This is a genomic window from Streptococcus sp. 1453 (assembly GCF_013276955.1).
In the GTDB taxonomy this organism is placed as follows: domain Bacteria; phylum Bacillota; class Bacilli; order Lactobacillales; family Streptococcaceae; genus Streptococcus.
Genome location: NZ_VMLZ01000012.1, coordinates 56264 through 113934, shown reverse-complemented (window position 1 = coordinate 113934; position 57671 = coordinate 56264). Strand labels below are relative to the sequence as shown.

The window sequence follows — 57671 nt, the reverse complement described above, 5'->3', positions numbered from 1 at the left end:
ACGCCAGTGCTCTCATAAAATCACGTTTTCCTAATACCGTATTTGCAGGCTTTTATTTGTTCGATGGGAAGGAATTGGTTTTAGGTCCTTTCCAAGGAGGTGTTTCCTGCATCCGTATTTCACTAGGCAAAGGCGTATGTGGTGAAGCTGCTGAGTTTCAGGAAACAGTCCTGGTTGGTGATGTAAGGACCTATCCCAACTATATTTCTTGTGATAGTCTAGCTAAAAGTGAAATTGTGGTGCCGATGATGAAGAATGGCCAACTACTTGGAGTTCTGGATCTGGATTCTTCAGAGATTGATGATTACGATGCAATGGATCGAGATTATTTGGAACAATTTGTCGCTATTTTGCTTGAAAAGACAGAATGGGACTTTACAATGTTTGGGGAAAAATCTTAATGTATCAAGCACTTTATCGAAAATATAGAAGTCAAAACTTCTCCCAGTTGGTTGGTCAAGAAGTTGTGGCTAAGACTCTTAAACAAGCAGTAGAACAAGAGAAAATAAGTCATGCCTATCTTTTTTCTGGTCCACGTGGAACGGGAAAAACCAGTGTAGCTAAGATTTTTGCCAAAGCTATGAACTGTCCCAATCAAGTGGGTGGTGAACCTTGTAATAACTGCTATATTTGTCAGGCAGTGACGGACGGGAGTTTAGAAGATGTCATCGAAATGGATGCAGCCTCTAATAATGGGGTCGATGAAATCCGTGAAATTCGTGATAAATCTACCTACGCCCCTAGCCTTGCCCGTTATAAGGTTTATATAATAGATGAGGTTCACATGTTGTCTACAGGGGCTTTTAATGCCCTCCTAAAGACGCTGGAAGAGCCTACACAGAATGTGGTCTTTATTTTAGCTACAACGGAATTGCACAAGATTCCTGCTACTATTCTATCCCGTGTGCAACGTTTTGAATTTAAATCAATTAAGACACAGGATATTAAGGAACATATCCGCTATATCTTAGAAAAAGAAAATATCAGTTCTGAACCAGAGGCAGTGGAAATCATTGCCAGACGGGCTGAAGGTGGAATGCGGGACGCCTTGTCTATTTTGGATCAAGCCCTGAGTTTAACACAGGGAAATGAGCTGACGACTGCCATCTCTGAAGAAATTACTGGCACCATTAGTCTATCAGCCTTGGATGATTATGTGGCTGCCTTGTCTCAACAGGATGTTCCCAAAGCATTAGCTTGCTTAAATCTTCTTTTTGACAATGGTAAGAGTATGACTCGTTTTGTGACGGATCTTTTGCACTATTTAAGAGACTTGTTAATTGTTCAAACAGGTGGAGAAAACACTCATCATAGTCCAGTCTTTGTGGAAAACTTGGCACTTCCTCAAGAAAATCTGTTTGAAATGATTCGCTTAGCAACAGTGAGTTTAGCAGATATTAAGTCTAGTTTGCAGCCCAAGATTTATGCTGAGATGATGACCATTCGTTTAGCGGAGATTAAGCCTGAGCCATTTCTTTCAGGAGCGGTTGAACATGAAATTGCTACGCTGAGACAAGAAGTGACACGTCTCAAACAAGAACTTGCAAATGTAGGAACTATACCTAAGCCAACCAATCCAGCTCCTAGTCGACCAGTAGCAGGCAAGACAGTCTATCGTGTGGATCGGAATAAAGTTCAATCTATCTTACAAGAGGCCGTTGAAAATCCTGATTTAGCACGTCAAAACCTGATTCGTTTGCAGAATGCCTGGGGAGAGGTAATTGAAAGTCTTGGTGGACCGGACAAGGCTCTGCTAGTTGGTTCTCAACCGGTTGCGGCCAATGAACACCATGCTATTCTTGCTTTTGAGTCTAACTTCAATGCTGGTCAAACCATGAAACGGGACAATCTCAACACCATGTTTGGTAACATCCTCAGTCAGGCGGCAGGTTTTTCACCTGAGATTTTAGCTATTTCCATGGAGGAATGGAAAGAAGTTCGCGCAGCCTTTTCAGCCAAAGCCAAATCTTCTCAAACTGAAAAAGAAGCAGAAGAAAGTCTGATTCCAGAAGGATTTGAATTTTTGGCTGATAAAGTGAAGGTAGAGGAAGACTAAAGAAAGATTTCATGATACAATAAATTTATGAATAAACAACAATTTATTATTATGGCGCTGTTTACAGCTGCTGAGACCTATTTTTTCAATGAAGCCTGGATGACTGGCCGCTATATTATGGCAGCCTTTTGGGCAATTTTACTCTTCAGAAATTTTCGTGTCAGTTATGTGATGGGCAAAATCGTTGATGTCATCGATCAGCATTTTAATAGGAAAGACTAGCCCTCAGCTTCCAGACAAAATCAAAGCCTTTTAGGCTTTTTTTTGTTATACTATAAAAGTATATTTATTGACCTTTTATACTCTTCGAAAATCTCTTCAAACCACGTCAGCTTTATCTGCAACCTCAAAGCGGTGCTTTGAGCAACCTGCGGCTAGCTTCCTAGTTTGCTCTTTGATTTTCATTGAGTATTACCGTATTTTCTAGGGAAATCAAGTATGTTTCTAGTAAGTACTGTAAAGGTCTTGAAAAAGAAAGGAACTATCATGTCAGTATTAGAGATCAAAGATCTTCACGTTGAGATTGAAGGAAAAGAAATTTTAAAAGGGGTTAACCTTACCCTGAAAACAGGAGAAATTGCCGCTATCATGGGACCAAATGGTACAGGTAAATCGACTCTTTCTGCCGCTATCATGGGAAATCCAAACTATGAAGTTACCAAAGGTGAAGTCTTGTTTGATGGCGTAAACATCCTTGAGTTGGAAGTGGATGAGCGTGCGCGTATGGGACTTTTCCTTGCTATGCAATACCCATCTGAAATCCCTGGAATTACCAACGCTGAGTTTCTTCGTGCAGCCATGAATGCTGGTAAAGAAGACGATGAGAAGATTTCAGTTCGTGAGTTTATCACTAAGCTAGATGAAAAAATGGAATTGCTCAACATGAAAGAAGAAATGGCAGAGCGTTACCTCAACGAAGGTTTCTCTGGTGGTGAGAAAAAACGTAATGAAATTCTTCAACTCTTGATGTTGGAACCAACATTTGCCCTTTTGGACGAGATTGACTCTGGACTTGATATTGATGCTCTTAAAGTCGTATCGAAAGGTGTGAATGCCATGCGTGGTGAAGGTTTTGGTGCTATGATCATCACTCACTACCAACGTCTTTTGAACTACATCACACCTGATGTGGTACACGTCATGATGGAAGGTCGTGTTGTCCTTTCAGGTGGTCCAGAATTGGCTGCGCGTTTGGAACGTGAAGGATACGCAAAACTAGCTGAAGAACTTGGCTACGACTACAAGGAAGAATTGTAATTCCCTCGTATCTTTTAGGAGAAGTAAATGACTAAAGAAAATATTAAACTTTTTTCAGAAATGCACGCTGAACCAAGCTGGTTGGCTGACCTCCGTCAAAAAGCTTTTGATAAGATTGAGAGCCTAGAATTACCAGTTATTGAGCGTGTCAAATTCCACCGTTGGAATCTGGGGGATGGGACGATTACAGAAAGCGAGCCATCAGCAAATGTTCCAGATTTCACTGCACTAGATAACCACTTGAAGTTGGTGCAAGTAGGAACGCAAACTGTTTTTGAGCAAATTCCAGTTGAGTTGGCTGAACAGGGTATCATCTTTACAGACTTCCACTCAGCTTTAGAAGAAATTCCAGAGCTTGTTGAGGAATTCTTCATGTCATCTGTTAAGTATGACGATGACAAGCTGGCAGCCTACCATACAGCTTATTTCAACAGTGGTGCTGTTCTCTATATTCCTGATAATGTTGAGATTAAAGAACCAATCGAAGGAATTTTCTACCAAGACAGCGATAGCGATGTGCCGTTTAACAAGCATATTATGATTATCGCTGGTAAAAATTCTAAGATTAGTTATCTGGAGCGTTTAGAGTCACGCGGTGAAGGAAGTGCCAAAGCAACTGCTAATATCACAGTAGAAGTCATTGCACGTTCTGGTGCTCAAGTGAAGTTTGCTGCGATCGACCGTCTAGGTGAAAATGTTACTGCTTACATTAGCCGTCGTGGTAAATTAGGCAACGATGCAAGCATTGATTGGGCAATTGGTGTCATGAACGAAGGAAACGTCGTTGCTGACTTTGATAGCGATTTGATTGGTAACGGTAGCCATGCGGATCTTAAAGTTGTAGCTCTTTCAAGTGACCGTCAGGTGCAAGGAATTGACACTCGCGTAACAAACTATGGTTGTAATTCAATCGGAAATATCCTCCAACATGGGGTTATTCTTGAAAAAGCAACCTTGACCTTCAATGGTATTGGCCACATTATCAAGGGGGCCAAGGGAGCAGATGCGCAACAAGAAAGTCGTGTTCTCATGCTTTCAGACCAAGCGCGTTCAGATGCTAACCCAATTCTTTTGATTGATGAAAATGACGTAACTGCAGGACACGCGGCTTCTATCGGTCAGGTAGACCCAGAAGATATGTACTACCTCATGAGTCGTGGTTTGGACAAGGCAACTGCAGAACGCTTGGTTGTCCGTGGTTTCCTTGGATCTGTTATCGTTGAGATTCCAGTCAAGGAAGTTCGTGATGAAATGATTGCGACTATCGAAGAAAAATTGTCAAAACGCTAAGGGGTAGCCTATGTTAGATGTAGAAGCGATTCGCAAGGATTTTCCAATTTTAGACCAGATTGTCAACGATGAACCGTTGGTCTATCTGGACAATGCTGCGACGACACAAAAACCACTAGCAGTTCTGGAAACAATCAACCGCTACTATGAGCAGGACAATGCCAATGTTCATCGCGGTGTTCATACCTTGGCAGAACGGGCGACAGCTTCCTATGAGGCGGCTCGTGAAACCATTGCTAAGTTTATCAATGCAGGTTCTACAAAGGAAGTTCTCTTTACTAGAGGAACGACAACCAGTCTTAATTGGGTAGCGCGTTATGCTGAGGAAGTCTTGACTGAGGGAGACCAGGTCTTGATTTCCGTCATGGAACACCATTCCAATATCATTCCATGGCAGGAAGCCTGCCGTAAGACTGGGGCAGAGCTTGTCTATGTCTATCTTAAGGACGGTGCCTTGGATATGGAGGATTTGCGAGTTAAATTGACTGATAAGGTTAAGTTTGTCTCCCTTGCTCATGCTTCAAATGTTCTTGGTGTCGTCAATCCAATTAAGGAAATTACTCAAATGGCCCACCAAGTTGGTGCCATCATGGTGGTGGATGGTGCTCAATCTACGCCTCATATGCAGATCGATGTCCAGGACTTGGATGTGGACTTCTTTGCCTTTTCAGGTCACAAGATGGCTGGTCCGACTGGTATCGGTGTTCTGTACGGAAAAGAGAAGTATTTAGAACAAATGTCACCCCTTGAATTTGGCGGCGAGATGATTGATTTTGTCTACGAGCAATCTGCTAGTTGGAAGGAATTACCTTGGAAATTCGAGGCTGGAACGCCAAATATGGCAGGAGCCATTGGACTTGCAGCAGCAGTGGATTACCTAGAAAACATTGGTATGGATGAGATTGAAGCTCATGAACAGGAATTGATTGCATACGTCTATCCAAAACTGCAGGCGATTGAAGGACTGACCATTTATGGTTCACAGGACTTGGCTCAACGTTCGGGTGTTATTGCCTTTAACCTAGGTGATCTCCATCCTCACGACCTAGCGACTGCTTTGGATTATGAGGGAGTAGCCGTTCGTGCGGGTCACCACTGTGCGCAACCCTTGCTTCAGTATTTGGATGTTCGAGCAACAGCTCGTGCAAGTTTTTATATCTACAATACCAAGGCAGATTGCGACAAGCTAGTCGATGCCTTACAAAAGACAAAGGAGTTTTTCAATGGCACTTTCTAAACTAGATAGCCTTTATATGGCAGTGGTAGCAGACCATTCGAAAAATCCACATCACCAAGGGAAGTTAGAAGACGCTGAGCAAATCAGTCTCAACAATCCGACCTGTGGGGATGTTATCAATCTCTCCGTCAAGTTTGATGCAGATGACCGCTTGGAGGATATCGCTTTTCTAAACTCAGGTTGTACCATCTCGACTGCCTCTGCTAGCATGATGACGGATGCCGTTTTAGGAAAAACCAAACAAGAAATATTAGAACTTGCGACTATTTTTTCTGAAATGGTTCAAGGGCAAAAAGATGAACACCAAGACCAACTAGGCGATGCAGGCTTCTTGTTAGGTGTTGCTAAATTTCCTCAACGAATTAAGTGTGCAACCCTAGCTTGGAATGCCCTTAAGAAAACAATTGAAAATCAAGAAAAACAATAAGACAAGTTTCTTTTGTCTTATGAATCAGTAGAAATGAAGAATGAAAGAAAGGATATTATGGCTGAAGAAAGAGTAGAACCAAAACCAATTGATCTTGGTGAATATAAATTTGGTTTCCATGATGATGTAGAGCCTGTCCTATCGACAGGAAAAGGATTGAATGAAGATGTCATTCGTGAACTATCAGCTGCTAAGGGAGAACCTGAGTGGATGTTAGAATTCCGTTTGAAGTCTTATGAAACCTTCAAAAAAATGCCTATGCAAACTTGGGGAGCAGACTTGTCAGAGATTGATTTTGATGACCTGATTTATTATCAAAAACCATCTGATAAGCCAGCTCGTTCATGGGATGAGGTTCCTGAAAAAATTAAAGAAACCTTTGAACGTATCGGGATTCCGGAAGCTGAGCGTGCTTATTTAGCCGGTGCCTCTGCCCAGTATGAGTCAGAAGTGGTTTACCACAACATGAAGGAAGAATTTGAGAAGTTAGGTATCATCTTTACAGATACAGATTCTGCCCTCAAGGAATACCCAGACTTGTTTAAACAATACTTCGCTAAGTTGGTACCGCCGACAGATAACAAGTTGGCAGCCCTCAACTCAGCAGTATGGTCAGGTGGAACCTTTATCTACGTGCCAAAAGGTGTCAAGGTAGATATTCCGCTTCAAACTTACTTCCGTATCAACAACGAAAATACAGGTCAGTTTGAACGTACCTTGATTATCGTTGATGAGGGAGCAAGTGTCCATTACGTAGAAGGATGTACAGCGCCAACTTATTCAAGCAACAGTTTGCACGCTGCCATTGTAGAAATCTTTGCCTTGGATGGAGCTTATATGCGTTATACGACTATCCAAAACTGGTCTGATAACGTCTATAACTTGGTAACCAAACGTGCTAAAGCTCAAAAAGATGCCACTGTTGAGTGGATTGATGGAAACTTGGGTGCAAAGACTACCATGAAATACCCATCTGTTTACCTTGATGGAGAAGGGGCGCGTGGGACTATGCTTTCTATTGCCTTTGCTAATGCAGGGCAACACCAGGACACTGGTGCCAAGATGATCCACAATGCTCCACATACAAGCTCGTCTATTGTGTCTAAATCCATCGCTAAAGGTGGAGGTAAGGTTGACTACCGTGGTCAAGTAACCTTTAACAAGAACTCTAAGAAATCTGTTTCTCACATCGAGTGTGATACCATTATCATGGATGACTTGTCAGCATCAGATACTATTCCATTTAATGAAATTCATAACTCGCAAGTCGCTTTGGAACATGAAGCTAAGGTTTCTAAGATTTCAGAAGAGCAACTCTATTACCTCATGAGCCGTGGATTGTCAGAATCAGAAGCGACAGAAATGATTGTTATGGGATTTGTAGAGCCCTTTACAAAAGAACTTCCAATGGAATATGCAGTTGAACTTAACCGTTTGATTAGCTATGAGATGGAAGGATCAGTCGGATAAAATTTGATTTTAGATTTATCCAAAATCAAGGACTTTGAAGATGAACTTGTAATAAAAAAATCGCGTTTTTAAACCGCGATTTTTTTATAATTTCTCATTAACAAATCGGATAAACTGATTCCACCAAACTTTTAAGAAGAAGGCTTTTTCAATTTTCTTGTCTGCAACCATTTCGAAACTAGGACGTTCTGTGGTAATGTAACCTTGACCAATCAAATCCTTGTCTTCGTAAGTCAAATGGCCAACCACTGTTCCAGCTTCAAGTGGTGCTGGGATTGCTTTAGAATCAGGTGTGAATTGAATAGATTGGGAAGATTGACCCCCAACACGTTCAATTAGATAGATATCCTCTGGGGCCACTGCAGTTACCGTATCTTCTTTTCCATCTTGTACAGGGGCTTTGCTATCTTGATAGGCATCGCCTTGCTGAACGATTTTTCGAAGTGTAAATGTAGAAGAAATATAATCCATTAGGGAAGATGTAGCTGTAAACCGAGCGTAGGGATTATTGTCTTGATGGTCTGCATTTAAAACAACTGTGATGACTCTCATGCCTTTTTCGACAGTAGTACCAACAAAAGACTCTCCAGCCTTATCTGTTGTTCCTGTTTTTAGCCCATCAAAACCACCACGGTAAGCAGGCATACCTTCTAACATGTAGTTGGTTGAAGTAATTGTCATTCCAGCAAAAGTAGAAGAAGGTTTTTTGGTGATTTCCAAGACTTGTGGGTATTTTTTGATGAGGTTGCGGGCAACGATAGCGACATCATAAGCACTGAGCTTATTTTCATCATCTTTATTAGACCCTGGGTAAATGTTATCTCCGAGAGTTTCGTTGTTCAGACCAGTTGTATTGACAACCGTGGCATCTTTGATTCCCCATTCCAGGAGTTTGGCCCGCATCATATCAACGAAGTCTTTCTCTGAGCCAGCAATTTTCTCAGCTAGGGCAATAGCGGCGCTGTTGGCACTAGATACCAGAGTTGCTTCAAGTAACTCTTCGACAGTATAATTACGGGCCTCCATAGGAACATTACTGGCTTCAGAATTTGTCGTCAATTGATAAGGATAATCAGAAATATCTACTGGGGTGGATAGTGTGATACTTCCATTTTCCAGAGCTTCATAGACCAGATAAACAGTAATCAATTTTGTTATGGAAGCAATTTCGACAGGTTGCGTTGCATCCTTCTCATAGAGAATTTTACCAGTATTTGCCTCAACAGCAATGGCATGTTTTGCAGCAATATTAAAATCTTGAGCAGCAACAGTAGAAGCACCTCCTAAAAGGGAGACAGTTAATAAAGTTAAAAATATTTTTTTCATAGTAGTCTTATTCTATCATAAAGAAAAAAAATATTCTTGCTTTAATAATTCATCCGTTAAGCTTTTTGAAAATATGGTAAAATAGAGTGAGGGAGGTAACTCATGTTTCGTAGAAATAAATTATTTTTTTGGACCACAGAAATTTTACTCTTAACAATCATCTTTTACCTATGGAGACAGATGGGGTCTTTGATTAACCCTTTTGTTAGTGTGCTTAATACAATTATGATTCCATTTTTATTAGGGGGCTTTCTTTATTATTTGACAAACCCTATTGTTACTTTCTTAAATAAAGTCTGTAAACTCAATCGTTTACTTGGTATTTTAATTACCTTGTGTGCTTTGGTCTGGGGAATGGTCATAGGTGTTGTCTATCTCTTACCTATTTTGATTAATCAGTTATCTAGTTTGATTATATCTAGTCAAACTATTTATAGTCGAGTACAAGACTTAATCATAGATTTATCTAATTACCCTGCGCTCCAGAATTTGGATGTAGAAGCTACAATTCAGCAGTTAAACTTATCCTATGTTGATATTCTTCAAAATATCCTAAATAGCGTATCAAATAGTGTGGGGAGCGTCTTGTCAGCTCTTATCAGTACTGTTTTGATTTTGATTATGACTCCAGTTTTTTTGGTTTATTTCTTATTAGATGGACATAAATTCTTGCCCATGCTTGAAAGAACGATTCTAAAGAGGGATCGCTTGCATATTGCAGGCTTATTAAAGAATTTAAATGCGACGATTGCTCGCTATATTAGTGGAGTTTCGATTGACGCAATCATTATAGGTTGTTTGGCTTATATTGGCTATAGTATTATTGGTTTAAAATATGCTTTAGTTTTTGCTATTTTTTCTGGTGTAGCCAATTTAATTCCTTATGTGGGGCCAAGTATTGGTTTGATTCCTATGATCATCGCAAATATATTCACTGATCCCCATAGAATGCTGATTGCAGTGATTTATATGCTTGTTGTTCAGCAAGTAGATGGTAATATCTTATATCCTCGAATCGTAGGAAGTGTTATGAAGGTTCATCCAATCACGATTTTGGTTTTACTTTTGTTGTCAAGCAATATCTATGGTGTAGTTGGAATGATTGTCGCAGTGCCAACCTATTCTATCTTAAAAGAAATTTCTAAGTTCTTATCCCGTTTGTATGAAAATCATAAAATCATGAAAGAACGAGAAAGAGAATTAGCTAAGTAAAAGTCAGGAAATTCCTGATTTTTCCTTACTGGAAGTGGCCTTTAGATTAGAAGATTGAAAATAAGTTAAAGTCCTAAACTAATTTTCACAGCTAAGAATAGTAGAAGGTAATCTGATAAAAATCGAAAAAACCAGTGGAATTCCGTGTCAGGGTAAGTTCCACTGGTTTTCATAGTCTATTAAAGTTCGAATGAAACCTATTTATTTTAGCACAACAAGTAAAACGTAGTCCGAATAATATAAGGATTGATTTTATAGTTTTTAAACTCAAATGAATTGAAACAAAGAGAGTAGGAAAATTCTCATCTGAAAGTATTTTAGAATAATTTTCTTAGTGAATTTCTTCAAAACACATAGCTTCCTCTTAGGTATGTGTTAATTGGCTTTCGTAAGTTCTACTCACAATCGTAAAGTTATGCACTGAGAAAATTGTAGTTAGTCTCCCAGTTTGCTAAATTTCTCGAATAGTATCTTTTTTAGGTATGTGATTTCTTTTTGCATTTTTGAGTTAGATAAGGTATAATGGTTTTATTGTCTTTTGGGGTCGTTACGGATTCGACAGGCATTATGAGGCATATTTTGCGACTCGTGTGGCGACGTAAACGCTCAGTTAAATATAACTGCAAAAAATAACACTTCTTACGCTCTAGCTGCCTAAAAACCAGCAGGCGTGACCCGATTTGGATTGCTCGTGTTCAATGACAGGTCTTATTATTAGCGAGATACGATCAAGTCTTGTCTAGCGGCTTGATAAGAGATTGATAGACTCGCAGTTTCTAGGCTTGAGTTATGTGTCGAGGGATTGTTAAACTAATACATAACCTATGGTTGTAGACAAATATGTTGGCAGGTGTTTGGACGTGGGTTCGACTCCCACCGGCTCCATTATTCCTTTGTATTCTTTTACATTCCTTGGTAAAACGTTGTTAAATCAACGTTTTTTATTTTTATCTTTGGTATTCCTTGATATTCTTTTGCGAAAAAGGCAGACCCTAAAACAGACCCTATTTTAAAAAAAGCGATAAAAAAAGATACAACATTTGTTGCATCCAAAAAATAATTTTTCTTTTTCACGGAAGACATGGGATTCGAACCCACGCACGCTGTTACACGCCTACCGCGTTTCCAACACGGCCTCTTAAGCCTCTTGAGTAATCTTCCAATACTTACTCCAATAGTCTACCATAAAGGCTCTTATCTTGCAATAAAAATTCTGGAAATAAGAAAAATGATAGAATTTGAAAGAAAATGATAAAAAATGCTTGACTTTGAAATAAAGTATGATAGAATGAATAGTGTAAACAATAACAGGAGGTGATTCGGTGTTAAAAACAGAGCGGAAGCAACTGATTTTAGAGGAGCTAAATCAACATCATGTAGTTTCTCTAGAAAAATTAGTTAGTTTGTTAGAAACGTCAGAATCAACGGTTCGAAGAGACTTGGATGAGTTGGAAGCAGAAAACAAGCTTCGTCGCGTGCATGGTGGAGCAGAATTGCCTCACTCCTTGCAGGAAGAAGAAACCATTCAAGAAAAATCTGTCAAAAACCTTCAAGAGAAGAAGTTGTTGGCTCAGAAGGCGGCCTCTCTCATCAAGGAACAAGATGTCATCTTTATTGATGCTGGAACAACTACAGCATTTTTGATTCATGAATTGGTTAATAAAAATGTCACAGTTGTGACCAACTCTATTCATCATGCCGCTCAGTTGGTTGAAAAGCAGATTCCAACTGTCATGGTTGGAGGAAGTGTCAAGATGGCGACAGATGCTAGCATCGGGGGCGTTGCTCTTAACCAGATTAACCAATTGCACTTTGACCGTGCCTTTATCGGGATGAATGGTGTGGATGATGGCTATTATACGACTCCTGATATGGAGGAGGGGGCTGTGAAGCGTGCTATTTTAGAGAATGCCAAACAGACCTATGTCTTGGTCGATTCGTCAAAAATTGGACAAACTTGCTTTGCCAAGGTAGCACCACTCAAACGCGCCATCGTTATCACAAGTCAAGGGCATGAGCTCTTGCAGGCTATTAAGGAGAAAACGGAGGTAATAGAAGTATGATTTATACAGTCACACTCAATCCATCCATTGACTATATCGTTCGTTTGGACCAAGTCCAAGTTGGTAGTGTCAATCGTATGGACAGTGATGATAAGTTTGCTGGTGGGAAAGGAATCAATGTCAGTCGTGTCTTGAAACGCTTGGATATTCCAAATACAGCGACTGGATTTATCGGTGGCTTTACTGGTGAATTTATCACATATACTCTGGCAGAGGAAGAAATCGAGACGCGTTTTGTCAAAGTAGCAGAAGATACTCGTATCAATGTCAAGATTAAAGCAGACCAAGAAACAGAAATCAACGGAACGGGCCCAACTGTTGAACCGGCTCAGCTAGAAGAGTTGAAAGCTATTTTATCGAGTCTGACAGCAGAAGATACGGTTGTATTTGCGGGTTCAAGTGCTAAAAATCTAGGCAATGTCATCTATAAGGATTTGATTGCCTTGACGCGTCAAACGGGTGCGCAAGTGGTTTGTGACTTTGAAGGACAGACCTTGATTGATAGTTTGGACTATCAGCCACTCTTGGTCAAACCAAATAATCACGAGCTTGGAGCTATCTTTGGAGTTAAACTCGAAAGTTTAGATGAAATTGAGAAATACGCTCGTGAGTTACTGGCTAAAGGTGCTCAAAACGTCATTATCTCTATGGCTGGTGATGGTGCCCTTCTTGTCACATCTGAGGGAGCTTACTTTGCTAAACCAATCAAGGGAACAGTGAAAAATTCAGTTGGGGCTGGTGATTCTATGGTCGCTGGATTTACAGGTGAATTTGTCAAATCAAAAGACGCAGTAGAAGCCTTCAAATGGGGAGTAGCTTGTGGAACGGCAACTACTTTCTCTGATGACTTGGCAACAGCGGAATTTATTAAAGAAACATATGAAAAAGTTGAGGTAGAAAAACGATGAAAATTCAAGACCTATTGAGAAAAGATGTTATGTTGCTGGATTTGCAGGCAACTGAAAAAACAGCTGTCATCGAAGAGATGATTAAAAGTTTGACAGACCACGGTTATGTGACAGATTTTGAAACATTTAAAGAAGGTATTTTGGCGCGTGAAGCCTTGACTTCTACTGGTTTAGGAGACGGTATCGCAATGCCTCATAGCAAAAATGCCGCTGTAAAAGAAGCGACAGTTCTATTTGCCAAGTCAAACAAGGGTGTTGACTACGAGAGCTTGGATGGACAAGCAACTGACCTCTTCTTCATGATTGCGGCTCCAGAAGGTGCAAATGACACTCACTTGGCAGCCTTGGCAGAATTGTCTCAATACTTGATGAAAGACGGTTTTGCTGATAAACTTCGTCAAGCAACATCAGCTGACCAAGTCATTGAGCTTTTTGACCAAGCTTCAGAAAAAACTGAGGAACCTGTTCAAGTACCTGCTAATGACTCTGGTGACTTTATCGTGGCTGTTACAGCTTGTACAACAGGTATTGCCCACACTTACATGGCCCAAGAAGCCCTTCAAAAAGTGGCTGCTGAAATGGGTGTTGGAATTAAGGTCGAAACCAACGGTGCTAGCGGTGTTGGTAACCAACTAACTGCGGAAGACATTCGTAAGGCTAAAGCTGTTATCATCGCAGCAGATAAGGCTGTAGAAATGGATCGTTTCGATGGTAAACCATTGATCAATCGTCCAGTTGCTGACGGTATCCGTAAGACGGAAGAATTGATTAACTTGGCTCTTTCAGGAGATGCTGAAGTCTACCGTACCGCTGATGGAGCCAAAGCTGCAACAACCTCTAACGAAAAACAAAGCCTTGGTGGTGCCTTCTACAAACACTTGATGAGTGGTGTATCTCAAATGTTGCCATTCGTTATCGGTGGTGGTATCATGATTGCCCTTGCCTTCTTGATTGATGGTGCTTTGGGTGTTCCGAATGAAAATCTTGGTAATCTTGGTTCCTATCATGAGCTAGCTTCTATGTTCATGAAAATTGGTGGAGCTGCCTTTGGTTTGATGCTTCCAGTCTTTGCAGGTTATGTTGCCTACTCTATTGCTGAAAAACCAGGTTTGGTAGCAGGTTTCGTGGCTGGTGCTATTGCCAAAGAAGGTTTTGCCTTTGGTAAAATTCCTTATGCCGCAGGTGGTGAAGCAACGTCAACTCTTGCAGGTGTCTCATCTGGTTTCCTAGGTGCCCTTGTTGGTGGATTTATCGCAGGTGCTTTAGTGCTTGCTATCAAGAAATACGTTAAAGTTCCTCGTTCACTTGAAGGTGCAAAATCAATTCTTCTCTTGCCACTTCTTGGAACAATCTTGACTGGATTTGTCATGCTAGCTGTGAATATCCCAATGGCCGCAATCAACACTGCTATGAATAACTTCCTAGGAGGTCTTGGAGGCGGTTCAGCTGTCCTTCTCGGTATCGTCCTTGGTGGAATGATGGCTGTCGATATGGGTGGACCAGTTAACAAAGCTGCCTATGTCTTTGGTACAGGTACGCTTGCAGCGACTGTTTCTTCAGGTGGTTCTGTAGCTATGGCAGCAGTTATGGCTGGAGGAATGGTGCCACCACTTGCAATCTTTGTCGCAACTCTTCTTTTCAAAGATAAATTTACTAAGGAAGAACGCAACTCTGGTTTAACAAACATCATCATGGGCTTGTCATTTATCACTGAGGGAGCAATTCCATTTGGTGCCGCTGACCCAGCTCGTGCGATCCCAAGTTTCATTCTTGGTTCAGCAGTAGCAGGTGGACTCGTTGGTCTTACTGGGATCAAACTCATGGCGCCACACGGAGGAATCTTCGTTATCGCCCTTACTTCAAATGCTCTCCTTTACCTTGTTGCTGTCTTGGTAGGAGCAATCGTAAGTGGTGTGGTCTATGGTTACCTACGCAAACCACAAGCATAAAACTTAGATAGAAAATGAAAAGATTGGACCGTTTGGTGCAGTCTTTTTCTCTTTCCGAAATGCCTGTGAAATATGGTATAATAGAAGAATGGCAAACAAGAATACAAGTAAAACAAGACGGAGACCGTCTAAAGCAGAACTCGAAAGAAAAGAAGCGATTCAACGAATGTTGATTTCGTTGGGAATCGCACTTTTATTGATTTTCGCAGCCTTCAAATTAGGGGCTGCAGGTATAACCCTTTACAATTTAATACGCTTGCTGGTGGGGAGCCTAGCTTATCTGGCAATATTTGGCATCCTACTCTATCTCTTCTTTTTCAAGTGGATACGAAAACAGGAAGGGCTCCTATCTGGCTTTTTCACCATATTTGCAGGCTTGCTCTTGATTTTTGAAGCCTACTTGGTTTGGAAATATGGTTTGGATAAGTCGGTTTTAAAAGGAACCATGGCTCAGGTTGTAACGGATTTAACTGGTTTTCGAACGACCAGTTTTGCTGGAGGGGGCTTGATTGGGGTCGCTCTTTATATGCCAACCGCCTTTCTCTTTTCAAATATCGGTACTTACTTTATTGGTTCTATCTTGATTTTAGTGGGTGCCCTCCTAGTCAGTCCTTGGTCTGTTTATGATATTGCTGAATTCTTCAGTAGAGGATTTGCCAAATGGCGAGAAGGACATGAGCGTCGAAAAGAGGAACGCTTTGTTAAACAAGAAGAAAAAGCTCGTCAAAAGGCTGAGGAAGAGGCTAGATTAGAAAAAGAAGCGGCTGAAAAAGCCTTACTCGATTTACCTCCTGTTGATATGGAAACGGGTGAAATTCTGACTGATGATGTTGTGCTTGACGTTCCTCCTGTTCCAGAAGAAGAGTGGATGGAACCAGAAATCATCCTGCCTCAAGCTGAACTTGAATTCCCTGAACAGGAAGATGGCTCTGACGATGAAGATGTTCAGGTCGATTTTTCAGCCAAGGAAGCCCTCGAATACAAACTTCCAAGCTTACAACTCTTTGCCCCAGATAAACCCAAAGACCAGTCTAAAGAGAAGAAAATCGTTCGGGAAAATATCAAAATTCTAGAAGAAACCTTTGCTAGCTTTGGTATTAAGGTAACAGTTGAACGGGCCGAAATTGGACCATCGGTGACTAAATATGAAGTTAAGCCAGCAGTGGGTGTACGGGTCAACCGCATTTCCAATCTAGCAGATGACCTCGCTCTAGCCTTGGCTGCTAAGGATGTCCGAATCGAAGCACCTATCCCAGGGAAATCCTTAGTTGGAATCGAAGTACCCAACTCTGAGATTGCGACTGTATCCTTCCGCGAACTATGGGAACAATCTCAAACTAAAGCAGAAAATCTCTTGGAAATTCCTTTAGGAAAGGCTGTTAATGGCAGTGCAAGAGCTTTTGACCTTTCCAAAATGCCCCACTTGCTCGTCGCAGGTTCAACAGGTTCAGGGAAGTCAGTAGCGGTTAACGGCATTATCGCCAGCATTCTCATGAAAGCTCGACCCGATCAAGTTAAATTTATGATGGTCGATCCCAAGATGGTTGAGTTGTCTGTTTACAATGATATTCCCCACCTCTTGATTCCAGTTGTGACCAATCCACGTAAGGCTAGCAAGGCTCTGCAAAAGGTTGTGGATGAAATGGAAAATCGTTATGAACTCTTTGCCAAGGTGGGAGTTCGGAATATTGCAGGCTTTAATGCCAAGGTAGAAGAGTTCAATGCCCAGTCTGAGTACAAGCAGATTCCGCTACCGCTCATTGTCGTGATTGTTGATGAGTTGGCTGACCTTATGATGGTGGCCAGCAAGGAAGTGGAAGACGCTATCATCCGTTTGGGACAGAAGGCGCGTGCTGCAGGTATCCACATGATTCTTGCAACTCAGCGTCCATCCGTTGATGTCATCTCTGGTCTAATCAAGGCCAATGTCCCATCTCGAGTGGCTTTTGCGGTATCATCAGGTACAGACTCGCGCACCATCTTGGATGAAAATGGAGCTGAGAAACTGCTTGGACGTGGAGATATGCTCTTTAAACCAATCGATGAAAATCATCCAGTTCGTTTGCAAGGATCCTTTATCTCGGATGATGATGTCGAGCGCATCGTAAACTTCATTAAGGCTCAGGCAGATGCGGACTACGATGAGAGTTTTGATCCAGGTGAGGTTTCTGAAAATGACGGAGAATTTTCAGATGGTGAATCTGGTGGTGATCCGCTCTTTGAAGAAGCCAAGTCTTTGGTAATCGAAACTCAGAAAGCCAGCGCATCTATGATTCAGCGTCGTTTGTCAGTTGGCTTTAACCGTGCGACTCGTCTCATGGAAGAACTGGAGATGGCAGGTGTCATTGGTCCAGCTGAAGGTACCAAACCAAGAAAAGTATTGCAACAATAAAAAATAGCTTCTTTCCAAGTTTGGAGGGAAGTTATTTTACTGGCTATTGATTACTTTTATTTTCTGAAGTTGGCGCATTGGACTGTTTTTCGTTTTCAGTAGCAAGTTTACTTGAAGCAGGAGTAGAAGAATCCTGAGTTGCTGTTTTCTGCTCTTCTTTTTTCTCTTCCTTGACGCTGGATTTTGGCGTTTCCTCTTGCTGTGTTTTTTCTTGGGTAGTGTTAGTTTCCTTATTGGGACTAGTATTGTCCTGAGGGGATTCCTTTTGAATTTCTTTGACAATTGTTGTCGTCTGTGTTGTTGTGTTTTCTTTTTTAGTATTTTTGTTATTATCCAAGGCATTCATGATCGTGATAGTCGCAGTAATCAAGCCGAGGATACTACCGATAGTAGCAACGGTTTTTTGAAAGACTGTAAAGCCTTTTTTGATGTGTTCTGTTTTTGGTTTTGAAGTTCTACGATAATTAGACATACATTCTCTCCTTTGATTAAAATTTATTATACCGCATTTCTTTAAAAAAATCTTAAAAAAAGAGGAATTGCCCTTTCTTGTCGCAAGCTCCGTTTCATGATACAATAGAAGGAGTGATTTTAGAAAGCGTGAGAAACATGATTTACTTTGATAATTCGGCGACGACCAAGCCCTATCCTGAAGCACTTGAAACTTATATGCAGGTGGCTTCAAAAATTTTAGGAAATCCATCTAGTCTCCATCGTTTGGGAGATCAGGCAACACGAATCGTAGATGCTTCCCGTCAGCAAATTGCAGATTTGATTGGCAAGAAAAGTGAGGAAATCTTCTTTACTTCTGGTGGGACAGAAGGAGATAACTGGGTTATCAAGGGTGTGGCCTTTGAAAAAGCCCAGTTTGGCAAGCACATCATTGTTTCAGCCATTGAACATCCAGCAGTTAAGGAATCAGCCCTCTGGTTGAAATCTCAAGGTTTTGAAGTGGATTTTGCTCCAGTTAATGAGAAAGGATTTGTGGATGTTGAGGCTCTAGGAGCTTTGATAAGACCTAATACGACCCTCATCTCTATCATGGCAGTAAACAATGAAATTGGCTCTGTTCAGCCCATTGAGGCTATTTCAAAACTATTGGCAGATAAGCCGACTATTTCCTTCCATGTTGATGCGGTTCAGGCACTTGCCAAGATTCCGACTGAAAAGTATTTGACAGAACGAGTGGATTTCGCGACTTTCTCTGGTCACAAGTTCCACGGAGTTCGTGGTGTTGGCTTTGTCTATATCAAGTCTGGCAAGAAGATTACGCCTCTTTTAACAGGTGGTGGTCAGGAACGTGATTACCGTTCGACAACTGAAAATGTGGCAGGAATTGCAGCGACAGCCAAGGCTCTCCGTTTGTCTATGGAAAAGCTAGATTTCTTTACAAGCAAGACTGGGCAGATGAAGGCAGTTATTCGCCAAGCACTTCTGGACTATCCAGATATTTTTGTATTTTCAGATGAGGAAGACTTTGCCCCTCATATCCTGACTTTTGGAATCAAGAGTGTTCGTGGTGAAGTCATCGTTCACGCTTTTGAAGACTATGATATTTTCATCTCAACGACCTCTGCTTGTTCGTCCAAGGCAGGGAAACCTGCAGGTACCTTGATTGCCATGGGAGTGGACAAGGATAAGGCCCAGTCAGCTGTGCGTCTTAGTCTAGACCTTGAAAATGATATGAGTCAGGTCGAGCAATTTTTGACCAAGTTAAAATTGATTTACAATCAAACTAGAAAAGTAAGATAGGAGCATTCATGCAGTATTCAGAAATTATGATTCGCTACGGTGAGCTGTCAACCAAGGGCAAAAACCGTATGCGTTTCATCAATAAACTTCGCAATAATATTTCGGACGTTTTGTCCATCTATCCCCAAGTTAAGGTAACGGCAAATCGTGACCGTGCCCACGCTTACCTCAATGGAGCAGATTACACAGCAGTTGCAGAATCACTCAAACAAGTATTTGGGATTCAAAACTTTTCCCCTGTTTATAAGGTTGAAAAATCTGTAGAAGTTTTGAAGTCTACTGTCCAAGAGATTATGCAGGACATATACAAGGAAGGCATGACTTTTAAAATCTCTAGTAAACGAAGCGACCACAACTTTGAACTTGACAGTCGTGAACTCAACCAAACGCTTGGAGGGGCTGTATTCGAAGCCATTCCAAATGTGCAAGCTCAAATGAAAAGTCCTGACATCAATCTTCAGGTGGAGATTCGAGAAGAGGCAGCCTACCTTTCTTATGAAACTATTCGTGGGGCTGGTGGTTTGCCAGTTGGAACTTCAGGTAAAGGGATGCTTATGTTGTCAGGAGGGATTGATTCACCTGTAGCAGGTTATCTAGCGCTTAAGCGTGGGGTAGACATCGAGGCTGTTCACTTTGCTAGTCCACCATATACTAGTCCCGGTGCCCTCAAGAAAGCGCAGGACTTGACCCGTAAATTGACCAAGTTTGGGGGAAATATCCAGTTTATCGAAGTGCCTTTCACTGAGATTCAAGAGGAAATCAAGGCCAAAGCGCCAGAAGCTTACTTGATGACTCTAACTCGTCGCTTTATGATGCGGATTACCGACCGTATTCGTGAGGTACGAAATGGTTTGGTTATCATCAATGGGGAAAGTCTAGGTCAAGTAGCCAGCCAAACCCTTGAAAGTATGCAGGCTATCAATGCTGTTACCAACACTCCCATCATCCGTCCAGTTGTGACCATGGATAAGTTGGAAATCATCGATATTGCACAAGAAATTGATACCTTTGACATTTCAATCCAACCGTTTGAGGATTGCTGTACGATTTTTGCGCCAGATCGTCCTAAGACCAATCCTAAGATTAAGAATGCAGAGCAGTACGAAGCGCGTATGGATGTTGAAGGTTTGGTTGAGCGAGCAGTGGCTGGAATCATGATTAGTGAAATCACACCTCAAGCTGAAAAAGATGAAGTCGATGACTTGATTGACAATCTGCTCTAATCAGAAAACACAAAAGAATAGCGAAAATCAGGAAAGAAAGTTAGTTTTTTCTCTAAAAACAGGTAAAAAAACTGACTTTTTTTCTATTTTTATGATATAATGAGATAAAATTTTGAATATAGAGAGTTTTCTGACAATGAATCAATCCTACTTTTATCTAAAAATGAAAGAACACAAACTTAAGGTTCCTTATACAGGTAAGGAGCGCCGTGTGCGTGTTCTTCTACCTAAAGATTATGAGAAAGACACGGACCGCTCCTATCCTGTTGTATACTTTCATGACGGGCAAAATGTTTTTTATAGCAAAGAATCCTTCATTGGTCACTCATGGAAGATTATCCCAGCCATCAAACGAAATCCCGATATCAGTCGCATGATTGTAGTTGCTATTGACAATGATGGCATGGGGCGGATGAATGAGTATGCGGCATGGAAGTTCCAAGAATCTCCTATCCCAGGGCAGCAGTTTGGCGGTAAGGGTGTGGAGTATGCTGAGTTTGTCATGGAGGTGGTCAAGCCTTTTATCGATGAAACCTATCGTACAAAAGCAGACCGCCAGCATACGGCTATGATTGGGTCTTCGCTAGGAGGCAATATTACCCAGTTTATCGGTTTGGAATACCAAGACCAAATTGGTTGCCTGGGCGTCTTTTCATCTGCAAACTGGCTCCACCAAGAAGCCTTTAACCGCTATATCGAGCGTCAGCAACTATCGCCTGACCAGCGTATCTTTATCTATGTGGGAACGGAAGAAGCGGATGATACAGATAAGACCTTGATGGCTGGCAATATCAAACAAGCCTATATCAACTCGTCGCTTCGCTATTACCATGATTTGATAGCAGGGGGAGTGCATCTGGATAATCTTGTGCTGAAAGTTCAGTCTGGTGCCATCCATAGTGAAATTCCTTGGTCAGAAAATCTACCCGATTGTCTGAGATTTTTTGCAGAAAAATGGTAAGTTAAGAAAGGAAAAAACGAAATGCATATTGAACATCTTAGCCACTGGAGTGGCCATCTCAACCGTGAAATGTACCTCAATCGTTATGGACATGCTGGTATTCCAGTTGTGGTCTTTGCTTCATCAGGTGGTAGTCACAATGAATACTATGATTTTGGCATGATTGATGCCTGTGCTTCCTTTATCGAGGAAGGCCGTGTCCAGTTCTTTACCCTCTCCAGTGTAGACAGTGAGAGCTGGTTGGCCACTTGGAAAAACGGTCACGACCAAGCAGAGATGCACCGTACCTACGAACGCTATGTGATTGAGGAGGCCATTCCTTTTATCAAGCACAAGACAGGTTGGTTTGATGGCATGATGACGACAGGTTGCTCTATGGGAGCCTATCATGCACTCAATTTCTTCCTCCAGCATCCAGATGTCTTTACCAAAGTGATTGCTCTCAGTGGTGTTTACGACGCACGTTTCTTTGTCGGCGATTACTACAATGACGATGCTATTTACCAAAACTCGCCAGTAGATTATATCTGGAATCAGAATGACGGCTGGTTTATTGATCGTTACCGTCAGGCAGAAATTGTGCTGTGTACGGGTCTTGGAGCTTGGGAACAAGACGGTTTACCATCCTTTTACAAGCTCAAAGAAGCCTTTGACCAGAAACAAATTCCAGCCTGGTTTGCTGAATGGGGACACGATGTCGCCCACGACTGGGAATGGTGGCGCAAACAAATGCCTTATTTCCTTGGCAATCTCTATCTATAAAAGGAGTTACCTATGAATTACCTTGTTATTTCTCCCTATTATCCACAAAACTTTCAACAGTTTACTATTGAGCTAGCAAATAAAGGCATCACAGTCTTGGGAATTGGTCAAGAACCATACGAGCAATTGGATGAACCTTTACGCAATAGCCTGACCGAGTATTTCCGTGTTGACAATCTTGAAAATATAGATGAAGTCAAACGTGCAGTTGCTTTTCTCTTTTATAAACATGGACCAATTGACCGCATTGAATCTCATAATGAATACTGGCTTGAGTTAGATGCAAGTCTTCGTGAGCAATTCAATGTTTTTGGTGCCAAACCAGAGGATCTCAAAAAGACGAAATATAAGTCTGAAATGAAGAAACTTTTCAAAAAAGCAGGTGTTCCTGTGGTACCTGGAGCTGTTATCAAGACGGAAGCAGATGTTGATCAAGCTGTGAATGAAATCGGCCTTCCAATGATTGCCAAACCTGACAATGGAGTGGGAGCAGCCGCAACCTTTAAGCTCGAGACAGAAGATGATATCAATCACTTCAAGCAAGAATGGGACCATTCAACCCTTTATTTCTTTGAGAAATTTGTCACCTCTAGCGAAATTTGCACCTTTGATGGTCTAGTGGACAAGGATGGTAAGATTGTCTTTTCAACAACCTTTGACTACGCCTACACACCGCTTGATCTCATGATTTACAAGATGGACAATTCCTACTATGTGCTCAAGGATATGGATCCCAAATTACGTAAATATGGTGAGGCCATCGTTAAAGAATTTGGTATGAAAGAACGGTTCTTCCATATTGAGTTCTTCCGTGAAGGGGATGATTACATCGCCATTGAGTACAATAACCGCCCTGCAGGTGGTTTTACCATTGATGTTTATAACTTTGCCCATTCCTTGGACCTCTATCGTGGCTATGCGGCTATTGTAGCAGGAGAAGAGTTCCCAGCGTCAGACTTTGAACCGCAGTATTGTTTAGCTACATCCCGTCGTGCAAATGCTCATTATGTCTATTCTGAGGAGGATTTGCTTGACAAATATATCCAGCAGTTCAAGGTTAAAAAAATCATGCCAGCGGCCTTCGCAGAACTTCAAGGAGATTACCTTTATATGCTGATAACTCCTAGTCGACAAGAAATGGATCAGATGATTAAGGACTTTGGTCAGCGTCAGGCTTAAGAGACTATCGGATTAAGGAAATTCACTCCCTTAATCCTTTTGTTTTGTCTGATAAAAAATAAGAGCATCCTAACAAGGTAGCTATCATAAAACTTGTTCGATAACTATTTGAAGCAGGATTAGGTGGTCAGAAATTGAATTTTAATATTTCAATTGAGTCATAGTATTGTGCTTTCGTATCCGTAAATCAGCTAAAAGGATCCATGACGATACCTATACGATATAGTTTTCAAGATACTAAACAAGTCTATTAATACTCAATGAAAATCAAAGAGCAAACTAGCTGCAGGCTGCTTAAAACACTGTTTTGAGGTTGTAGATAAGACTGACGAAGTCAGCTCAAAACACTGTTTTGAGGTTGTAGATGAAACTGACGAAGTCAGTAACCATACCTACGGCAAGGCGATGTTGACGCGGATTGAAGAGATGTTCGAAGAGTATAAATCTTCCTAGGATAAAGCAAAACGCATAGTATCAAGGATTTTAAACACTTGATACTATGCGTTTTCTGATGTTAAAGACTTTCTACCAGGTTTTTTAAAGCATAATTGTTAGTTGTAGTCATTTATTATTCTTCAAAGAAAAATGGTGGGGCGAATTTTTTCAGTTCTTCAAAGCACTTTTGAGCAGCATCTGTATCTTCACAGATGATAAGGCAAACATCATCACCACAAAGGGTTGCGATAATATATTGGAAATCAAGAGCATCAATAATTGTAGCGAACGATTGTGCTAGACCAGGAAGAGTTTTGAGTAGGACTTGGTGCTGAATAGGTCGCAACATGATGAGGGCATCTTCCATATAGTTTTCCAAACGTTTTTCCCATTTTGAGATGGAACCATTATTAAGAACATAATAAGCGTTATCTTCTTCGCGGACTTTTGATAGGTTCATATTTTTGATGTCGCGTGAGAGGGTTGCCTGGGTCACTTGAATGTCGTTCTCAGCAAGAAGGGACTGCAATTCAGCCTGTGTATGAATCTTGTTTTTTGCGACAAGAGCGCGTATGAGTTGGTGGCGGTGTTCTGATTTATTCATAATAATGTAACTCCTTTTAGCAAGGTATGGCAAGCGTGGACTGTTCAAGATCAACAGTCAAGTGGTAGTTGGTATTGTCACGTATGGTGATTTCAAAGTCAGTCGTATAGAGGACTAAACGAAGAGTATCTCCTTCTTTTAACTTGTAAATAGTAGGTTGCAGTTCAAATTGCACATCCATCCATTCATCTGCAGTAATATCCTCTACTAACAGTAGATCAGTTCTATTTTGTAAATTGAGGTAACCTTTTGTCACGACTCGTTGTGCATCTGGTCTAAATGGCAATTCACAGAGATTTTCCAACATGTGGTAGCGTCCATTATCAATGGTTTTAGCACTTAAAATAGCTGGATAAGGTTGTAGGTATTTCTTTTGACCAAGTTCCAGTAGTTGGGCAGATAAGAGCCCCTTATTTGTACTGGATTTGATACGAAGATTGAGTTGAGCTCGACCGTTCAAGTGAAGATCTTTGGTCACAGGAAGGTCAATAGTAATCTGATTGGCTTTTCCTTGATAGAGTTCCGTATTGAATGTCTGGTAGGTTTTACCATAGCGCTCAAAATCCTTATCTGGGTACTGGTTTTGAATAACTTGCTCTTCTTGACCAAGTGCGAAGGTTTCAAAGTTTTCTTGCTCACCGAAGGTATCAAGTGATAACCAAGTCTGAGGGGCTGTATTGTCCTGCCAAATGACAGTAGGAAGTTGAAAATCTGTATCTTGTCCCAGTAATTTTTTAGTCAATAAGACATTCATGGACTCACGGAAGTCAATTGATTGCCAATTGTTCATATAAACATGGGCCCCATTATGGAAAAAGAGATGATTATTTATATGAGTAGGAAGAGCATGGAACATCTGGTAAACATGAAGTGGTTTGACATTCCAATCCTGAGAACCGTGGGTAAAGACAACCTCTGCTTTTACATTATGGGCATTGAGCAGATAGTTACGATCATGCCAAAACTGATTGTAGTCCCCAGTTTTTCGGTCTAGCTGAGCTTTTACTTTTTCTAAGTCAGCTTGGTGAGCTTCATTGCCACGGATATAGTCGCCAGCCAAGAGATTACGAGAATAGGTTAACTCAGCAAGGGAGTCAAAGTCCTCACCTGGATAGCCACCTGGGCTAGTCACCAGACCGTTTTCACGGTAGTAGTTGTACCATGAAGAAATGCCAGCCTCAGCAATGATAACCTCTAAACCATCGACTCCTGTAGTCGCAAGACCATTGGACATTGTACCCAGATAAGAAAGTCCAGTTGTGGCTACTTTTCCGTTTGACCAGTCAGCCTTGACTTGACGCTGACGTGTATGGTCGGTAAAGGCACGGCAACGGCCATTAAGCCAATCGATGACATTTTTATAAGCCTCGATTTGCTGGTAGTCCCCGTTAGTCATGAAACCAGTAGAGTCTCTGGTACCAACACCTGAAACATAGAGATTGGCAAAACCTCGTGGGAGGAAGTAGTCGTTGAGTGTATAGCTAGAGTTGATGTGACTTAGCTTTTCCTCAGCTTCTGACACAAGCTCAGCTTGGCCTTGAGGTTGGACGAGATTGAGTTGAGGTTCCTCTAGTTCAATCTTATGAGCAGGTTTAACCTCAAGCTCGCGCTCCATCTTGTAGAGAGCCTTATCGCTTGCCTTGTCATTTGTTCCCTGATGATAGGGACTGGCTGTCATGATGGCAGGGATTTTTCCATCAAAACGAGGACGAATAATGCTAACCTTGACTAAGTCTGGTAGACCTTTTTGGTCGGTATCGACACGAGACTCAACGTAAACGACTTCACGAATGACATCATGGCTAGAAAAAGTAGCCAAACTCTTGCCGTTAAAGTAGTGGTAGTTATTATCCTCAGGAATAAGACCATCACTAACAAGTTGGTCGATAAGAGTATTTCCCTTTTTGGTGCGAGTATTGAGTAACTGATAGAGATTTTCAATCAAGTCATCGTATACAATAGGAAATCCAGTCTCTTTACGAAAAACTTCACTATCTTCGAAGTCAACCAAATAAGAAAAGCCTAAAAGTTGAAAGGCGACAGTATAAAAAATATCTGCTGTCAAGTCTTTGTCAGATTTGAAAAAAGTTAATATGTTAGTTTCTTTATCTATAGCTAAGCAGGAGAGTGGATAGTCGGTGTTCTCATAAGTGAAAAAAAAGCGACGTAAAAAAGTTTCCAGTAATTCCTTGGGATTGGCTGTGTTTTGTAAATCAAAGCCATATTTTTTTAGTTCAGATAAGATATTTTCTTTTGGGAAAGTGATATAACTATATTGATTAAAACGCATAGAACCTCCATATAGAATGATAGTTAAGGTTATTATATCAAAAAAAAAGCAGAAAGGGAATTGTTAACTGTAAAAGGAAATAATCCAATAAAAATGAATAAAGTGCTAAACTTAATATAGAGAACAGTGTAATAATAGATATAATAGGTATAATATAAAAATTCTAGGAGATTTATATTATATGTTTTCTGTTTTATATATAATATGGTATAAATATAAAAAATGATGACAAAAATACAAATGAATAAAAAGTAAATTAGTAAGCTGATGAAATGTTTCTCAAGAGCAGCCTTTTATAGGTGAAAATGGTATAATATAGTGAGAAGGATAGAGGAGAAGTGTAAATTGATCGCACAACTAGATACAAAAACAGTCTATAGTTTTATGGAGAGCGTCATTTCGATTGACAAGTATGTGAGAGCAGCTAAAGAATACGGCTACACTCATCTGGCCATGATGGATATTGATAATCTTTACGGTGCTTTCGACTTTCTAGAGATTACAAAAAAATACGGTATTCATCCTTTACTAGGGCTTGAAATGACTGTATTTGTGGATGAGCGGGAAGTGAATTTGCGCTTTTTAGCTCTATCTAGTGTGGGCTATCAGCAGTTGATGAAGCTTTCAACAGCCAAGATGCAGGGGGAGAAAAATTGGTCAGTCCTGTCCCAGTATCTGGAGGATATTGCGGTCATTATGCCTTATTTTGATGGACTGGAGTCGTTAGAACTAGGCTGTGATTATTATATTGGAGTTTATCCAGAAACACTGACAAGAGAATTTCATCATCCTATCTTACCCCTTTATCGGGTCAATGCCTTTGAAAGTAAGGATAGAGAAGTTCTTCAAGTCTTAACAGCGATAAAAGAAAACCTACCCCTCAGAGAAGTTCCCTTGCGTTCACGACAAGATGTCTTTATATCAGCAAGTTCTTTAGAGAAATTATTCCAAGAACGTTTTCCTCAAGCCTTGGAAAATTTAGAAAAGCTGATTTCAGGCATTTCTTATGATTTGGATACGAGTCTGAAACTGCCTCGTTTTAACCCAGCTAGACCAGCAGTAGAAGAGTTGAGAGAACGTGCTGAGCTTGGGCTTGCCCAGAAGGGATTGTCTAGTAAAGAATATCAAGATCGACTAGACCAAGAATTGGCTGTTATTCATGATATGGGCTTTGATGATTATTTCTTGGTTGTCTGGGATTTGCTGCGTTTTGGACGTTCGAATGGCTATTATATGGGCATGGGACGGGGTTCAGCTGTTGGTAGTTTGGTTTCCTATGCCTTGGACATCACAGGGATTGACCCAGTAGAGAAAAACCTGATTTTTGAACGCTTTCTCAATCGTGAACGCTATACCATGCCTGATATTGATATTGATATTCCTGATATTTATCGTCCAGATTTTATCAGGTATGTTGGTAATAAATATGGCAGTAAACATGCGGCACAAATCGTTACTTTTTCAACCTTTGGAGCCAAGCAAGCTCTACGAGATGTCTTGAAACGCTTTGGTGTTCCTGAGTATGAATTATCTGCAATTACTAAGAAAATCAGTTTTCGTGACAATCTTAAGTCGGCCTATGAGGGCAATCTCCAGTTTCGTCAGCAAATCAATAGTAAGTTAGAATACCAAAAAGCCTTTGAAATTGCTTGCAAGATAGAGGGCTACCCAAGACAAACCTCTGTCCATGCGGCTGGTGTTGTGATCAGTGACCAAGATTTGACCAATTACATCCCTCTAAAGCATGGTGACGAAATTCCACTGACTCAATATGATGCTCATGGAGTTGAAGCTAGTGGGCTTTTGAAGATGGATTTTCTGGGACTACGAAATTTGACCTTTGTCCAGAAAATGCAAGAATTGCTTGCTGAAACAGAAGATATTCATCTGAAAATAGAAGAAATTGATTTGGAAGACAAAGAAACGTTAGCTTTATTTGCCTCTGGAAATACAAAAGGTATCTTTCAATTTGAGCAACCGGGTGCCATTCGCTTGCTCAAGCGTGTCCAACCAGTTTGTTTTGAAGATGTCGTAGCAACTACTTCCCTAAATCGACCAGGTGCTAGTGACTACATCAATAATTTTGTGGCAAGAAAGCATGGGCAGGAAGAAGTGACTGTTCTGGATCCAGTACTGGAGGATATTTTGGCTCCAACCTATGGTATCATGCTCTATCAGGAGCAGGTTATGCAGGTTGCTCAGCGTTTTGCTGGATTTAGTCTTGGGAAAGCCGATATTTTGCGTCGGGCTATGGGGAAAAAGGATGCTTCTGCCATGCATGAGATGAGGGCTTCCTTTATTCAAGGCTCCTTAGAAGCTGGACACACTGCGGAAAAGGCAGAGCAGGTCTTTGATGTCATGGAGAAGTTTGCAGGTTATGGTTTTAACCGATCTCATGCCTATGCATACTCAGCCTTGGCTTTCCAGTTGGCTTATTTCAAGACACATTATCCAGCCATTTTTTATCAGGTTATGTTGAATTCTGCCAACAGTGATTACTTAATAGATGCACTTGAAGCAGGCTTTGAAGTGGCGCCTCTGTCCATCAACACCATTCCCTATCACGATAAAATTGCCAACAAGGCCATCTATCTAGGTTTGAAATCGATTAAAGGAGTCAGCAATGATTTAGCTCTATGGATTCTTGAAAACAGACCCTATTCTAACATTGAAGATTTTATAGCTAAATTACCTGAAAATTATCTGAAACTTCCTCTGCTAGAACCTTTGGTAAAAGTTGGTCTTTTTGATTCATTTGAAAGAAATCGTCAAAAAGTATTTAATAACATAGCTAATCTATTTGAATTTGTGAAAGAGTTAGGAAGCTTGTTCGGTGATACGATATATAGCTGGCAAGAATCGGAAGATTGGACGGAACAAGAAAAATTCTATATGGAACAAGAGCTTTTAGGGATAGGTGTCAGCAAACATCCACTGCAAGCTATTGCAAGTAAAGCTATTTACCCGATTACCCCAATCGGAAATTTGTCAGAAAATAGCTACGCTATTATTTTGGTTGAAGTTCAGAAAATAAAAGTAATTCGTACCAAAAAGGGCGAAAATATGGCTTTCTTACAGGTAGATGATAGTAAGAAAAAATTGGATGTTACCCTCTTTTCAGACTTATATCGACAGGTTGGGCAGGAAATAAAAGAGGGAGCCTTCTACTATATAAAAGGAAAAATCCAGTCACGTGATGGCCGTCTGCAAATGATTGCACAAGAAATAAGAGAAGCAGTTGCTGAACGCTTTTGGATACAGGTAAAAAATCATGAATCAGATCAAGAAATTTCGAGAATTTTAGACCAGTATAAAGGCTCAATCCCAGTCATTATCAGGTATGAAGAGGAACAGAAAACAATCGTTTCTCCCCATCATTTTGTAGCTAAATCCAATGAATTAGAAGCGAAATTGAATGAAATGGTTATGAAAACGATTTATCGCTAAAAATACGGAAAATAGAAGAATTTTAAAATCAAATGTGGTATAATCAAGAAGAATGTTAAAAGAAAAAGGAGCATAAACCAATATGAAACGTATTGCTGTTTTGACTAGTGGTGGAGACGCCCCTGGTATGAACGCTGCTATCCGTGCAGTTGTTCGTCAAGCAATTTCAGAAGGAATGGAAGTGTTTGGTATCTATGACGGATATGCTGGTATGGTTGCCGGTGAAATTCATCCCTTGAATGCGGCTTCAGTAGGAAACATCATTTCTCGTGGTGGTACTTTCCTTCACTCAGCTCGTTATCCAGAGTTCGCTCAACTTGAAGGGCAACTAAAAGGGATTGAGCAATTGAAAAAACACGGCATTGAAGGTGTAGTTGTTATCGGTGGTGACGGATCTTACCACGGTGCTATGCGTTTGACTGAGCATGGTTTCCCAGCTATCGGTCTTCCAGGTACAATTGATAACGATATCGTTGGTACTGACTTCACAATCGGTTTTGACACAGCGGTTACGACTGCTATGGACGCTATCGATAAGATTCGTGATACATCATTAAGTCACCGTCGTACTTTTGTCATCGAAGTTATGGGGCGTAACGCTGGTGATATCGCTCTTTGGGCTGGTATCGCAACTGGTGCTGATGAAATTATCATCCCTGAAGAAGACTTCAAAATTGAAGATATCGTAGCAAGTATCAAAGCTGGCTATGAATGTGGTAAAAGACACAATATCATCGTTTTGGCAGAGGGTGTTATGTCAGCAGATGAATTTGCTCAAAAACTAAAAGAAGCTGGAGATACGACCGATCTTCGTGTGACAGAACTTGGACATATTCAACGTGGTGGTTCTCCAACTGCGCGTGACCGTGTATTGGCGTCACGTATGGGTGCCCATGCCGTTAAACTTCTTAAAAAAGGTATCGGTGGTGTTGCGGTAGGTATTCGTAACGAAAAAATGGTTGAAAATCCAATTCTTGGTACTGCAGAAGAAGGAGCATTGTTTAGTTTGGCAGCAGACGGTAAGATTATTGTAAATAATCCACACAAAGCTGATCTTGACCTGTCACAATTGAACAATTGCTTGTCATAATTCATAATTTAGTTAATAAGACCAAAAGGTCATATATATAAAGGAGTCACAAAAAATCATGAACAAACGTGTAAAAATCGTTGCAACTTTGGGTCCTGCGGTAGAAATCCGTGGTGGTAAAAAATTCGGTGATGACGGATACTGGGGTGAAAAACTTGATGTTGAAGCTTCAGCTAAAAACATTGCTAAATTGATTGAAGCTGGTGCTAACACATTCCGTTTCAACTTCTCACACGGTGACCACCAAGAACAAGGTGACCGTATGGCAACTGTTAAACTTGCTGAAAAACTTGCAGGTAAAAAAGTTGGTTTCCTTCTTGATACAAAAGGACCAGAAATCCGTACAGAATTGTTCGAAGGTGAAGCTAAAGAATATTCATACAAAACTGGTGAAAAAATCCGTGTTGCAACTAAACAAGGAATCAAATCAACTCGTGAAGTGATTGCATTAAACGTTGCTGGTGCTCTTGATATCTATGATGATGTTGAAGTTGGTCGTCAAGTTTTGGTTGACGATGGTAAACTTGGTCTGCGTGTGGTTGCTAAAGATGATGCAACTCGTGAGTTTGAAGTTGAAGTTGAAAATGATGGCGTAATTGCTAAACAAAAAGGTGTGAACATTCCTAACACTAAAATTCCTTTCCCAGCTCTTGCTGAACGTGATAACGACGATATCCGTTTTGGTCTTGAACAAGGTATCAACTTCATCGCGATTTCATTCGTACGTACTGCAAAAGATGTGAACGAAGTTCGTGCAATCTGTGAAGAAACTGGAAACGGACATGTTCAATTGTTCGCTAAAATCGAAAACCAACAAGGTATCGATAACTTGGATGAAATCATCGAAGCAGCTGATGGTATCATGATCGCTCGTGGTGACATGGGTATCGAAGTACCATTCGAAATGGTTCCAGTTTACCAAAAAATGATTATCAAGAAAGTCAATGCTGCAGGTAAGGTTGTTATCACTGCAACAAACATGCTTGAAACAATGACTGAAAAACCACGTGCAACTCGTTCAGAAGTATCAGACGTATTCAACGCTGTTATCGACGGAACTGACGCTACAATGCTATCAGGTGAGTCTGCAAACGGTAAATACCCACTCGAGTCAGTAACTACAATGGCTACAATCGATAAGAACGCTCAAACTCTTCTTAATGAATACGGACGTTTGGATTCAGATTCATTTGAGCGTAACTCTAAGACAGAAGTAATGGCTTCTGCTGTTAAAGATGCGACTAACTCAATGGACATTAAATTGGTTGTAACTCTTACTAAGACAGGTCACACTGCACGTTTGATCTCTAAATACCGTCCAAATGCTGACATCTTGGCATTGACATTTGATGAATTGACAGAACGTGGATTGATGTTGAACTGGGGTGTTATCCCAATGTTGACAGATGCTCCATCTTCAACTGACGATATGTTCGAAATCGCTGAACGTAAAGCGGTAGAAGCAGGTCTCGTTGAGTCAGGCGATGATATTGTTATCGTTGCTGGTGTGCCAGTAGGAGAGGCTGTTCGCACAAACACAATGCGTATCCGCACAGTACGTTAAGAAAAATATAAAAAACCCTATCATATCCAGCTTTAGAGCTTGTGTGATAGGCTTTTTTGTATAGAGGGTAATAAAGAGGCAAAACTTTCATAATGGATTGATACTCTTCGAAAATCTCTTCAAACCACGTCAGCGTCGCCTTACCGTAGGTATGGTTACTGACTTCGTCAGTTTCATCTACAACCTCAAAACCATGTTTTGAGCTGACTTCGTCAGTTTCATCTACAACCTCAAAACCATGTTTTGAGCTGACTTCGTCAGTTTCATCTACAACCTCAAAACCATGTTTTGAGCTGACTTCGTCAGTTCTATCTACAACCTCAAAGCAGTGCTTTGAGCAACCTGCGGCTAGCTTCCTAGTTTGCTCTTTGATTTTCATTGAGTATGAAATAAGATATGCACAAATTGATTAGGAAATTCAAATGAATTTCTACAAATGTTTTAGCAATCGGAATCTACTTGTCTAGATTCGATCTGATATACTTTCGATTTAATGATATGGTATTTAAAACCTCCAAAGCAGCTTGCTCCATTCTTTTACTTACGTGAGTGTAGATGTTATTTATTGTTTTAGCGTCTTTGTGTTCCACTCTAACCATTATAGCATTCTTCTCAGCTAGTGTACTAAGGAGTGTATGCCTGAAAATATGGGAACTAAGGGGCTGGTTTATCGGTTTTGCTAGTTTAGTATTTGCCTTTTGCAAAGTGATCTTAAATGCCTTTCTCTAAATTTACATATCACTATTGTTTAACAAAATCTAATCTGCTTTAGGTCACTTATTCTTTTTTTGAAATGTAGAATGAACTTTTTCAAAGTTTTTTGAATTCTTTAAAATCTGTTTGTTTTATATCCTCATTCTCCCCCTTTTTTAATTCTCCCTATACAGCCTGACAACTTTCCCGATGGTATGAATATGGTTGCTTTCGTCTAGGTGAATGTTGGGGTATTCGGGATTGAGTTTTTTTGAGGTAGCCTTGGCGGAGTTTCTTGACATAGTTAGCACCGTCTACTTGGAAGATGCCGATGGTATTATAGTCAATCTGTGGGGGATTTTTGATAAATAGGTAGTCGCTGTTTCTTATCTTTGACTCCATGGACCTGCTGACGACATAAGCGATTGTGTCGTAGTCGTCTGGGATTTCATCCTCATAGAATGGAAACTCCATGTCTAAATCGTCATCCTGCATCAAGTGGCTACCTGCAGAGATAAACTACCTAAAACGAGAGTAAGTAGTCGTCCAGTCTGATGATTTTTACGATACTTCGTTTATCTTCGCTTTGTCTTCGTTTTTCTGCTCATACAGTTGCATCTTGGCATAGGTCAGGAATTTACCTTGTCTGGGTGGTGCCCGTTGGTCGTAGATAGATTGGATATCGCTAGGAGAATCCTTTTGAACTGGAGGAAAGAGGGCATCAATCAAGCTACTGAATACTTTAACTAAGTCAAATATAGTATTTTTCTTAGTAGACCTAACCCTTTTTTCATAATTTCCAATGGTGTTTTTACTTATACCTATCTTAGTAACCAATTCTTATTGAGTCTAACCATTACTAGTCTGTATTGTTTTATTTTTAGCCTCTAACAATCGCAATCTCTTCTTTATCCACGAATGAAATCGCCTTCTGTTTTTATAAGTAAAGCATCACACGAAATCCAAGAAAATGAAAACTTTGTTGTGTTTTCATAAAAAATTTGTTGACAGAGCACGAGACGCCTACTATAATTAAATCAAGCTTAAGGAAATAACAAAAAACAAATCAGAGGGAAAGACGATGAACACATTAAATGAGAAAGTAATCAATATCTGTAAAGCAGTAGTTAAAGAAACTTTAATCCAAGACATTTAGGAGAAAGAGATGAAGGTATCAATAAAATTAGCCACATTAGGAATCTGTTCAGCCTTGTTTTTAGGCTTGGCAGCTTGTCAACAAGATGCTACAATTTCGAATGGGACGAGTCAAAGGCAAAGTAGTTCAACGAAAGTGCCATGGAAAGCTTCATACACCAACCTAAACAACCAGGTAAGTACAGAAGAGGTCAAATCTCTCTTATTAGCCCATTTGGATCCAAAAAGTGTTGATGCCTTTTTTAATCTCGTTAATGATTACAATACCATTGTCGGGTCAACTGGCTTATCAGGAGATTTCACTTCCTTTACTCACACCGAATACGATGTTGAGAAAATTAGCAACCTTTGGAATCAAGAGAAGGGCGATTTCGTTGGGACCAACTGCCGTATCAATAGTTATTGTCTTTTGAAAAATTCAGTCACCATTCCCAAGCTTGAAAAGAATGACCAATTGCTTTTCCTAGATAATGATGCGATTGATAAGGGAAAGGTCTTTGATTCTCAAGATAAGGAAGAGTTTGATATTCTATTTTCGAGAGTTCCAACTGAGGCAACTACAGATGTCAAGGTTCACGCTGAAAAGATGGAAACATTCTTCTCACAATTTCAATTCAATGAAACAGCTCGAATGTTATCTGTAGTCTTGCATGACAATCTGGATGGTGAGTATCTGTTTGTAGGCCACGTTGGAGTCTTAGTACCTGCTGATGATGGCTTCTTATTTGTAGAGAAATTGACTTTCGAAGAGCCCTACCAAGCGATTAAATTTGCAAGCAAGGAAGATTGTTACAAGTATTTAGGCACCAAGTATGCGGATTATACAGGCGAGGGACTGGCTAAGCCTTTTATCATGGATAATGATAAGTGGGTTAAACTTTAATGGTGGTATGATATGACAGTAATCCTAGGACTTTTATTTCTATTTTTGATGACTTGGTGGGTTATTTCAATCGTTAATAGCCAGAAACCACGAAAAAATGAAACATTTATTGGCTATATCCAAAGATACGATATTGATGGGAATGGCTATCAATCAGAAGTATGGGAAGTGACTGAGGAGGAAGATTTATAATTAAAGAACAGACTCGTCCTTACAGTATTGCACCTATTTCCAAACAGTCCATTTGTAGTTTTATTTGGATTGGTATATAATTTAACTTAAAGAAAATAGGAGGACTAATCGTATGGAATTAAAAGATTTTACAGAAAAAGAACAGGAAATGATTAAGAAGGGGCTGACTACGTCTAAGATTAGTGACAAGGAAACTGCTGAGAAGATTCTTGCACTAGTACCACAAGACTTGATTAAGCGCATTCCGTTTTTCGTCAGAAAACATGCTACAACACGTACTATTAAACGTATTTCAATCGAACACCCTGAGCTTTACGCTGCAGCTCAAACAAGTGGTGAAATCCCAGAAAAAGAACGCGAAGAATTATGTCAGATTATCACGACTATCTTTGAACAAAAGATGAATAAGCATAGTATTAAGTAGAGAATGAAAAAATATTTGATTTGTGAATTGTTCACTAGTTATATATCATTTTAAAAATCGCAATTTATATTCTACTATACCATACTCAACAAAAAACGAACAGGCTCTTTTCTGTCATTCAGAAGAGAGCCTGTTCGTTTTTATCTTACTTTCCTTAAAAAGCTCGATAAACATAGGGATTTTCTGGTTTATCGACTTTGGTAAAGCTGTCGATTTCCAAAGTTGGGAGGTTTTGTTTGAGTTCTTTATGGTAGTGATTGACCAGTTTTCCTTTGGCTGTTACCCAGGTGTTATTCTCATACTGCCGGGTATTTCCCTTGGTCAGTAATCCATAGACACCAGAATCTGCGATACAGTGGATAATGCCGAAGCGGAACAAAAATTGGCTATTGGCATGACTGGGGTCGTTATAGACAAAGCCTGTGAACTGGACTGTCTTGCCCTCAAACTCATCTGGATAGTCGTAGATAGCTTCCATGACTTCCATATAGTTTTCGTTAGTAATGTTAATGCTATCTTGGGATAAGTATTTATCCGCCGCCGTTCGCATTTCCTTTTCATAGGCTGATTTTGAAAAATAAGAACTGGTATCTGGTTTCAAATATTGGCTGGTTGTCCCTTCACTTGTCTGAATGGCCAGATCCGTTCCTTCCGATAGGGGGAAATGATAACCTTTAGCAGAAACAGTCTGAGAATCCAAGCTAACAGTTGGGAAAGTTAAGCCGATGACAAGTGGAATAGCCAGAAGAGAAATACTCGTCATCTTGGCCAATCGGCTGTTCAGATGACTGTGGGTTTTGACTTGCTTCATCCAGATATACAGTTGAACAATTGCCAAAATAAAGGAAAGCACCATGGAGATATAGGCCAGATAGGAATAGTGCATGTTGATGTACTGGTTTAATTTGCCCGACAAATGGAGGTAAATAGTCAGTTCAAAATAGCCAGCTAAAACTAAAAATCGAATCATAGGATGACTCCAATCAAGAGAGAATAGACTAAGACGACAAGAGTCACAATCATTATGAAGTGACTGATAAATCGTGCTTTTAAGTAATTTTTCATCATGAGAATATTTTTGATATCCAGCATTGGACCAATGACGAGAAAGGCCAGAACTGGTGCCAAACCGAAACTTGAGAGAAGAGAAGCACCGATAAAGGCATCCGCCTCACTACAGAGCGACAGAAGAAAGGCTAAAATCATCAAGAGCAGTATGGCAAAAATAGGGGTCGCACTGATAGAGGTCAGAATCCGTGTCGGTACATAGACCTGTATAACAGAGGCAAAGAGACAGCCAAATACCAAATAACGCCCCGTATCAAAAAATTCATCAATTGCTTGCACAAAGACCTGAAAAACCTTTTTTGCAGGGCTTAAGTGAGTAAAATCATGCTCATGACAAGCCAGACGATTTTCTTTCTGAATGGGTTCTTGCCAGAAAAATCCTAGAAAAATTCCTAGTATTACAGCCACAATGATGGAACCCAGAGCTCGTAACAGCGCGATATGGAAGGAGTTGCCAAAGGCAGAATAGGTCGCAAAGAGAACAATGGGATTGATAACAGGTGCTGTTACGAGAAAGGGAACAGCCGTGTAACTTGGAACCTTCTTTTCCAGAAAACGATTGATAATGGGGACGATTCCACATTCACAAGAAGGGAAAAGTATACCGACGAAGGTGCCAAAAAAGATTCTCCCCCAACGATTTCGAGGGAGAAAATGATAGACCTTGTCAGGTGTGATATAAACCTCAATCAGCCCTGAGACAATACTTCCTATCAGAACGAAGGGTAGGGCTTCAATGATTATAGAGAGAAAAATAGCCCCAGTTTGAAGCACACTAGACGGGAGTTGTTGGAAAGCAGTCATCTAGTTTTTCTTTTCTGTTTTGGCTTTTTTCTCTTTGTCATCAGGGAAAGTAACTTGTTTCAAATCTGGGAGTTTCGCAAACTCTTCAAACATCTTGTCCAAGTCGTCTCGTTTTGTAAATTTTACAGCCATAGGTGTACCTCGATTCTAAATTCTACCTCTATTATACTATTATTTTGAGGAAAAGGGAGTCTTTTAATTTGTTTTCGATAGTTGATACTCTTCGAAAATCTCTTCAAACCACGTCAGCTTCGCCTTACCGTATGTATGGTTACTGACTTCGTCAGTTTCATCTACAACCTCAAAAACATGTTTTGAGCTGACTTCGTCAGTCTTATCTACAACCTCAAAACAGTATTTTGAGCAGCCTGCGGCTAGCTTCCTAGTTTGCTTTTTGATTTTCGTTGAGTATGAAAAGGATTGGAGCAAGCCTTCTAGCTTGTGGTATAATAGATTCATGGATAAAAAATATGAAAAAATCTCCCAAGATTTGGGAGTGACGTTAAAGCAAATTGATACCGTTCTAAGCTTGACAGCTGAAGGGGCGACTATTCCTTTTATCGCGCGTTATCGCAAGGACATGACTGGTAGTCTGGATGAGGTGGCGATTAAGGCCATTATCGACTTGGATAAAAGTCTGACCAATCTCAATGACCGCAAGGAAGCTGTCTTGGCTAAGATTCAAGAACAAGGCAAGTTGACCAAGGAGTTGGAAGAAGCTATCTTAGCAGCCGAAAAATTAGCAGACGTTGAAGAACTCTATCTTCCTTATAAGGAAAAGCGTCGGACCAAGGCAACTATTGCCCGTGAAGCCGGACTCTTCCCACTTGCTCGCTTAATCTTGCAGAATGTAGCGGACTTAGAGAAAGAGGCTGAAAAGTTTGTCTGTGAAGGATTTGCGACTGGTAAGGAAGCATTGTCTGGTGCAGTTGATATTTTGGTTGAAGCCTTATCGGAAGATGTGACCTTGCGTTCCATGACTTATCAGGAGGTGCTGAGACACTCTAAACTCACTTCTCAAGTCAAGGATGAAAGTCTTGATGAAAAGCAGGTTTTTCAGATTTATTATGATTTTTCAGAGACAGTTGGAAATATGCAGGGTTATCGTACCTTGGCTCTCAATCGTGGGGAGAAGCTAGGTGTCTTGAAGGTCGGTTTTGAACATGCGACGGACCGTATTCTTGCTTTCTTTTCAGCTCGCTTCAAGGTCAAAAATGCCTATATTGATGAAGTGGTTCAGCAATCTGTTAAGAAAAAAGTCTTACCTGCTATCGAACGTCGTATTCGGACAGAATTGACTGAAAAAGCAGAAGAAGGGGCTATCCAACTCTTTTCTGACAATCTGCGCAATCTCCTCTTGGTTGCTCCACTGAAAGGGCGCGTGGTTTTAGGATTTGACCCAGCCTTTCGTACAGGTGCCAAGCTAGCTGTCGTGGATGCAACAGGGAAAATGCTGACAACACAGGTCATTTATCCTGTCAAACCAGCATCAGCCCGTCAAATCGAAGAATCCAAGAAAAATCTGGCAGATTTGATTGGTCAATACAGTGTAGAAATTATTGCCATAGGAAATGGGACGGCCAGTCGTGAAAGTGAAGCCTTTGTGGCGGAAGTTCTGAAAGATTTTCCTGAGGTTAGTTATGTCATCGTAAACGAAAGTGGTGCTTCGGTCTACTCTGCCAGCGAACTTGCTCGTCAGGAGTTCCCAGACTTGACCGTTGAAAAACGCTCTGCTATTTCTATCGCCCGTCGTTTACAGGACTCCCTTGCTGAATTGGTCAAAATCGATCCTAAGTCAATCGGTGTCGGTCAATACCAGCATGATGTCAGTCAGAAGAAACTATCTGAGAGTCTGGACTTTGTTGTCGATACAGTGGTAAACCAAGTCGGTGTCAATGTCAATACGGCCAGTCCAGCTCTTCTTTCACACGTAGCTGGACTCAATAAAACCATTTCTGAAAATATTGTCAAATACCGTGAGGAAGAAGGAAAAATCACTTCACGCGCTCAAATCAAGAAAGTTCCGCGTCTGGGGGCCAAGGCTTTTGAACAGGCAGCTGGTTTCCTTCGTATCCCTGAAAGTAGCAATATCCTCGATAATACTGGAGTTCACCCAGAAAATTACGCTGCCGTTAAGGAGCTCTTCAAACGATTAGATATTAAAGACCTAAACGAACAAGCCCAAGGCAAACTCAAGTCGCTTTCAGTCAAGGAAATGGCACAAGAGCTAGACCTTGGTCCAGAAACTCTTAAAGATATCATTGCAGATCTTCTCAAACCAGGTCGAGATTTCCGTGATTCCTTTGACGCACCTGTACTTCGCCAAGATGTCCTAGATATCAAGGACTTAGTGGTTGGTCAGAAGCTAGAAGGTGTTGTGCGTAATGTCGTTGACTTCGGTGCCTTCGTTGACATCGGGATTCACGAGGACGGCTTGATCCATATTTCCCACATGAGTCGCAAGTTTATAAAACACCCTAGTCAAGTGGTGTCAGTTGGAGATTTGGTGACCGTTTGGGTCAAGAAAATTGATACTGAACGTGAAAAAGTCAATCTGTCGCTCCTAGCTCCAAATGAAGCTGACTGATTACGTTAAGCAGGTTTCACTAGAAGACTTCGGGAGACCTTTTATCCATCAAGCTCAGTGGAATTCTCGTCTACGTTCGACAGGTGGGCGATTTTTCCAAAAAGATGGGCATTTGGATTTTAATCCCAAGGTTTATCAGGAACTGGGTTTAGACGTTTTTAGGAAAATTGTTCGCCATGAACTCTGTCACTATCACCTCTATTTTCAAGGGAAAGGCTATCAACACAAGGATCGGGATTTTAAGGAACTTTTGAAAGCAGTGGATGGATTACGCTTTGTACCCACCTTGCCAAATAGCAACTCCAAACCACTCAAGCTCTATCGTTGCCAATCCTGCCAGCAAAGTTATTATCGCAAGCGAAGGATTGATACCAAACGCTATCGCTGTGGACTTTGTCGAGGTAAATTGCTTCTGATAAATCAGCCTGAGGACTGATGAAAGCCGAGCCTACCCGTGATATACTATGACTAACCTAGCAGAAAGAGGAAATATCATGAACAGTAAATTTTATAAAATGAGACGAAATCGCATGATTTCAGGAGTTTTGGCAGGTCTGTCAGACAAGTGGAACTTTGATGTTACCCTTGTTCGTTTCTTGTTTGCCATTTTTACAGTTGCAAACTTTGGACTTGGCGTGATCATCTATATCATCCTAGCTTCTGTCATGCCAACCAAGGAAGAAATCGAAGCAGAAATGTATGGAACAGGCCCACGCAAACGCAAGGAAGCCCAAGCCATTGACGATAATGAAGGCTGGTTTTGGTGAGGTAAATAATGAAATAAGCTTTGTTTTATAAAAGACAAGGCTTTTTTTCATCTTGTCAGAATCTATGCCTAAATGGTATAATAAGCGCATGAAACTATTTTAATGGATATTGTAGGACATGTTATACATTCTATTATGAAACTTATCAAGAAGAAAAAATTATAAATTTTAGAAAAAAATGGAGAAACTTTATGTTTGGACAAAATGTTACAAAATTGATTATTGTTTGCGATGATAAAACTCATGGATACGGTAATTATTTACGTCAACTTGTAAGTACAAATGATGATGAAGATAATTTAATTGTTGGCACAAAAGATGGTGCGATTGAAGTAGCTGTATGGCTCGAAAAGGACTATCTAGCTAATATGGCAACTTTAACCTCTGAACAACATGTACTCTTTATTGGCGAGAATCAATCAAGTAAGAATGAAATATCAAGCATGAACATAAAATTTGAAAAATATGGAATGAAATATGGTTGGTTAGGAAAACGTGGGATGATGCTAGTATCAGAAGTTATTAGTCAACCAGAAACTTATGATGAATTTATTGATTTTTGTCGTGGATATAAGTCTGACTTTGAAAAGATAGAATTTTCAAAATCACTTCCAGAGCAAGCTTTAGATGCAGTTAATGATGTCGTTGGTGGAAATAAAGCAGCTTTGATAGCAGGAGGTGCACTACTAGGTTTTTTGGCTCCTGGGATTACATTAGCTACTGGTGCAGTGCTAGGTGTTACTCAATTTCTTACAGGAACTGATAAAGAGAAAATCATGGATCAACAATACAGAGGTCTGACAGCTATACTATATATGGATGGATTATCTGAGTTCTTGGAGGGATAATGAATGGAAGGCTTTAGAGAAGGATACGAATTCTTTCAAAAGCACGCAGGTAATTTTGCAGGACATACTGCTGGTGTACATTATTTAGACTCTGTAGAATCAGAGATAAAGAAGTTGGTGAATAATCTAAATGAATTTGAATATAATGGTGCACGTATAGATACACTAAAGGGAGATGTTGCTGAGTTTTGGCATGCTGGGACTTTTAATATTAATGCAGCTATTAATTCTTCAAAAAACAGGGTACAAGTTGATCGTAGCCATGACTTTGGCTCTGCTGATATTACAGGAGTAAACTTCGATGCTGAATTTGGTTTAAAATATTATAAAAATGGAGCATCCAGTGCAGAACAACAAGCTAAGAGCATTTTTCAACGTTTTAGCGAATATAAGTCTCAAGGTGGAAAAGATGGTTTAGATTTATATTTAGAGAAGAGAGGATACTCAGCAGATACAATTTTGAGTGATCCAGTTTATAAAGGACAGTATAGAGTAATTCCATCAGATCAGCTAAAAGAAGCTACTATGTTTTTAGAGCGAAAAATAAGAGAAGAAGCTGTAAAGCGACCGGAGCAAGTTCATCGCTATGAAGAAACTCTAAAATTACTGAGTGATAAAGTTAAAGATAATAAGGGGAATGAATCGATTGCTTTGTCGGAACAGGAAGCACGTGAACTTGCAAAATTGTCTAAAGAGGGTGGAGTAAATTCTAAGGATTTACACTTAACAACTGAAGAATTGATTAAGTATACCAATATCTTAAGACATGCGTATAAAGCTGGCTTAACTGCAGCAACCATATCAATGGCATTAAGAGTTGCTCCTGAAGTATTGAATGCCATAGCTTATCTAATTAAAAATGGAGAAATTGAAGAATGTCAATTCAAAAAGATAGGATTTGCGGCTATTACAGGTGCAGGCGAAGGATTTGTAAGAGGTACAGTTTCAGCAGCGATTACAGCAAGTTGTAAGGCAGGGCTATGTGGTAGTGCAATGAAATCTATTGATCCATCAGTAGTTGGTGCAGTGACTGTATTAGTGATGAATTCAATGAAAAATTCGTATCAAGTCACTACTGGCAACATGAGTAGAGCTGAGATGGTTAATGAATTAATAAAAGAAATGTTTGTGATAACTTGTGCTTTATCAATGGGCTCTGTGAGCCAATCTCTGATTGAAATTCCTGTACTAGGATACATGATTGGTAGTTTTGTAGGATCGATAGCTGGTTCTGTAATTTACTCTTCAATATATAATCCAGTACTATCATTTTGTGTCGATTCAGGATTTACTCTATTTGGTTTAGTGGATCAAAATTACGAGTTGCCAGAAGAAGTATTAAAAGAAATAGGAATTGAAGTTTTTGAATATGAAAAGTTTGAATACGAACCGTTTGAATATGAGAAGTTTGAATACAAGCGATTTGAATATGAACAATTTGAGTATGAGAAACTTCATACGATATTCCTAAGAAGAGGAGTTATAGGTGTAAATTGTGTAGGATATTTATAATACTTGGATTGGATGTCTTTTATAAGTACGAGTATATTTATAATTATATAAGATAATTTATTTCTATCCGAAATTATTTTTTTAAGTTAGATCAGTCAATAACTATTAAATGCTAAAATAGAAACGCAAAGAAGCCCAAGCTATTGACGATAATGAAGGCTGGTTTTGGTGAGGTAGAAACAGTTATTTTACTGTTAGTCTATGAATTCGACTAATCTATTTTAAAATTTTTGAACCCTTGTATCTGCAAGGGTTTTCTTCTTGCCTTCTTTTTATGGTAAAATATTTCTAATAAAATATCTACATTTCCCCCAATCTTACAAAAATGTAAGATTAAAGTCTCTTTTGTAAGGTTAGGTTATGGCAAGCGGTCTTTTTTTGATGTAAACTAGACTCATAAAGAACAAAGGAGTAACATCATGAAACAAATCTTACAGAAGAAAACAAGAAAACCAAGTCACAAAGATATCGAGCGTGTTCAACTGGGATGCGCTATGATGCAAGCAACATTTCATTTGATGGGATATTAAGAAAGGAGATTCTCATGACACTTTTAGATGTAAAACACGTTCAAAAAATTTATAAAACTCGTTTTCAGGGCAACCAAGTAGAAGCCCTCAAGGATATTCACTTTACCGTCGAAAAGGGTGACTACGTTGCCATCATGGGTGAGTCTGGTTCTGGTAAATCAACTCTTCTCAATATTCTAGCTATGCTGGATAAACCAAGTCGTGGTCAGGTTTACCTGAATGGAACTGATACCGCAACCATTAAAAATTCACAGGCTTCTAGCTTCCGTCGTGAAAAGTTGGGCTTTGTCTTCCAAGACTTTAACTTGTTAGATACTCTGTCTGTTAAAGACAATATCCTGCTTCCGCTTGTCTTGTCAAGAAAACCTATTACGGAGATGATGAAGAAATTGGTGGTGACAGCTGAGAATCTAGGTATCAACCAATTGCAAGAGAAGTACCCTTACGAGATTTCAGGTGGACAGAAACAGCGTGTAGCAGTAGCACGCGCCATCATCACAGAACCTGAAATTCTCCTTGCGGATGAGCCAACAGGAGCCCTTGATTCCAAGTCCTCTGCAGCCTTACTTGATGTCTTTGATGAAATCAATGAGCGCGGCCAAACTATTCTCATGGTAACCCACTCCACAGCAGCAGCCAGCAGAGCTAAACGTGTGCTCTTTATCAAAGACGGCATTCTTTACAACCAAATCTACCGTGGAGAGAAGACAGAACGTCAGATGTTCCAAGAAATTTCTGATACCTTGACTGTCATGGCAAGCGAGGTGAATTAGTATGTTTCGATTAACCAATAAGTTAGCGGTATCAAACTTGATTAAAAACCGCAAACTCTACTATCCTTTTGCGCTAGCTGTTCTCTTGGCAGTCACTGTCACCTATCTCTTTTACTCTCTAACCTTCAATCCCAAGATTGCGGAAATCCGTGGAGGAACAACCATTCAGGCTACACTTGGATTTGGTATGTTTGTCGTCACACTTGCGTCAGCCATTATCGTCCTCTATGCCAATAGTTTTGTTATGAAAAATCGTTCCAAGGAACTAGGAATTTATGGCATGCTGGGTTTGGAGAAGCGTCATCTAATCAGTATGACCTTTAAGGAGTTAGTGCTATTTGGGATTCTAACTGTTGGAGCGGGTATCGGTATTGGAGCCTTGTTTGACAAGTTAATTTTCGCTTTCTTGCTCAAACTGATGAAATTGAAGGTTGAGCTGGTCGCTACCTTCCAGATGAAAGTTGTCATTACAGTACTTCTTGTCTTTGGTTTGATTTTCCTAGGCCTCATGTTCCTGAATGCCCTTCGAATCGCCCGTATGAATGCCCTCCAGCTCTCGCGTGAGAAAGCAAGCGGAGAGAAAAAAGGTCGTTTCCTACCTCTCCAAACGATTCTTGGTTCGATTAGTTTAGGGATTGGCTATTATCTTGCCCTTACGGTAAAAGATCCTCTTACAGCCTTAACAACCTTCTTCATAGCTGTTTTACTGGTTATCTTTGGTACTTATCTTTTGTTCAATGCAGGAATTACCGTTTTCCTTCAAATCTTAAAGAAAAACAAGAAATACTATTACCAACCTAATAACCTCATATCTGTTTCCAACTTGATTTTCCGTATGAAGAAAAATGCAGTTGGACTAGCAACTATTGCTATTTTGTCAACAATGGTTTTGGTAACCATGTCAGCAGCGACAAGCATTTTCAATTCCGCAGAATCCTTTAAAAAAGTTCTAAATCCTCATGATTTTGGGGTTTCAGGGCAAAATGTTGAAAAAGAAGACTTGGACAAACTCTTGAGCCAGTTTGCAAGTGACAAAGGTTATAAGATTAAAGAAAAAGAAGTGTTTCGTTACACTTACTTCGGTGTTGCGAACCAAGAAGGAAATAAGTTAACCCTTTTTGAAAAAGGACAAAATCGTGTCCAACCCACAACAGTTTTCATGGTATTTGACCAAAAAGATTATGAAAATATGACTGGTCAAAAACTGTCTCTATCAGGAAATGAGGTCGGACTCTTTGCCAAGAATGAGGGAGTTAAAGAACAGAAAACTCTAATTCTGAATGATCATCAATTTTCTGTCAAAGAAGAATTTAATAAAGATTTCATTGTCAACCATGTCCCAAATCAGTTTAATATTTTGACTGCTGATTACAATTATCTTGTTGTACCTGATTTACAAGCCTTTTTGGATCAATTCCCAGATTCGGCTATCTATAATCAGTTTTACGGTGGTATGAATGTAAATGCCAGTGAAGAAGAACAACTCAAGGTCGCTGACGAGTATGATAAATACCTCGATCAATTTAATGCTCAATTAAACACGGAAGGTAGCTATGTTTATGGTAGTAATTTATCAGATGCTAGTACTCAGATGAGTGCCCTCTTTGGTGGTGTCTTCTTTATCGGTATTTTCCTATCCATTATCTTTATGGTCGGAACTGTTCTGGTCATCTATTACAAACAAATTTCTGAAGGCTATGAAGACCGTGAACGCTTTATTATCTTGCAGAAAGTCGGTTTAGATCAAAAGCAAATCAAGCAAACCATCAACAAACAGGTTTTAACTGTTTTCTTCCTTCCTTTGCTCTTTGCCTTCCTACATCTCGCCTTTGCCTACCATATGCTTAGTCTGATTTTAAAAGTGATTGGTGTACTGGATACGACTATGATGTTGATTGTGACCTTGTCTATCTGCGCTATCTTCCTCATCGCCTATGTCTTGATTTTTATGATTACTTCAAGAAGCTATCGCAAGATTGTGCAAATGTAAAAAAAGATACCTCGACTTCAGAATCGAGGTATTTCTTGTATTCTAAATGCTGAAAAGTTGTCCTAGCAGAAAGGTAACTCCCATAGTCAAGAGGCCAATAGCGAGGTTCCGAATCATAGCTGTTTTGGTAGGTGCTTTTCCAAGTCTAGCACTTGTGTAGCCAGTGAGAAGAAGAGCCACACCGACGATAAGGACAGTAGCAGGAATGCGGTATTCACTTGGGAAAATGGTAATTGAAAGCATGGGTGGTAAGCTACCAAGGAAAAAAGAAATAAAGCTAGAAATGGCAGCGTGCCAAGGATTGGTAAATTCTTCATACTCGATCCCATATTTTTCCTCTACCAGAGCCTTGAGCGGATTATTTAAAAAGGCTTTGTTGGTGAGAAGTTGGGCTGATGTTTCACACTCACCATTTTGAATATAGGCAGCATAGAGAGATTTTTTAGCTAACTCTATATCTTGGTCTAGCAAGACTTGCTCACGCGCAACGGCCGCTTCCTCAGTATCTTTTTGAGTTGAAACGGACACATATTCTCCACCAGCCATTGAAAAGGCACCAGCTAAGATAGCCGCAAAACCTGATAAAAAAATAATCCAGATATTGCTGGTAGCACTAGCAACCCCGATAACCACACCAGCAATGGAAATAATCCCATCGTTGGCACCAAGAACACCCGCACGTAGGATATTTAAACGACCTGCAAAATTTGAATCGATTTCGTGATTTGTTTCTGACATACTAATCTCCTTTTTATCCAGTATAAAGGAAACAGGTAATGAAATCAATCTTTTAAAAGTATCTGAAAAAAGTTGCACGATTTTAATGATATAAAAATGTCGACATCTTCTCTGATAGATCAAACACCGAAGGTAAAGAGTATAGAATGGCATAAAAAATTTAAAATTAAATATGATAAATATTTTGTTCATTTTATAATCGTTTACAAGAGAATAATTAGTATTAAATCAAATAAAATCCAAATATTTTACGAACTTTTTTATCTTTTTTTCGTAAAACGCTTTACAAGTTCTCAAAAACATGATATAGTAATGAAGCTTAGAAAATGAGATGATGTTTTCTAGCAAATATAAACCCGAGTAAAAAATGCCTACGGACAGGCAGGGTTGAATGCCGAAGCGTGGTTGAAAAACCACATTATTGATAGGGTTAAAAGCCTACTTTTATAAGTTGATGTTAGGACGTTTGTCCTAATTCATAAATTTTTAGTGTGGTGAAAGCACACGTCATCTTGTGAAACGATCAATAAAGTACGTAATATTTGCTACTAGAGAGTTAGGAAACATCGGGAACAGACATACTCAACAGAAACAAACATAAAAACGTCAGAAGATTGCAGAGCAGGTGAAATCCTGCTCTTTTTTCATGAGTCAACCTTTAGTTCCTTAGTTTTCATAAGGTCCTAAAAATATTGAAAGGAGTATGTCTTGAAAGAGTTAGATCAAAACCAAGCCCCAATTTATGAGGCCTTGGTGAAGTTACGCAAGAAAAGGATTGTTCCCTTTGATGTTCCAGGTCACAAGCGTGGACGAGGAAATCCAGAACTTGTCGAACTCTTAGGAGAAAAATGTGTAGGCATTGATGTCAATTCGATGAAACCCTTGGATAATTTAGGCCACCCCATTTCGATTATTCGAGATGCAGAGGAGCTGGCTGCAGATGCTTTTGGAGCAGCCCATGCTTTTCTCATGATTGGGGGAACAACTTCATCGGTGCAGACTATGATTCTGTCAACCTGCAAGGCTGGAGATAAGATTATTCTGCCACGAAATGTCCATAAATCTGCCATCAATGCGCTGGTTCTATGTGGTGCCATTCCAATCTATATCGAGATGAGTGTAGATCCTAAGATTGGTATCGCTTTAGGTCTTGAAAATGACCGAGTAGCCCAGGCCATAAAGGAGCATCCAGATGCCAAGGCCATTTTGATTAACAATCCTACTTATTACGGCATCTGTTCAGACCTAAAGGGGTTGACAGAAATGGCTCATGAAGCTGGCATGATGGTTTTAGTAGATGAAGCCCACGGAGCGCATTTGCATTTCACTGATAAACTTCCAATTTCTGCTATGGATGCAGGTGCTGATATGGCAGCAGTCTCCATGCATAAGTCTGGTGGGAGTTTGACCCAAAGTTCGCTTCTTTTAATCGGGGAGCAGATGAATCCTGAATACGTTCGTCAGATCATCAACCTGACCCAGTCAACATCCGCCTCTTATTTGTTGATGGCTAGTTTGGATATTTCGCGTCGCAACTTGGCCCTTCGTGGTAAAGAGTCGTTTGAAAAGGTCATTGAACTGTCTGAGTATGCTCGCCGTGAAATCAATGCCATTGGTGGCTACTATGCCTATTCAAAAGAGTTAATAGATGGTGTGTCGGTCTGTGATTTTGATGTAACCAAGCTGTCAGTTTACACTCAGGGTATTGGCTTAACAGGTATCGAGGTTTATGACCTCTTGCGAGACGAATACGACATTCAGATTGAGTTTGGTGATATTGGTAATATCTTGGCCTATATTTCGATTGGTGACCGTATCCAAGACATTGAGCGCTTAGTCGGTGCTTTGGCTGATATCAAGAGACTATACTCACGAGATGGGAAGGACTTGATAGCTGGAGAATATATCCAGCCCGAGTTAGTGCTGTCTCCACAAGAAGCCTTCTATTCAGAGAGAAAAAGTTTAACCTTGGATGAGTCTGTTGGACAGGTCTGTGGGGAATTTGTCATGTGCTATCCTCCAGGGATTCCTATCTTGGCTCCTGGCGAACGCATTACACGAGAAATTGTCGACTATATCCAATTTGCCAAGGAACGTGGTTGCTCTCTCCAAGGGACGGAAGATCCTGAGGTCAATCACATCAACGTCATTAAGAGAAAGGAGAACTAGATGGATTTATGGTTTTCTGAAGTTCATACTCCAGATGTGAAATTATCCCTGAGAACAGCCAAGCAACTCTACGCTGGTAAAAGTGAATGGCAGGATATTGAAGTCTTGAATACGCCAGCTTTTGGAAAGATTTTGATTTTAAACGGGCATGTCTTGTTCTCAGATGCGGATGATTTTGTCTACAATGAAATGACCGTTCATGTTCCCATGGCTGTGCATCCCAATCCAAAGAAAGTCTTGGTTATTGGGGGTGGCGACGGTGGTGTTGCCCAAGTATTAACACTCTATCCTGAACTGGAACAAATCGATATTGTGGAACCAGATGAGATGCTAGTTGAGGTTTGTCGTGAGTATTTCCCAGATTTTGCCGCGGGACTTGATGACCCTCGTGTTACCATTTACTATCAAAATGGACTTCGTTTTTTACGAAACTGTGAAGATGACTACGATATTATCATCAACGATGCGACAGACCCATTTGGACATACGGAAGGGCTCTTTACCAAGGAATTTTACGGCAACAGTTATAGAGCCTTGAAAGAAGACGGCATCATGATTTACCAGCATGGGAGTCCCTTCTTTGACGAGGATGAGTCAGCTTGCCGTAGCATGCACCGCAAGGTCAATCAAGCCTTTCCAATCAGTCGGGTCTATCAGGCCCATATCCCAACCAGCCCTGCTGGTTATTGGTTGTTTGGATTTGCATCGAAAAAATACCACCCTGTTAAAGATTTTGACAAGGAAGGCTGGAAAAAACGCCAGCTTTTCACAGAATACTACACTGCAAACTTACACGTGGGAGCCTTTATGTTACCCAAGTATGTAGAAGACATTTTAGAAGAAGAGGAAGGAAAAAAATGAGTCGTTTATTAGTTATTGGATGTGGGGGCGTTGCCCAAGTTGCTATTTCAAAGATTTGTCAAGATAGCGAAACCTTTACAGAGATTATGATTGCTAGCCGTACTAAGTCAAAATGTGATGACTTGAAGGCTAAACTGGAAGGCAAAACAAGTACAAAGATTGAGACAGCTGCTCTTGATGCTGACAAGGTAGAAGAAGTGATTGCCTTGATCGAAAGCTACAAACCAGAAGCTGTTTTGAACGTAGCTTTACCATATCAAGATTTAACCATTATGGATGCTTGTTTGGAAACAGGTGTCCACTATATCGATACAGCCAACTACGAAGCAGAAGACACAGAAGACCCTGAATGGCGTGCCATCTATGAGAAACGTTGTAAGGAACTTGGTTTTACAGCCTACTTTGACTACTCATGGCAATGGGCTTATCAGGAGAAATTCAAAGAAGCTGGCTTGACCGCTCTTCTTGGTTCTGGTTTTGATCCAGGTGTGACTAGTGTCTTTTCAGCCTATGCCCTCAAACATTATTTTGATGAAATCCATTATATCGACATTTTAGACTGTAATGGTGGTGACCACGGTTATCCATTTGCAACAAACTTTAACCCAGAAATCAATCTCCGTGAGGTTTCTGCGCCAGGTTCTTACTGGGAAGATGGAAAATGGGTCGAAGTGGAAGCTATGTCAATCAAGCGCGAGTATGATTTTCCTCAGGTTGGACAAAAAGACATGTATCTCCTCCACCATGAAGAAATCGAATCATTGGCCAAAAATATTCCAGGTGTCAAACGGATTCGTTTCTTTATGACCTTTGGTCAATCTTACTTGACGCACATGAAATGTCTTGAAAATGTTGGACTCCTTCGTACGGATACCATTAATTTTAACGGCCAAGAAATCGTGCCGATTCAATTTTTGAAAGCCTTGCTTCCAGATCCAGCCAGCCTTGGTCCACGCACGGTTGGTAAAACCAATATCGGTTGTATCTTTACAGGTGTCAAAGATGGTGTTGAAAAGACCATCTACATCTACAATGTTTGCGACCATCAGGAATGTTACGCAGAAGTTGGTTCACAAGCCATTTCTTACACGACAGGTGTTCCAGCCATGATTGGAACAAAATTGGTTATGAACGGTACTTGGAAACAAGCTGGAGTGTATAACCTTGAAGAATTGGATCCAGATCCATTCATGGAAGCTTTGAATGAGTATGGTTTACCTTGGGTTGTGGTTGAAAATCCACAAATGGTGGACTGATGAAGTTAGAACAAGTACCAACACCAGCTTACGTCATTGACTTAGCAAAGTTAGAAGCCAACTGTCGCATTTTACAATATGTACAAGAAGAAGCTGGTTGCAAGGTTTTGCTTGCCCAGAAGGCTTATTCCCTCTACAAAACCTATCCCTTGATTAGCCAGTATCTATCTGGTACGACAGCCAGTGGACTTTATGAAGCTAAGCTCGCTAGAGAAGAGTTTCCGGGGGAAGTCCATGTATTTGCGCCAGCCTTTAAGGATGCAGACTTGGAGGAATTGCTTGAGATAACAGACCATATCGTTTTTAATTCTGAGAGACAATTGCGTAAACATGGGCCTCGTTGTCGAGATGCTGGTATCAGTGTTGGTTTACGCCTCAACCCTCAGTGTTCAACTCAAGGAGATCACGCGCTCTATGACCCTTGTGCACCTGGTTCTCGTTTTGGCGTGACACTAGATAAAATTCCTAGTGATTTGCTGGATTTGGTGGATGGTCTTCATTTTCATACCCTTTGCGAGCAGGGAGCAGATGATTTACAGACAACTTTGAAAGCAGTAGAAGAGCAGTTTGGTTCCTATTTGCATCAAGTTAAATGGCTCAATATGGGGGGCGGACACCACATCACAAGAGAAGGTTACGATGTGGATTTGCTGATTTCAGAAATCAAGCGTATCCGAAAAACTTACAATCTTGAAATCTATATCGAGCCTGGTGAAGCCATTGCGCTTAATGCGGGTTATTTAGCAACTGAGGTGTTAGATATTGTAGAAAACGGTATGGAAATCTTGGTTTTAGACGCCTCTGCGACCTGCCATATGCCTGATGTACTTGAGATGCCCTATCGTCCACCTTTGAGAAATGGCTTTGAGGCACAGGAAAAAGCCCATACCTACAGACTTTCTTCTAATACCTGTCTGACGGGCGATGTGATTGGTGATTATAGCTTTGAAAATCCAGTTGAGATTGGAGACAGACTTTATTTTGAAGACATGGCTATTTACTCATTTGTTAAAAATAATACCTTTAACGGTATTGGATTACCAAGTCTTTATCTCATGGACGAGCAGGGTTACTGTAGTTTAGTCAAAGCCTTTGACTATCAAGATTTTAAAGGGAGATTATCATGATGGACAGTCCCAAAAAATTAGGCTATCGCATGCCAGCAGAGTACGAACCACACCATGGTACCCTCATGATCTGGCCGACTCGACCAGGGTCTTGGCCTTTTCAAGGTAAAGCTGCTAAAAGAGCATTTAGTCAGATTATAAAAACCATAGCAGAGGGAGAAAGAGTCTATCTTTTGGTGGAGCAAGATTATCTATCTGAAGCCCAATCCTATCTAGGAGACAAGGTTGTTTATCTAGATATTCCTACCAATGATGCCTGGGCGCGTGATACGGGTCCGACCATTCTCATAAATGATAAAAGAGAAAAGTTGGCAGTAGACTGGTCTTTTAATGCTTGGGGTGGTGCTGTTGATGGTCTGTATCAAGATTATGAAGCCGATGATCAAGTAGCCACTCGTTTTGCTGAGGCCTTGGAAATACCTGTTTACGATGCCAAACCTTTTGTGCTAGAAGGCGGAGCGATACACAGCGATGGTCAAGGAACCATTCTTGTGACTGAAAGTTGCCTACTAAGCTCTGGTCGCAATCCTCATCTCAGTAAAGAGGAAATCGAAAACACCTTATTAGAGAGTCTTGGTGCTGAAAAAGTTATCTGGCTTCCTTATGGTATTTATCAGGACGAAACCAATGAACACGTTGATAATGTTGCAGCCTTCGTTGGTCCTGCTGAGCTTGTTTTGGCTTGGACAGACGACAAAAGCGATCCTCAATATGCCATGTCAGCAGCTGATTTAGCGCTTTTAGAAAAGGAAACAGATGCAAAAGGTCGTCACTTCACCATTCATAAATTGCCTATCCCTGCAGTTCGTCAAGTTGTAACCGAAGAGGATTTGCCAGGCTACATCTATGAAGAAGGAGAAGAAGAGCGATACGCAGGTGAACGACTAGCAGCTTCATACGTAAACTTTTATATCGCCAACAAGGCTGTCTTAGTGCCACAATTTCAGGATGAGAATGACCAAGTGGCCCTAAATATCCTCAGTAAGTGTTTCCCAGACCGTAAAGTTGTCGGAATTCCAGCCAGAGATATTCTCTTAGGTGGTGGCAATATCCACTGTATCACCCAACAAATCCCAGAATAGGAGAAAAAGATGAGAAATGTAAGAGTTGCAGCCATTCAGATGCAATGTACTCAGGATGTGGCAACAAATATTCAAACAGCAGAGCGTTTAGTACGTCAGGCTGCAGAACAAGGTGCACAAATTATCCTTTTACCCGAATTGTTTGAACGTCCATACTTTTGTCAGGAACGTCAGTATGACTACTACCAGCATGCTCAGTCGGTGACAGACAATACAGCTATTCAGCATTTTAAAACCATTGCCAAGGAGCTAAAGGTCGTTTTACCAATCAGTTTCTATGAAAAAGATGGCAATGTCTTGTATAACTCTATTGCCGTTATTGATGCAGATGGGGAAGTGCTGGGCGTTTATCGGAAAACCCACATACCAGATGATCATTATTATCAAGAAAAGTTTTATTTCACGCCTGGCAATACAGGTTTCAAGGTCTGGGATACTCGCTATGCCAAGATTGGGATCGGTATCTGTTGGGATCAATGGTTCCCTGAAACAGCGCGCTGTCTTGCATTGAATGGTGCTGAATTACTCTTTTATCCTACAGCCATCGGTTCAGAGCCGATTTTGGATACAGATAGTTGTGGTCATTGGCAACGTACCATGCAAGGACACGCAGCAGCAAATATTGTTCCAATCATCGCAGCAAATCGCTATGGTTTGGAGGAAGTCACTCCTAGTGAGGAAAATGGTGGACAGAGTTCCAGTCTTGACTTCTACGGTTCATCCTTTATGACGGATGAAACAGGAGCTATTCTAGAACGAGCTGAAAGACAAGAAGAAGCTGTTCTGTTAGCAACTTATGACCTAGACAAGGGAGCAAGCGAACGCCTAAACTGGGGCTTGTTTCGAGATAGAAGACCCGAAATGTATCAACGTATTACGGACTAGTAGGGGAGAAATAAGAGATTCATTCTGCTAGACTCGTTTTCACTAGCAATTATAGGGATGCTAGGTCATCTAGCAAGTGGATTTTATATTTTAATCCTCTAAGGCTTTCTCGCGCTTTTATGCGAGGAGCTTTTCTGTTTAAGCTTTATCAATAAAACATGCTATAATAGTTGCAGAAAGGTTGGTATTTATGGCTAGGATATTGGTTATTGAAGACAATAGTGACATTCAAGAGATTTTACGAACACTTCTTACTGAAGAGCATGAGGTGATTCAAGCCTTTTCTGGTACAGAAGGAATCATGCGTTTTGACCAAGGTGGGATTGACCTCGTTTTGCTCGATATCATGCTTCCTGGGAAAAATGGGGATCAGGTTTTAAAAGCCATCAGGGAACAAAGTCAAATTCCAGTCATTATGCTAACGGCTTTGAGCGATAAGAAGTTAATCAGTCAATACCTCTTAGACGGTGCCAATGATTATATAGTCAAACCTTTTGATTTGGATGAAGTCTTTGCCAGAGTTACTGTTCAATTACGTCAAAGCGTAGAAAAACAGCCTATGGAAATAGAAAAAACTGAAAATCTGCCACAAAACTTGAAAAATATCCAGTTTGATGCCGAAAGTTTTGAAATCAAAAATAGTCAGGAAACCATTCGTCTTGCTAAGAAAGAATACTTGATTCTCCAAACTCTCCTTAAACACCCTAAGAAAATTTTTACCAAGGAAGAACTTTATGAATTGGTCTGGGAGGATAGCTACCTACCTGGAGATAATACCCTCAATACGCATTTGAGTAATCTTCGTAAAAAATTAAACCATCTGGATCCAACTCAAGAATATATTGAAACCATTTGGGGAGTTGGGGTAAGATTAAAAGGAGACAAGCAATGACCTACATGATAATCTATATCCTACTGGTACTCCTAATTATTTTATCGATTGCATTGATTCGCTACCATCTAGCACTTAAAAACTTGAGTCAACAGATTGAAGACAAGATTCTCACAGGTAGTATGAAAAGAGTCGGAGTCAGCATTTTTTCCAAACATTTTTTACATCTCTACCAGCAAATTGAAAATCTATTTCAAGAAGTGGAACAATCTCGGTTGGTTATGAAAAGGGAAAAGCAGACTCTGGATATGGCCATCAGCAATATCGCCCATGATATTCGGACACCTCTGACTATCGCTTCAGGCTACACCCAACAATTGATAAAGTCTCCTGAAAACAAAGAAGAAACCCTACAAAAAATAGCCCAGCATCTTGATTTAGTTTCCAAACGTTTGGAGGCTCTCCTAGAATACCGTCGTTTGATGGAAGGAGCTGTCAAACCGAAACTGGAAGAAGTGGATTTTTCAACTTTTATCACCAAAAAGACTCTGGCTTATTATGATGTTTTTCAGGCGGCAAATATCACGCTTGATTTTAAGGTTGAAGATGATTTAAAAATGAGAATTGATGAAGACTTGCTGGATCGAATTTTACAAAATTTGCTTGGAAATGTCCTCAAGCATGGCAAGGAAGAAGCGCGTCTATCTTTGAGAAAGGAAAAGGAACAGCTTGTCTTAGAGATTGCAAACCTTGTCAAACAACCCATTAGAAGAATAGAAAATCTCAGCAACCGTTTTTATTCTGAAAATTTATCAGACACCGAAGAATCCTCTGGTTTAGGCCTTTATATCACTGAGGAATTATGCCATCTTCTCGGTGCAGAGATGAAACTAAGCACAGATGGGCAGTGGTTGTCAGTTTTCATTTATTTTTAACGAAAAGAATCCTCCTCTGTAGGCTAGAGGAGGTCTTTTTTATAGACTTTTCTTTTTGAAAACTATTAGTCCACCTATATTAAAGATTACAATAACAGCTAAGCTAACTATAAGTGTGTAAAAAATTGACTCACTATTAGCAGTCATAGCATAGGAAAATTGCAAGGACAAATAGGGTAAAAATTTGATATTTGGAAAAATGATCATTGGCATAGAAAGTAAGATAGAGCTGACCAAATAACCAATAAATACCGCAAGATAAGAATGACTAACATAGAGGATGAAGGAAACAATGGAAAGCCAAGCAAGGAGGCAAAGAAATTGAAGGGAAATGGTTACCAGTAGATTTCCAATAAAGCCATCAGGCATAGTTCCAAATCCATTTAAGATCGTTGCTGGAATAAAGGCAATCACGAGACCGATGATGAGTTGAGAAAGTCCAATGCAAGCCAATACAAAGGCTTTGGCAAAGAAAAACTCGGTACGAGAAACACCCACTGTTAAATTATTTTTATAGAGTTTGCCGATTAAATCAACGCCAAGAACGAGGCAGGCTAGGACGATGCAGAGAAAAACGAGGTTTGAACCTTGACTAGATGCGTTGATCAGGGCTTGTATACCATTCCAACCTTGGATTGGTATATCTGGTTCTTCTGTCTGGATTGC

At 40.3% G+C, this 57671-nt stretch carries 52 protein-coding genes, 1 tRNA gene, 1 other RNA gene and 1 pseudogene (2 of these 55 running past the window's edge); 40 read left to right on the top strand and 15 right to left on the bottom strand.

Annotation, left to right across the window (positions count from 1 at the left end; all coding sequences use genetic code 11):
- The 8 genes from HW098_RS08205 to sufB all read left to right on the top strand — a co-directional run.
- Positions 1-401 carry the 3' portion of a GAF domain-containing protein gene (locus tag HW098_RS08205; RefSeq protein ID WP_050242454.1) on the top strand. It extends 97 nt beyond the left edge of the window, so the window shows 401 of its 498 coding nt (coding positions 98-498); the start codon falls outside the window, past its left edge; it ends in the stop codon at positions 399-401.
- Complete coding sequence (gene dnaX / locus HW098_RS08200; RefSeq protein ID WP_176139809.1) at positions 401-2056, top strand: DNA polymerase III subunit gamma/tau; 1656 nt, start codon at positions 401-403, stop codon at positions 2054-2056. Before HW098_RS08205 ends, dnaX begins: the two co-directional genes overlap by 1 nt.
- Before the next feature lie 27 nt (positions 2057-2083).
- On the top strand, positions 2084-2278 hold the full coding sequence (locus HW098_RS08195; protein WP_001041547.1) for a DUF3272 domain-containing protein: 195 nt from the start codon (positions 2084-2086) through the stop codon (positions 2276-2278).
- A gap of 264 nt (positions 2279-2542) precedes the next feature.
- Entirely contained in the window at positions 2543-3313 is a 771-nt protein-coding gene (sufC, locus tag HW098_RS08190; RefSeq protein WP_000114489.1) for a Fe-S cluster assembly ATPase SufC, read from the top strand.
- 27 nt (positions 3314-3340) lie between these two features.
- On the top strand, positions 3341-4603 hold the full coding sequence (sufD, locus tag HW098_RS08185; RefSeq protein ID WP_176139795.1) for a Fe-S cluster assembly protein SufD: 1263 nt from the start codon (positions 3341-3343) through the stop codon (positions 4601-4603).
- A gap of 10 nt (positions 4604-4613) precedes the next feature.
- Positions 4614-5840 carry a cysteine desulfurase gene (locus HW098_RS08180; protein WP_176139794.1) on the top strand — a complete coding sequence of 409 codons (1227 nt, stop codon included), beginning with the start codon at positions 4614-4616 and terminating at the stop codon, positions 5838-5840.
- The gene (gene sufU, locus HW098_RS08175) at positions 5827-6267 is read left to right on the top strand and encodes a Fe-S cluster assembly sulfur transfer protein SufU (protein WP_175880057.1); all 441 of its coding nucleotides are present in this window, start codon (positions 5827-5829) and stop codon (positions 6265-6267) included. The genes HW098_RS08180 and sufU overlap by 14 nt, the downstream gene beginning before the upstream one ends.
- A gap of 57 nt (positions 6268-6324) precedes the next feature.
- On the top strand, positions 6325-7737 hold the full coding sequence (gene sufB / locus HW098_RS08170; RefSeq protein WP_000797051.1) for a Fe-S cluster assembly protein SufB: 1413 nt from the start codon (positions 6325-6327) through the stop codon (positions 7735-7737).
- Between the two features lie 84 nt (positions 7738-7821).
- On the opposite strand, the gene pbp3 is transcribed toward sufB, so the two are convergent.
- Positions 7822-9063, bottom strand: a complete 1242-nt coding sequence (pbp3, locus tag HW098_RS08165; RefSeq protein WP_176139793.1) for a D-alanyl-D-alanine carboxypeptidase PBP3 — start codon at positions 9061-9063, stop codon at positions 7822-7824.
- A 102-nt stretch (positions 9064-9165) separates the two neighbouring features.
- Here pbp3 and cozE point away from each other — a divergent pair, with 102 nt between their 5' ends.
- Complete coding sequence (cozE, locus tag HW098_RS08160) at positions 9166-10275, top strand: cell elongation protein CozE (RefSeq protein WP_050079225.1); 1110 nt, start codon at positions 9166-9168, stop codon at positions 10273-10275.
- 540 nt (positions 10276-10815) lie between these two features.
- Positions 10816-11163: a transfer-messenger RNA gene (ssrA, locus tag HW098_RS08155) on the top strand.
- A gap of 15 nt (positions 11164-11178) precedes the next feature.
- On the opposite strand, the gene HW098_RS08150 is transcribed toward ssrA, so the two are convergent.
- Together HW098_RS08150 and HW098_RS08145 are read right to left on the bottom strand one after the other, a co-directional pair.
- The gene (locus HW098_RS08150) at positions 11179-11349 is read right to left on the bottom strand and encodes a hypothetical protein (RefSeq protein WP_176139730.1); all 171 of its coding nucleotides are present in this window, start codon (positions 11347-11349) and stop codon (positions 11179-11181) included.
- Positions 11349-11436: transfer RNA gene (locus tag HW098_RS08145), tRNA-Ser, on the bottom strand. Before HW098_RS08145 ends, HW098_RS08150 begins: the two co-directional genes overlap by 1 nt.
- A 161-nt stretch (positions 11437-11597) precedes the next feature.
- On the opposite strand from HW098_RS08145, the gene HW098_RS08140 reads away from it, so the two are divergent.
- The 4 genes from HW098_RS08140 (at position 11598) to HW098_RS08125 (ending at position 17587) form a co-directional block, all read left to right on the top strand.
- Complete coding sequence (locus HW098_RS08140; protein ID WP_000920654.1) at positions 11598-12338, top strand: DeoR/GlpR family DNA-binding transcription regulator; 741 nt, start codon at positions 11598-11600, stop codon at positions 12336-12338.
- Positions 12335-13246: a 1-phosphofructokinase gene (pfkB, locus tag HW098_RS08135; protein ID WP_176139792.1), complete on the top strand. Its 912-nt coding sequence runs from the start codon at positions 12335-12337 to the stop codon at positions 13244-13246. The genes HW098_RS08140 and pfkB overlap by 4 nt, the downstream gene beginning before the upstream one ends.
- A complete protein-coding gene (locus tag HW098_RS08130) occupies positions 13243-15195 on the top strand; it encodes a fructose-specific PTS transporter subunit EIIC (RefSeq protein WP_176139791.1) in 1953 nt (650 codons plus the stop codon). The genes pfkB and HW098_RS08130 overlap by 4 nt, the downstream gene beginning before the upstream one ends.
- Before the next feature lie 88 nt (positions 15196-15283).
- Entirely contained in the window at positions 15284-17587 is a 2304-nt protein-coding gene (locus HW098_RS08125) for a DNA translocase FtsK (RefSeq protein WP_345789777.1), read from the top strand.
- Between the two features lie 43 nt (positions 17588-17630).
- Here HW098_RS08125 and HW098_RS08120 read toward each other — a convergent pair whose 3' ends face one another.
- Positions 17631-18059, bottom strand: coding sequence for a DUF6556 family protein (locus tag HW098_RS08120; RefSeq protein ID WP_176139790.1), 429 nt, complete (start codon positions 18057-18059; stop codon positions 17631-17633).
- A gap of 137 nt (positions 18060-18196) precedes the next feature.
- Here HW098_RS08120 and HW098_RS08115 point away from each other — a divergent pair, with 137 nt between their 5' ends.
- From HW098_RS08115 to HW098_RS08095, 5 genes are all read left to right on the top strand, one after another.
- Positions 18197-19339: a cysteine desulfurase family protein gene (locus HW098_RS08115; RefSeq protein ID WP_176139789.1), complete on the top strand. Its 1143-nt coding sequence runs from the start codon at positions 18197-18199 to the stop codon at positions 19337-19339.
- A gap of 8 nt (positions 19340-19347) precedes the next feature.
- Positions 19348-20562, top strand: a complete 1215-nt coding sequence (gene thiI / locus HW098_RS08110; protein ID WP_176139788.1) for a tRNA uracil 4-sulfurtransferase ThiI — start codon at positions 19348-19350, stop codon at positions 20560-20562.
- Positions 20563-20698: 136 nt separating this feature from the next.
- Positions 20699-21523, top strand: coding sequence for an alpha/beta hydrolase (locus HW098_RS08105; RefSeq protein WP_176139787.1), 825 nt, complete (start codon positions 20699-20701; stop codon positions 21521-21523).
- Positions 21524-21544: 21 nt separating this feature from the next.
- Positions 21545-22285, top strand: coding sequence for an esterase family protein (locus HW098_RS08100; RefSeq protein ID WP_176139786.1), 741 nt, complete (start codon positions 21545-21547; stop codon positions 22283-22285).
- Between the two features lie 12 nt (positions 22286-22297).
- On the top strand, positions 22298-23464 hold the full coding sequence (locus HW098_RS08095) for an ATP-grasp domain-containing protein (RefSeq protein ID WP_176139785.1): 1167 nt from the start codon (positions 22298-22300) through the stop codon (positions 23462-23464).
- Positions 23465-24032: 568 nt separating this feature from the next.
- On the opposite strand, the gene HW098_RS08090 is transcribed toward HW098_RS08095, so the two are convergent.
- Entirely contained in the window at positions 24033-24503 is a 471-nt protein-coding gene (locus HW098_RS08090; protein ID WP_001043011.1) for an arginine repressor, read from the bottom strand.
- Positions 24504-24519: 16 nt separating this feature from the next.
- Positions 24520-26793, bottom strand: coding sequence for a Xaa-Pro dipeptidyl-peptidase (locus HW098_RS08085; RefSeq protein WP_176139784.1), 2274 nt, complete (start codon positions 26791-26793; stop codon positions 24520-24522).
- Between the two features lie 345 nt (positions 26794-27138).
- Between HW098_RS08085 and HW098_RS08080 the strand changes: the two genes are divergently transcribed.
- The 3 genes from HW098_RS08080 (at position 27139) to pyk (ending at position 32894) form a co-directional block, all read left to right on the top strand.
- Positions 27139-30240, top strand: coding sequence for a DNA polymerase III subunit alpha (locus HW098_RS08080; RefSeq protein WP_176139783.1), 3102 nt, complete (start codon positions 27139-27141; stop codon positions 30238-30240).
- A gap of 82 nt (positions 30241-30322) precedes the next feature.
- Complete coding sequence (gene pfkA, locus HW098_RS08075) at positions 30323-31330, top strand: 6-phosphofructokinase (RefSeq protein ID WP_000820871.1); 1008 nt, start codon at positions 30323-30325, stop codon at positions 31328-31330.
- Between the two features lie 58 nt (positions 31331-31388).
- Positions 31389-32894: a pyruvate kinase gene (pyk, locus tag HW098_RS08070; RefSeq protein WP_176139782.1), complete on the top strand. Its 1506-nt coding sequence runs from the start codon at positions 31389-31391 to the stop codon at positions 32892-32894.
- Here the strand turns inward: pyk and HW098_RS10605 are convergent.
- From HW098_RS10605 to HW098_RS08055, 3 genes and pseudogenes are all read right to left on the bottom strand, one after another.
- Positions 32824-33273 carry a hypothetical protein gene (locus HW098_RS10605; RefSeq protein ID WP_240149477.1) on the bottom strand — a complete coding sequence of 150 codons (450 nt, stop codon included), beginning with the start codon at positions 33271-33273 and terminating at the stop codon, positions 32824-32826. The genes pyk and HW098_RS10605 overlap by 71 nt on opposite strands.
- Positions 33274-33929: 656 nt before the next feature.
- Positions 33930-34061, bottom strand: a pseudogene (locus tag HW098_RS10825) (S26 family signal peptidase); the annotation flags it as partial.
- A gap of 87 nt (positions 34062-34148) precedes the next feature.
- Entirely contained in the window at positions 34149-34424 is a 276-nt protein-coding gene (locus HW098_RS08055) for an XRE family transcriptional regulator (RefSeq protein WP_176139781.1), read from the bottom strand.
- 328 nt (positions 34425-34752) lie between these two features.
- On the opposite strand from HW098_RS08055, the gene HW098_RS08050 reads away from it, so the two are divergent.
- From HW098_RS08050 to HW098_RS08040, 3 genes are all read left to right on the top strand, one after another.
- Positions 34753-35625, top strand: coding sequence for a DUF4300 family protein (locus tag HW098_RS08050; protein ID WP_176139780.1), 873 nt, complete (start codon positions 34753-34755; stop codon positions 35623-35625).
- 12 nt (positions 35626-35637) lie between these two features.
- Complete coding sequence (locus HW098_RS08045; protein ID WP_176139779.1) at positions 35638-35817, top strand: hypothetical protein; 180 nt, start codon at positions 35638-35640, stop codon at positions 35815-35817.
- 112 nt (positions 35818-35929) lie between these two features.
- Positions 35930-36241, top strand: coding sequence for a hypothetical protein (locus tag HW098_RS08040; RefSeq protein WP_061087970.1), 312 nt, complete (start codon positions 35930-35932; stop codon positions 36239-36241).
- A gap of 154 nt (positions 36242-36395) precedes the next feature.
- Here the strand turns inward: HW098_RS08040 and HW098_RS08035 are convergent, their stop codons facing one another.
- The 4 genes from HW098_RS08035 to HW098_RS10600 form a co-directional block, all read right to left on the bottom strand.
- Entirely contained in the window at positions 36396-37211 is an 816-nt protein-coding gene (locus tag HW098_RS08035; protein WP_176139778.1) for a TIGR03943 family protein, read from the bottom strand.
- On the bottom strand, positions 37208-38113 hold the full coding sequence (locus HW098_RS08030) for a permease (protein WP_176139777.1): 906 nt from the start codon (positions 38111-38113) through the stop codon (positions 37208-37210). Before HW098_RS08030 ends, HW098_RS08035 begins: the two co-directional genes overlap by 4 nt.
- Positions 38114-38245 (bottom strand): SPJ_0845 family protein, encoded by a 132-nt coding sequence (locus HW098_RS10760; protein ID WP_049511209.1) that lies wholly within the window; start codon positions 38243-38245, stop codon positions 38114-38116.
- Positions 38246-38308: 63 nt separating this feature from the next.
- On the bottom strand, positions 38309-38572 hold the full coding sequence (locus HW098_RS10600; protein ID WP_240149475.1) for a hypothetical protein: 264 nt from the start codon (positions 38570-38572) through the stop codon (positions 38309-38311).
- Between HW098_RS10600 and HW098_RS08020 the strand changes: the two genes are divergently transcribed.
- From HW098_RS08020 to HW098_RS07990, 7 genes are all read left to right on the top strand, one after another.
- The gene (locus tag HW098_RS08020) at positions 38571-40700 is read left to right on the top strand and encodes a Tex family protein (RefSeq protein ID WP_176139776.1); all 2130 of its coding nucleotides are present in this window, start codon (positions 38571-38573) and stop codon (positions 40698-40700) included. The genes HW098_RS10600 and HW098_RS08020 overlap by 2 nt on opposite strands.
- Positions 40687-41136 carry a SprT family protein gene (locus HW098_RS08015; protein ID WP_176139775.1) on the top strand — a complete coding sequence of 150 codons (450 nt, stop codon included), beginning with the start codon at positions 40687-40689 and terminating at the stop codon, positions 41134-41136. The genes HW098_RS08020 and HW098_RS08015 overlap by 14 nt, the downstream gene beginning before the upstream one ends.
- Before the next feature lie 58 nt (positions 41137-41194).
- Positions 41195-41467: a PspC domain-containing protein gene (locus HW098_RS08010; RefSeq protein WP_001085048.1), complete on the top strand. Its 273-nt coding sequence runs from the start codon at positions 41195-41197 to the stop codon at positions 41465-41467.
- A gap of 191 nt (positions 41468-41658) precedes the next feature.
- Entirely contained in the window at positions 41659-42315 is a 657-nt protein-coding gene (locus HW098_RS08005) for a hypothetical protein (RefSeq protein WP_176139774.1), read from the top strand.
- Between the two features lie 3 nt (positions 42316-42318).
- Positions 42319-43827, top strand: coding sequence for a hypothetical protein (locus HW098_RS08000; RefSeq protein ID WP_176139773.1), 1509 nt, complete (start codon positions 42319-42321; stop codon positions 43825-43827).
- Between the two features lie 544 nt (positions 43828-44371).
- A complete protein-coding gene (locus HW098_RS07995; RefSeq protein WP_050225231.1) occupies positions 44372-45130 on the top strand; it encodes an ABC transporter ATP-binding protein in 759 nt (252 codons plus the stop codon).
- 1 nt (position 45131) lies between these two features.
- A complete protein-coding gene (locus HW098_RS07990; protein WP_176139772.1) occupies positions 45132-47120 on the top strand; it encodes an ABC transporter permease in 1989 nt (662 codons plus the stop codon).
- Positions 47121-47162: 42 nt separating this feature from the next.
- Here the strand turns inward: HW098_RS07990 and HW098_RS07985 are convergent, their stop codons facing one another.
- On the bottom strand, positions 47163-47858 hold the full coding sequence (locus HW098_RS07985; protein ID WP_176139771.1) for a VIT family protein: 696 nt from the start codon (positions 47856-47858) through the stop codon (positions 47163-47165).
- 708 nt (positions 47859-48566) lie between these two features.
- Here HW098_RS07985 and HW098_RS07980 point away from each other — a divergent pair.
- The 8 genes from HW098_RS07980 (at position 48567) to HW098_RS07945 (ending at position 57005) form a co-directional block, all read left to right on the top strand.
- Positions 48567-50027 carry an aminotransferase class I/II-fold pyridoxal phosphate-dependent enzyme gene (locus HW098_RS07980; RefSeq protein WP_176139770.1) on the top strand — a complete coding sequence of 487 codons (1461 nt, stop codon included), beginning with the start codon at positions 48567-48569 and terminating at the stop codon, positions 50025-50027.
- Complete coding sequence (speE, locus tag HW098_RS07975; RefSeq protein WP_042751181.1) at positions 50028-50888, top strand: polyamine aminopropyltransferase; 861 nt, start codon at positions 50028-50030, stop codon at positions 50886-50888.
- Positions 50885-52144: a saccharopine dehydrogenase family protein gene (locus tag HW098_RS07970; protein ID WP_176139769.1), complete on the top strand. Its 1260-nt coding sequence runs from the start codon at positions 50885-50887 to the stop codon at positions 52142-52144. Before speE ends, HW098_RS07970 begins: the two co-directional genes overlap by 4 nt.
- On the top strand, positions 52144-53271 hold the full coding sequence (gene nspC / locus HW098_RS07965; protein WP_176139768.1) for a carboxynorspermidine decarboxylase: 1128 nt from the start codon (positions 52144-52146) through the stop codon (positions 53269-53271). Before HW098_RS07970 ends, nspC begins: the two co-directional genes overlap by 1 nt.
- Complete coding sequence (aguA, locus tag HW098_RS07960; protein ID WP_176139767.1) at positions 53268-54353, top strand: agmatine deiminase; 1086 nt, start codon at positions 53268-53270, stop codon at positions 54351-54353. The genes nspC and aguA overlap by 4 nt, the downstream gene beginning before the upstream one ends.
- A gap of 9 nt (positions 54354-54362) precedes the next feature.
- Entirely contained in the window at positions 54363-55238 is an 876-nt protein-coding gene (gene aguB / locus HW098_RS07955; protein WP_176139766.1) for an N-carbamoylputrescine amidase, read from the top strand.
- Positions 55239-55428: 190 nt separating this feature from the next.
- Entirely contained in the window at positions 55429-56130 is a 702-nt protein-coding gene (locus HW098_RS07950; RefSeq protein ID WP_176139765.1) for a response regulator transcription factor, read from the top strand.
- The gene (locus tag HW098_RS07945) at positions 56127-57005 is read left to right on the top strand and encodes a HAMP domain-containing sensor histidine kinase (protein WP_176139764.1); all 879 of its coding nucleotides are present in this window, start codon (positions 56127-56129) and stop codon (positions 57003-57005) included. The genes HW098_RS07950 and HW098_RS07945 overlap by 4 nt, the downstream gene beginning before the upstream one ends.
- A gap of 39 nt (positions 57006-57044) precedes the next feature.
- Here the strand turns inward: HW098_RS07945 and HW098_RS07940 are convergent, their stop codons facing one another.
- Positions 57045-57671, bottom strand: partial view of an ABC transporter permease gene (locus tag HW098_RS07940; protein WP_176139763.1) — the 3' portion only. 126 nt of this gene lie beyond the right edge of the window; the window shows 627 of its 753 coding nt (coding positions 127-753); its start codon lies off the right edge, out of view — the gene reads right to left on this strand; it ends in the stop codon at positions 57045-57047.

Excerpts from the sequence above, each read along its gene's own strand:
- dnaX (WP_176139809.1), top strand. The coding sequence starts at position 401 with ATGTATCAAGCACTTTATCGAAAATATAGAAGTCAAAACTTCTCCCAG.
- HW098_RS08195 (WP_001041547.1), top strand. The coding sequence starts at position 2,084 with ATGAATAAACAACAATTTATTATTATGGCGCTGTTTACAGCTGCTGAG.
- sufC (WP_000114489.1), top strand. The coding sequence starts at position 2,543 with ATGTCAGTATTAGAGATCAAAGATCTTCACGTTGAGATTGAAGGAAAA.
- sufD (WP_176139795.1), top strand. The coding sequence starts at position 3,341 with ATGACTAAAGAAAATATTAAACTTTTTTCAGAAATGCACGCTGAACCA.
- HW098_RS08180 (WP_176139794.1), top strand. The coding sequence starts at position 4,614 with ATGTTAGATGTAGAAGCGATTCGCAAGGATTTTCCAATTTTAGACCAG.
- sufU (WP_175880057.1), top strand. The coding sequence starts at position 5,827 with ATGGCACTTTCTAAACTAGATAGCCTTTATATGGCAGTGGTAGCAGAC.
- sufB (WP_000797051.1), top strand. The coding sequence starts at position 6,325 with ATGGCTGAAGAAAGAGTAGAACCAAAACCAATTGATCTTGGTGAATAT.
- pbp3 (WP_176139793.1), bottom strand. The coding sequence starts at position 9,063 with ATGAAAAAAATATTTTTAACTTTATTAACTGTCTCCCTTTTAGGAGGT.
- cozE (WP_050079225.1), top strand. The coding sequence starts at position 9,166 with ATGTTTCGTAGAAATAAATTATTTTTTTGGACCACAGAAATTTTACTC.
- pfkB (WP_176139792.1), top strand. The coding sequence starts at position 12,335 with ATGATTTATACAGTCACACTCAATCCATCCATTGACTATATCGTTCGT.
- HW098_RS08130 (WP_176139791.1), top strand. The coding sequence starts at position 13,243 with ATGAAAATTCAAGACCTATTGAGAAAAGATGTTATGTTGCTGGATTTG.
- HW098_RS08125 (WP_345789777.1), top strand. The coding sequence starts at position 15,284 with ATGGCAAACAAGAATACAAGTAAAACAAGACGGAGACCGTCTAAAGCA.
- HW098_RS08120 (WP_176139790.1), bottom strand. The coding sequence starts at position 18,059 with ATGTCTAATTATCGTAGAACTTCAAAACCAAAAACAGAACACATCAAA.
- HW098_RS08115 (WP_176139789.1), top strand. The coding sequence starts at position 18,197 with ATGATTTACTTTGATAATTCGGCGACGACCAAGCCCTATCCTGAAGCA.
- thiI (WP_176139788.1), top strand. The coding sequence starts at position 19,348 with ATGCAGTATTCAGAAATTATGATTCGCTACGGTGAGCTGTCAACCAAG.
- HW098_RS08105 (WP_176139787.1), top strand. The coding sequence starts at position 20,699 with ATGAATCAATCCTACTTTTATCTAAAAATGAAAGAACACAAACTTAAG.
- HW098_RS08100 (WP_176139786.1), top strand. The coding sequence starts at position 21,545 with ATGCATATTGAACATCTTAGCCACTGGAGTGGCCATCTCAACCGTGAA.
- HW098_RS08095 (WP_176139785.1), top strand. The coding sequence starts at position 22,298 with ATGAATTACCTTGTTATTTCTCCCTATTATCCACAAAACTTTCAACAG.
- HW098_RS08090 (WP_001043011.1), bottom strand. The coding sequence starts at position 24,503 with ATGAATAAATCAGAACACCGCCACCAACTCATACGCGCTCTTGTCGCA.
- HW098_RS08085 (WP_176139784.1), bottom strand. The coding sequence starts at position 26,793 with ATGCGTTTTAATCAATATAGTTATATCACTTTCCCAAAAGAAAATATC.
- pfkA (WP_000820871.1), top strand. The coding sequence starts at position 30,323 with ATGAAACGTATTGCTGTTTTGACTAGTGGTGGAGACGCCCCTGGTATG.
- pyk (WP_176139782.1), top strand. The coding sequence starts at position 31,389 with ATGAACAAACGTGTAAAAATCGTTGCAACTTTGGGTCCTGCGGTAGAA.
- HW098_RS10605 (WP_240149477.1), bottom strand. The coding sequence starts at position 33,273 with ATGAAAATCAAAGAGCAAACTAGGAAGCTAGCCGCAGGTTGCTCAAAG.
- HW098_RS08050 (WP_176139780.1), top strand. The coding sequence starts at position 34,753 with ATGAAGGTATCAATAAAATTAGCCACATTAGGAATCTGTTCAGCCTTG.
- HW098_RS08045 (WP_176139779.1), top strand. The coding sequence starts at position 35,638 with ATGACAGTAATCCTAGGACTTTTATTTCTATTTTTGATGACTTGGTGG.
- HW098_RS08040 (WP_061087970.1), top strand. The coding sequence starts at position 35,930 with ATGGAATTAAAAGATTTTACAGAAAAAGAACAGGAAATGATTAAGAAG.
- HW098_RS08035 (WP_176139778.1), bottom strand. The coding sequence starts at position 37,211 with ATGATTCGATTTTTAGTTTTAGCTGGCTATTTTGAACTGACTATTTAC.
- HW098_RS08030 (WP_176139777.1), bottom strand. The coding sequence starts at position 38,113 with ATGACTGCTTTCCAACAACTCCCGTCTAGTGTGCTTCAAACTGGGGCT.
- HW098_RS10760 (WP_049511209.1), bottom strand. The coding sequence starts at position 38,245 with ATGGCTGTAAAATTTACAAAACGAGACGACTTGGACAAGATGTTTGAA.
- HW098_RS08020 (WP_176139776.1), top strand. The coding sequence starts at position 38,571 with ATGGATAAAAAATATGAAAAAATCTCCCAAGATTTGGGAGTGACGTTA.
- HW098_RS10600 (WP_240149475.1), bottom strand. The coding sequence starts at position 38,572 with ATGAATCTATTATACCACAAGCTAGAAGGCTTGCTCCAATCCTTTTCA.
- HW098_RS08015 (WP_176139775.1), top strand. The coding sequence starts at position 40,687 with ATGAAGCTGACTGATTACGTTAAGCAGGTTTCACTAGAAGACTTCGGG.
- HW098_RS08010 (WP_001085048.1), top strand. The coding sequence starts at position 41,195 with ATGAACAGTAAATTTTATAAAATGAGACGAAATCGCATGATTTCAGGA.
- HW098_RS08005 (WP_176139774.1), top strand. The coding sequence starts at position 41,659 with ATGTTTGGACAAAATGTTACAAAATTGATTATTGTTTGCGATGATAAA.
- HW098_RS08000 (WP_176139773.1), top strand. The coding sequence starts at position 42,319 with ATGGAAGGCTTTAGAGAAGGATACGAATTCTTTCAAAAGCACGCAGGT.
- HW098_RS07995 (WP_050225231.1), top strand. The coding sequence starts at position 44,372 with ATGACACTTTTAGATGTAAAACACGTTCAAAAAATTTATAAAACTCGT.
- HW098_RS07990 (WP_176139772.1), top strand. The coding sequence starts at position 45,132 with ATGTTTCGATTAACCAATAAGTTAGCGGTATCAAACTTGATTAAAAAC.
- HW098_RS07985 (WP_176139771.1), bottom strand. The coding sequence starts at position 47,858 with ATGTCAGAAACAAATCACGAAATCGATTCAAATTTTGCAGGTCGTTTA.
- speE (WP_042751181.1), top strand. The coding sequence starts at position 50,028 with ATGGATTTATGGTTTTCTGAAGTTCATACTCCAGATGTGAAATTATCC.
- HW098_RS07970 (WP_176139769.1), top strand. The coding sequence starts at position 50,885 with ATGAGTCGTTTATTAGTTATTGGATGTGGGGGCGTTGCCCAAGTTGCT.
- nspC (WP_176139768.1), top strand. The coding sequence starts at position 52,144 with ATGAAGTTAGAACAAGTACCAACACCAGCTTACGTCATTGACTTAGCA.
- aguA (WP_176139767.1), top strand. The coding sequence starts at position 53,268 with ATGATGGACAGTCCCAAAAAATTAGGCTATCGCATGCCAGCAGAGTAC.
- aguB (WP_176139766.1), top strand. The coding sequence starts at position 54,363 with ATGAGAAATGTAAGAGTTGCAGCCATTCAGATGCAATGTACTCAGGAT.
- HW098_RS07950 (WP_176139765.1), top strand. The coding sequence starts at position 55,429 with ATGGCTAGGATATTGGTTATTGAAGACAATAGTGACATTCAAGAGATT.
- HW098_RS07945 (WP_176139764.1), top strand. The coding sequence starts at position 56,127 with ATGACCTACATGATAATCTATATCCTACTGGTACTCCTAATTATTTTA.